Origin of the sequence: Thauera phenolivorans (assembly GCF_001696715.1) — a bacterium.
Taxonomy (GTDB): domain Bacteria; phylum Pseudomonadota; class Gammaproteobacteria; order Burkholderiales; family Rhodocyclaceae; genus Thauera; species Thauera phenolivorans.
Genome location: NZ_MBFM01000005.1, coordinates 440,128 through 482,501 on the forward strand (window position 1 = coordinate 440,128; position 42,374 = coordinate 482,501).

The 42,374-nt window shown below is 70.4% G+C and carries 38 protein-coding genes and 1 riboswitch; of the genes, 23 read left to right on the forward strand and 15 right to left on the reverse strand.

The features are described from left to right. From recA to thiL, 4 genes are all read right to left on the reverse strand, one after another. Window positions 1-923: recombinase RecA (gene recA / locus BB334_RS17880; RefSeq protein WP_068809483.1), on the reverse strand; the 923-nt coding region annotated here is incomplete at its 3' end. A gap of 122 nt (window positions 924-1,045) precedes the next feature. Beyond that, a complete protein-coding gene (locus BB334_RS15115) occupies window positions 1,046-1,531 on the reverse strand; it encodes a CinA family protein (protein ID WP_408646460.1) in 486 nt (161 codons plus the stop codon). Continuing rightward, window positions 1,531-2,016 (reverse strand): phosphatidylglycerophosphatase A family protein, encoded by a 486-nt coding sequence (locus BB334_RS15120; RefSeq protein WP_068809316.1) that lies wholly within the window; start codon window positions 2,014-2,016, stop codon window positions 1,531-1,533. The genes BB334_RS15115 and BB334_RS15120 overlap by 1 nt, the downstream gene beginning before the upstream one ends. An 8-nt stretch (window positions 2,017-2,024) precedes the next feature. Then, window positions 2,025-2,984: a thiamine-phosphate kinase gene (gene thiL, locus BB334_RS15125; protein ID WP_068809317.1), complete on the reverse strand. Its 960-nt coding sequence runs from the start codon at window positions 2,982-2,984 to the stop codon at window positions 2,025-2,027. Between the two features lie 118 nt (window positions 2,985-3,102). Between thiL and BB334_RS15130 the strand changes: the two genes are divergently transcribed. After that, window positions 3,103-4,887 carry an N-acetylglutaminylglutamine amidotransferase gene (locus BB334_RS15130; RefSeq protein WP_068809318.1) on the forward strand — a complete coding sequence of 595 codons (1,785 nt, stop codon included), beginning with the start codon at window positions 3,103-3,105 and terminating at the stop codon, window positions 4,885-4,887. Further along, complete coding sequence (ngg, locus tag BB334_RS15135; protein WP_083200451.1) at window positions 4,877-6,649, forward strand: N-acetylglutaminylglutamine synthetase; 1,773 nt, start codon at window positions 4,877-4,879, stop codon at window positions 6,647-6,649. Before BB334_RS15130 ends, ngg begins: the two co-directional genes overlap by 11 nt. Here the strand turns inward: ngg and ubiT are convergent. The 6 genes from ubiT to ubiB form a co-directional block, all read right to left on the reverse strand. Next, a complete protein-coding gene (gene ubiT / locus BB334_RS15140; protein WP_068809319.1) occupies window positions 6,594-7,160 on the reverse strand; it encodes a ubiquinone anaerobic biosynthesis accessory factor UbiT in 567 nt (188 codons plus the stop codon). The two genes, ngg and ubiT, sit on opposite strands and share 56 nt — an antisense overlap. 31 nt (window positions 7,161-7,191) lie before the next feature. Then, complete coding sequence (locus tag BB334_RS15145; protein ID WP_068809320.1) at window positions 7,192-8,091, reverse strand: U32 family peptidase; 900 nt, start codon at window positions 8,089-8,091, stop codon at window positions 7,192-7,194. A gap of 56 nt (window positions 8,092-8,147) precedes the next feature. Continuing rightward, a complete protein-coding gene (gene ubiU / locus BB334_RS15150; RefSeq protein ID WP_068809321.1) occupies window positions 8,148-9,164 on the reverse strand; it encodes a ubiquinone anaerobic biosynthesis protein UbiU in 1,017 nt (338 codons plus the stop codon). Between the two features lie 92 nt (window positions 9,165-9,256). Continuing rightward, a complete protein-coding gene (locus tag BB334_RS15155) occupies window positions 9,257-10,717 on the reverse strand; it encodes a sodium:solute symporter family protein (protein ID WP_068809322.1) in 1,461 nt (486 codons plus the stop codon). A 177-nt stretch (window positions 10,718-10,894) separates the two neighbouring features. Continuing rightward, a complete protein-coding gene (gene rocD, locus BB334_RS18835) occupies window positions 10,895-13,003 on the reverse strand; it encodes an ornithine--oxo-acid transaminase (protein WP_068809323.1) in 2,109 nt (702 codons plus the stop codon). Window positions 13,004-13,132: 129 nt separating this feature from the next. Beyond that, window positions 13,133-14,662 carry a ubiquinone biosynthesis regulatory protein kinase UbiB gene (gene ubiB, locus BB334_RS15165; protein ID WP_068809324.1) on the reverse strand — a complete coding sequence of 510 codons (1,530 nt, stop codon included), beginning with the start codon at window positions 14,660-14,662 and terminating at the stop codon, window positions 13,133-13,135. Window positions 14,663-14,808: 146 nt separating this feature from the next. Between ubiB and argS the strand changes: the two genes are divergently transcribed. From argS to BB334_RS15180, 3 genes are all read left to right on the forward strand, one after another. Continuing rightward, window positions 14,809-16,572, forward strand: a complete 1,764-nt coding sequence (gene argS, locus BB334_RS15170) for an arginine--tRNA ligase (protein WP_068809325.1) — start codon at window positions 14,809-14,811, stop codon at window positions 16,570-16,572. Window positions 16,573-16,590: 18 nt separating this feature from the next. Continuing rightward, window positions 16,591-17,208: an SPOR domain-containing protein gene (locus BB334_RS15175; RefSeq protein WP_068809326.1), complete on the forward strand. Its 618-nt coding sequence runs from the start codon at window positions 16,591-16,593 to the stop codon at window positions 17,206-17,208. A 90-nt stretch (window positions 17,209-17,298) separates the two neighbouring features. Continuing rightward, entirely contained in the window at window positions 17,299-17,934 is a 636-nt protein-coding gene (locus BB334_RS15180) for a thiol:disulfide interchange protein DsbA/DsbL (protein WP_068809327.1), read from the forward strand. Between the two features lie 114 nt (window positions 17,935-18,048). On the opposite strand, the gene BB334_RS15185 is transcribed toward BB334_RS15180, so the two are convergent. Both BB334_RS15185 and BB334_RS15190 read right to left on the reverse strand, forming a co-directional pair. Continuing rightward, complete coding sequence (locus BB334_RS15185; RefSeq protein WP_068809328.1) at window positions 18,049-20,673, reverse strand: TRAP transporter permease; 2,625 nt, start codon at window positions 20,671-20,673, stop codon at window positions 18,049-18,051. 114 nt (window positions 20,674-20,787) lie between these two features. Next, the gene (locus tag BB334_RS15190; protein ID WP_068809329.1) at window positions 20,788-21,756 is read right to left on the reverse strand and encodes a TAXI family TRAP transporter solute-binding subunit; all 969 of its coding nucleotides are present in this window, start codon (window positions 21,754-21,756) and stop codon (window positions 20,788-20,790) included. A 354-nt stretch (window positions 21,757-22,110) separates the two neighbouring features. Next, a riboswitch (cyclic di-GMP riboswitch) is annotated at window positions 22,111-22,197 on the forward strand. Window positions 22,198-22,304: 107 nt separating this feature from the next. Between BB334_RS15190 and BB334_RS15195 the strand changes: the two genes are divergently transcribed. The 14 genes from BB334_RS15195 (at window position 22,305) to BB334_RS15255 (ending at window position 35,376) form a co-directional block, all read left to right on the forward strand. Continuing rightward, window positions 22,305-24,167, forward strand: a complete 1,863-nt coding sequence (locus BB334_RS15195) for a S8 family serine peptidase (protein ID WP_083200452.1) — start codon at window positions 22,305-22,307, stop codon at window positions 24,165-24,167. Window positions 24,168-24,554: 387 nt separating this feature from the next. Next, entirely contained in the window at window positions 24,555-25,058 is a 504-nt protein-coding gene (locus BB334_RS18730; RefSeq protein WP_232756751.1) for a PEP-CTERM sorting domain-containing protein, read from the forward strand. A gap of 263 nt (window positions 25,059-25,321) precedes the next feature. Continuing rightward, the gene (gspG, locus tag BB334_RS15205; protein WP_068809331.1) at window positions 25,322-25,771 is read left to right on the forward strand and encodes a type II secretion system major pseudopilin GspG; all 450 of its coding nucleotides are present in this window, start codon (window positions 25,322-25,324) and stop codon (window positions 25,769-25,771) included. A gap of 15 nt (window positions 25,772-25,786) precedes the next feature. Beyond that, entirely contained in the window at window positions 25,787-26,962 is a 1,176-nt protein-coding gene (locus BB334_RS17735) for a type II secretion system F family protein (RefSeq protein ID WP_083200453.1), read from the forward strand. Beyond that, window positions 26,959-28,542, forward strand: a complete 1,584-nt coding sequence (locus BB334_RS15210) for a GspE/PulE family protein (RefSeq protein WP_083200454.1) — start codon at window positions 26,959-26,961, stop codon at window positions 28,540-28,542. Before BB334_RS17735 ends, BB334_RS15210 begins: the two co-directional genes overlap by 4 nt. Continuing rightward, the gene (locus tag BB334_RS15215; protein WP_068809333.1) at window positions 28,535-29,239 is read left to right on the forward strand and encodes a hypothetical protein; all 705 of its coding nucleotides are present in this window, start codon (window positions 28,535-28,537) and stop codon (window positions 29,237-29,239) included. Before BB334_RS15210 ends, BB334_RS15215 begins: the two co-directional genes overlap by 8 nt. Then, window positions 29,230-29,805, forward strand: coding sequence for a hypothetical protein (locus BB334_RS15220; RefSeq protein ID WP_068809334.1), 576 nt, complete (start codon window positions 29,230-29,232; stop codon window positions 29,803-29,805). The genes BB334_RS15215 and BB334_RS15220 overlap by 10 nt, the downstream gene beginning before the upstream one ends. Then, window positions 29,802-30,338: a GspMb/PilO family protein gene (locus BB334_RS15225; RefSeq protein WP_068809335.1), complete on the forward strand. Its 537-nt coding sequence runs from the start codon at window positions 29,802-29,804 to the stop codon at window positions 30,336-30,338. Before BB334_RS15220 ends, BB334_RS15225 begins: the two co-directional genes overlap by 4 nt. Next, complete coding sequence (locus tag BB334_RS15230; RefSeq protein ID WP_068809336.1) at window positions 30,335-30,877, forward strand: hypothetical protein; 543 nt, start codon at window positions 30,335-30,337, stop codon at window positions 30,875-30,877. Before BB334_RS15225 ends, BB334_RS15230 begins: the two co-directional genes overlap by 4 nt. Beyond that, window positions 30,861-33,089: a secretin N-terminal domain-containing protein gene (locus BB334_RS15235; protein ID WP_068809337.1), complete on the forward strand. Its 2,229-nt coding sequence runs from the start codon at window positions 30,861-30,863 to the stop codon at window positions 33,087-33,089. Before BB334_RS15230 ends, BB334_RS15235 begins: the two co-directional genes overlap by 17 nt. Before the next feature lie 11 nt (window positions 33,090-33,100). Further along, window positions 33,101-33,586 (forward strand): type II secretion system protein, encoded by a 486-nt coding sequence (locus tag BB334_RS15240; protein ID WP_068809486.1) that lies wholly within the window; start codon window positions 33,101-33,103, stop codon window positions 33,584-33,586. Between the two features lie 2 nt (window positions 33,587-33,588). Then, the gene (locus BB334_RS15245; protein ID WP_068809338.1) at window positions 33,589-33,996 is read left to right on the forward strand and encodes a type II secretion system protein; all 408 of its coding nucleotides are present in this window, start codon (window positions 33,589-33,591) and stop codon (window positions 33,994-33,996) included. Then, the gene (locus BB334_RS15250) at window positions 33,983-34,519 is read left to right on the forward strand and encodes a general secretion pathway protein (RefSeq protein WP_068809339.1); all 537 of its coding nucleotides are present in this window, start codon (window positions 33,983-33,985) and stop codon (window positions 34,517-34,519) included. The genes BB334_RS15245 and BB334_RS15250 overlap by 14 nt, the downstream gene beginning before the upstream one ends. Window positions 34,520-34,530: 11 nt before the next feature. Continuing rightward, window positions 34,531-35,376: a helical backbone metal receptor gene (locus BB334_RS15255; RefSeq protein ID WP_232756752.1), complete on the forward strand. Its 846-nt coding sequence runs from the start codon at window positions 34,531-34,533 to the stop codon at window positions 35,374-35,376. 42 nt (window positions 35,377-35,418) lie between these two features. Here the strand turns inward: BB334_RS15255 and BB334_RS15260 are convergent, their stop codons facing one another. From BB334_RS15260 to BB334_RS15270, 3 genes are all read right to left on the reverse strand, one after another. Next, a complete protein-coding gene (locus tag BB334_RS15260) occupies window positions 35,419-35,901 on the reverse strand; it encodes a PIN domain-containing protein (protein WP_068809341.1) in 483 nt (160 codons plus the stop codon). Between the two features lie 72 nt (window positions 35,902-35,973). Continuing rightward, complete coding sequence (locus tag BB334_RS15265) at window positions 35,974-37,791, reverse strand: PHA/PHB synthase family protein (RefSeq protein ID WP_068809342.1); 1,818 nt, start codon at window positions 37,789-37,791, stop codon at window positions 35,974-35,976. 36 nt (window positions 37,792-37,827) lie between these two features. After that, complete coding sequence (locus tag BB334_RS15270; RefSeq protein ID WP_068809343.1) at window positions 37,828-38,877, reverse strand: MBL fold metallo-hydrolase; 1,050 nt, start codon at window positions 38,875-38,877, stop codon at window positions 37,828-37,830. Between the two features lie 153 nt (window positions 38,878-39,030). Here BB334_RS15270 and BB334_RS15275 point away from each other — a divergent pair, with 153 nt between their 5' ends. The 4 genes from BB334_RS15275 to BB334_RS17740 form a co-directional block, all read left to right on the forward strand. Next, window positions 39,031-39,474, forward strand: a complete 444-nt coding sequence (locus BB334_RS15275) for a MerR family transcriptional regulator (RefSeq protein ID WP_068809344.1) — start codon at window positions 39,031-39,033, stop codon at window positions 39,472-39,474. Between the two features lie 71 nt (window positions 39,475-39,545). Further along, window positions 39,546-40,037, forward strand: a complete 492-nt coding sequence (locus BB334_RS15280; RefSeq protein WP_068809345.1) for a PaaI family thioesterase — start codon at window positions 39,546-39,548, stop codon at window positions 40,035-40,037. A 35-nt stretch (window positions 40,038-40,072) separates the two neighbouring features. Beyond that, window positions 40,073-41,284 (forward strand): acetyl-CoA C-acetyltransferase, encoded by a 1,212-nt coding sequence (locus BB334_RS15285; RefSeq protein ID WP_068809346.1) that lies wholly within the window; start codon window positions 40,073-40,075, stop codon window positions 41,282-41,284. Between the two features lie 105 nt (window positions 41,285-41,389). Then, window positions 41,390-42,374 (forward strand): acyl-CoA dehydrogenase family protein (locus BB334_RS17740; RefSeq protein ID WP_083200466.1); only part of this gene is annotated, 985 nt, incomplete at its 3' end.

Genomic DNA, 42,374 nt, shown 5'->3' on the forward strand with positions numbered 1-42,374 from the left:
AACTCGCGCACGTTGTCCTTGCCCTGGCCGATCTTGTCGCCGTTGTAGGCGTACCACGAACCCGACTTGTCGAGGATCTTGTGCTCCACGCCGAGGTCGATGATCTCGCCCTCGCGCGAGATGCCCTCGCCGTAGAGAATGTCGAAGTGGGCTTCCTTGAACGGCGGCGACACCTTGTTCTTGACCACCTTGACGCGGGTCTCGGAGCCGACCACCTCGTCGCCCTTCTTGATCGTGCCGGTGCGGCGGATGTCCATCCGCACCGAGGCGTAGAACTTGAGCGCGTTGCCGCCGGTGGTGGTCTCGGGGCTGCCGAACATGACACCGATCTTCATCCGGATCTGGTTGATGAAGATGACGAGGGTGTTGGTGCGCTTGATGTTGGCGGTGAGCTTGCGCAGCGCCTGCGACATCAGGCGTGCCTGCAGGCCGGGCAGCTGGTCGCCCATGTCGCCCTCGATCTCCGCCTTCGGGGTGAGCGCGGCGACCGAGTCGATGACGACGATGTCCACCCCGCCCGAACGCACCAGCATGTCGGCGATCTCGAGCGCCTGTTCGCCGGTGTCGGGTTGCGAGATCAGCAGGTCGTCGATGTTCACGCCCAGCTTCTCGGCGTAGCCGACGTCGAGCGCATGCTCGGCGTCGATGAAGGCGGCGGTGCCGCCGAGCTTCTGCATCTCGGCGATGACCTGCAGGGTCAGCGTGGTCTTGCCGGACGACTCCGGGCCGTAGATCTCGACCACCCGGCCGCGCGGCAGGCCGCCCAGGCCGAGCGCGATGTCGAGTCCGAGCGAGCCGGTGGATACGGTCTGGATGTCGCGTTCGATGCTGCCGTCGCCCATGCGCATGATCGAACCCTTGCCGAACTGCTTCTCGATCTGCGAGAGCGCGGCGGCGAGTGCCTTGGCCTTGTTGTCGTCCATCGTGTCTTCCTCAAAGATTTTGGATTATGGCACAGAGCTTGCATGCACGCCCTGACCGACGCCCTCAGTGTAGCGCATAACCTGGATAAAATTACAGTCGTTATCCTTCCCCGACGAGGGGCTCAGGCGAGCAGCGCGACCAGCTCCCCGAGTGCGCATTCCACCGTCTGGCGGCGCACCGATTCACGGTCGCCGTCGAAGTGGCGGGTCGCGGCGCGCAGCGGCTGACCGACGATCGCCCACGCCAGGCAGACCATGCCCACCGGCTTGTCGGCGCTGCCGCCAGCGGGCCCGGCGATGCCGGACACCGCGACCGCGACCTGGGCCTGGCTGTGAGTCAGCGCGCCGGCCGCCATCTCGCGTACGGTCTGCTCGCTGACCGCGCCATGGCGAACGAGGGTGTCGCTGCCCACGTCCAGCATCTCCCGCTTGGCCGCATTCGAGTAGGTCACGAAACCGCGGTCGAACCACGCCGAGCTGCCGGCGGTGGCGGTGACCACCTCCGCGATCCAGCCGCCCGTGCAGGACTCCGCGCTGGCCATCGTCCAGCCGCGGGCGGCCAGCACCCGACCCACGCGCTCCGACAGCAGGGCGAGCTCAGGGTTCATCAGGATATGCCAAAAACATAAACGAGGGCAGCCAGCGCGAGCAGCGTGTAGCCGGCCGCGAAGAGGTCGTCGATCATCACGCCGAAGCCACCCTTGAGCGCGCGGTCGGCCCACCGCACCGGTGGCGGCTTGACGATGTCGAAGAAGCGGAACAGCGCCACCGCGACCGCCTGCCAGCCCAGGGTGGCGGGGGTGAACAGCAGCACCAGCCAGGTCGCGACCATCTCGTCCCACACGATGGCGCCGTGGTCGGGGACGCCGAGCGCGCGTCCGGTGCGGTCGGCGGCGATGACGCCAGCGAGGAACAGGCTGGCGAGGAAGGCGAGGAACACGAACTCCGACAGCGGCGTGCGGATCAGCGGGTAGAGCGCCCACGCGAGCAGGGTGCCGGCCGTGCCCGGCGCCCAGGGCGAAAGACCGGCGCCGAAGCCGAGCGAGATGAAGTGGGCGGGATGGCTGAGCAGGAGGCGGGCGGTCGGGCGCATCGGTCGGTTCACGCGAAGTGGTCGTAGCCGCGCCGGGCGGCGGGCTGGCAGCGGCCGTCGGCCTCGCACAGCAGCAGCGCCCCGCGCTCCGCGTCGAGTGCGCCGAGGCGATGGAGCGGCAGCTGCAGGCGCTGGCCGAGGGCGAGTACCGCGTCGCGCACGTGCGGCGGCGCGGTGAACAGCAGCTCGTAGTCGTCGCCGCCGGCGAGCAGGCAGCGGCGGGCGAGCGCCTCGTCGGCGCCGGCCTCGCGCAGTGCCGCGAGCGGCAGCGCGGCGAGCTCGAGGCGGGCGCCCGCGCCGGAACGTTCGAGGATGTGGCCGAGATCGCCGAGCAGGCCATCGGAGACGTCGATCATCGCGCTCGCGATGCCGCGCAGGCCGATCCCGAGCGCCACCCGCGGCTGCGGACGGTGGAGGGCGGCGAGGCAGCGTTCACGCGCCTCGCCGGCGATGCTCGCCCCGCCTTTCAGCGCGGCGAGGCCGAGCGCGGCCAGGCCGGGGGTGCCGGAGATCCAGACGTCATCGCCGGAGCGGCCGCCGGCGCGGGTGATCGCCTCGCCTTCGGGCAGCTCGCCGATGATCGTCACCGTCATCGTCAGCGGCCCGCGCGTGGTGTCGCCGCCCACCAGGTCCACCCCGTAACGCCCGGCGCACTCGAACAGGCCGCCGGCGAAGGCCGCGATCCAGTTCTCGTCGGCCGCCGGCAGCGAGATCGCGAGCAGCGCCCAGCGCGGCTCGGCGCCCATCGCGGCGAGATCGGAGACATTCACCGCGAGCGTCTTCCAGCCGAGTGCGCGCGGGTCGGCGTCGGCGAAGAAGTGGGTGCCCGCCACCAGCATGTCGGTCGACACCGCGAGCTGCATGCCCGCGCGCGGCTGCATCAGGGCGGCGTCGTCGCCCACCGCGAGCGTGCTGTGGCGCGCGGCGCGATCGAAGTGGCGGTGGATCAGCGTGAATTCCGATGTCATTATCAGGCGGTCCGGGGGCTCGGCGAAAGAGCTTAACCCAGGCGTGCCCGGGTACCGGCAAGTTTTGCACAAAACCAGTTTGCTAGAATGAGGTGCCTGAATTCGAGAGGAAGACCCCATGTGCGGAATCGCCGGTGAACTCAGATTCGACGGAACCCAGCCCGACCTTGCGGCGCTCGGACGCATGAACGCCCGCCAGGTAGCGCGCGGGCCGGATGCCGGCGGCGCCTTCGCCCAGGGCGGACAGGCCTACGGCCACCGCCGGCTGAAGATCATGGACCTCTCCGACGCCGCTCAGCAGCCGATGTTCGACCCCCAGCTCGGCCTCGGCATCGTCTTCAACGGCGCGGTGTACAACCATCCCGAGCTGCGCCGCGAGCTCGAAGGGCTCGGCTACCGCTTCTATTCCCACGGCGACACCGAGGTGCTGCTGAAGGCCTATCACGCCTGGGGCGCCGACTTCGTCCGCCGCCTCAACGGCATGTTCGCCTTCGCCATCTGGGAGCGCGACAGCGGCCGCGTGCTGCTCGGTCGCGACCGCCTCGGGATCAAGCCGCTCTACTACAGCGAGCTGCCGGGCGGGCTGCGCTTCGCCTCGGCGCTGCCGGCGCTGCTCGCCGCGGGCGATGTCGACACCGCAGTCGACCCGGTGGCACTCAATCACTATCTGTCCTTCCACGCCGTGGTACCGGCGCCGTACACGATCCTGCGCGGGGTGCGCAAGCTCGCCCCCGGCAGCCTGATGACAATCGAGGCCGACGGCAGCCGCAGCGAGCGCGCCTTCTGGTCGCTCGCCTATCCGCGCGATCCGCAGGACGAGGCGCGCAGCTTCGAGGAGTGGACCGAGATCCTGCTCGAGGGCCTGCGTGGCGCCGTGCGCCGGCGACTGGTGGCCGACGTGCCCGTGGGCGCGTTGCTGTCGGGCGGGGTCGATTCCAGCCTGATCGTCGGCCTCATGCACGAGGCCGGGGTGGCCGACCTGCATACCTACAACGTCGGCTTCGAGGACGTCGGCGGCGAGAAGGGCAACGAGTTCGAGTACGCGGAGATCGTCGCCCGCCACTTCGGCACCCGCCACGAGCGCATCTTCGTGCCCGAGTCGCAGCTGCTGCAGCGCCTGCCCGAGGCGGTGACGGCGATGAGCGAGCCGATGGTGAGCCACGACTGCATCGGCTTCTACCTGCTTTCGGAAGCGGTGTCGCGTCACAGCCGCGTGGTGCAGAGCGGGCAGGGTGCGGACGAGGTGTTCGGCGGTTACCACTGGTACCCCAAGCTGGACGGCAGCCGTGATCCGGTCGCCGACTACCTTGCGGCCTTCCGCGACCGCGACCGTGAGGAATACCGTCGCACCGTCGCCCCCGCCTGGCTCGAGGGGGAGGGCGCCGAGGACCACAGCGCGGCGCTGGTCGCCGAGCGCTTCGCCGCACCCGGCGCCGACGACCCGGTGGACAAGGCGCTGCGCCTGGACACCACGGTGATGCTGGTGGACGACCCGGTGAAGCGGGTCGACAACATGACCATGGCCTTCGGCCTGGAGGCGCGGGTGCCCTTCCTCGACCACGAGCTGGTCGAGCTCGCCGCGCGCATCCCCGCGCGCCACAAGCTGGCCCACGGCGGCAAGGGCGTGCTCAAGGAGGCGGCGCGCAAGGTGATCCCGTCGGCGGTGATCGACCGCCCGAAGGGCTACTTCCCGGTGCCGGCGCTCAAGCACCTGCGCGGGCCGGTGCTCGAGCAGGTGCGCGATGCGCTGTCGAGCCGTTCGGCGCGCGAGCGTGGCCTGTTCCGCGAGGACTACGTCGCGCAACTGCTCGCCGACCCCTCGGCCCACCTGACCCCGCTGCGCGGTTCCAAGCTGTGGCAGCTCGGCCTGCTCGAATGGTGGCTGCAGACCCATGTCGGCTGAGGGCAAGGCACCGCGCCGCCGACGGCTCGCGCGCGCCTGGCGGCAGGCGAACCAGCCGCTCTACGTGCCGGCGCACGCGCCCGCGGCCGAGGCCATGGCCGACGACGTGATCGTCGAGTGCGGCTGGGGCCGGCTGCTGCCGGCGCAGACCTGGCGCGACCCGGCGCGGCTCGCCGACGAGCTGCTGCGCGAGGCGGCCGGCCAGCGCGACATCGCCTTCTACGTCGAGAAGCCGCAGGTGGTGGTGGCGCAGGCGCCGCAGCAGCTCTTCCTCGACCCTTCCGATGCCTTCCGCCTGCAGCTCGCCGGCTATCGGACCGGGGCGCCGCTGCGTCGCGGTTTCGCGCTGCGGCGGCTGCGCACCCGCAGCGACGTCGCGGCGATCAATGCGCTCTACCGGGCGCGCGGCATGGTGGCGGTCGACGCCGCGCGGGTGTGGCGGGCGCGCGCCAGCCGGACGATCACCTACGCCCTCGCCGAGGACAAGGAGAGCGGCGAGATCATCGGCGTGGCGATGGGCCTGGACCACGTCGAGGCCTTCGCCGACGCCCAGCACGGCAGCAGCCTATGGGCGCTCGCGGTGGCGCCGCAGGCAGCGCACCCCGGGGGGGGCGAGGCGCTGGTGCGCTATCTCGCCGAGCACTACCAGGCGCGCGGCCGGGCGTGGATGGACGTCTCGGTGCTGCACGACAACGCGCACGCGATCGCGCTCTACGAGAAGCTCGGCTTCCAGCGCGTGGCGGTGTTCGCGGTGAAGCGCCGCAACGCGATCAACGAGCCGCTGTTCACCGGCGACGGCAGCCGCCTCGAGGGGCTCAATCCGTATGCGCGCCTGATCACCGACGAGGCCGGCCGGCGCGGCATCGCGGTCGAGGTCATCGACGCCGCGAACGGCTACTTCCGCCTCACCCTGGGCGGGCGCAGCATCGTCTGCCGCGAGTCGCTGAGCGAGCTCACCTCGGCGATCGCGATGAGCCGCTGCCAGGACAAGCGGGTGACGCTCAAGCTGCTCGGCGAGGCCGGGCTGTCGGTGCCGCGGCAGATCGACGCCGGCGCCGATGCGCCGACGCGCGCCGGGTTCCTGCGCACCCACGGCGCGGTGGTGGTGAAGCCGGTGGAGGGCGAGCAGGGCAAGGGCATCAGCGTGGACCTGCGCACCGAAGAAGAAGTCGACGCGGCGATCGCGCGCGCGCGCCAGTATTGCGACCGGGTCATCGTCGAGCGCTTCTGCCCGGGGCAGGACCTGCGCATCGTGGTGATCGACTTCCGCGTCGTCGCCGCCGCGATCCGGCGGCCGGCGGAGGTGGTGGGCGACGGCCGCAGCACGATCCGCGCCCTGATCGAGAAGCAGAGCCGGCACCGGGCGGCGGCCACCGGCGGCGAATCACGCATTCCGCTCGACGCCGAGACCGAGCGCTGCGTGCGCATGGCGGGCCACGGGCTCGACGACGTGCCGGACGCGGGCGAGCGCCTGCAGGTGCGCGCCACCGCCAACCTGCATACGGGCGGCACGATCCACGACGTCACCGCCGAGCTCCACCCGGCGCTGCGCGAGGCGGCGGAAAGGGCCGCGCGCGTGCTCGACATCCCGGTGACCGGGCTGGACTTCCTGGTGCCCGATGTGGCCGGCCCGGACTACGTGATCATCGAGGCCAACGAACGGCCCGGCCTCGCCAACCACGAGCCGCAGCCGACCGCCGAGCGCTTCATCGATCTGCTGTTTCCGCGCTCGCGCGTCGCAGGCCGGGAAGCCGAAGGCTGAGCAGCTCGGCGCGCAGCGCCTCCCAGTCGACCGCGTCGAGGGTGTTCTTGACCAGCAGGCCGAGGTCGGTGTCGCCCTCCATGCGCAGGCGCCGACTGAAGAACAGGGTGTCGGGATCCTCCTCGCGCAGGGCGAGCGCGAGGTAGTCGCGCAGCGTCGCCGAGATCACCAGGTCGGGCTTCTCCCCGCTCGCCGGCAGCGGGCGGAAGCCCTTCGCGGTGAGGCCGAAGTCGAGGCACAGGCCGGCGTCGGTGACGCGCATCTGCAGCCGGCGGTCGGTCAGCGGCGCGAGCGATTCCCGCGGCAGGATGCGGCCGAGGGCGAGGTTGAGCGCGACGCTCAGCGCATGCGCCGGCGGGCGCTGCGGCAGGCGGGCGACGAGGCGGGCGAGCGGCTGCGGCACGGAGAAGGCCGGCAGCTCGAACTGCTCGAGGCGGCGGACGAGGCGCTGGCGCAGGCTCCCGGGCAGCAGCTCGGGAAAGGGGAAGGCGGGCAGGGCGGGAAGGCTCATGGTGCGGGTTCCGGCGGGCGATTGCGGGAGGTCAGGCGGCGGCCACGTACTGCTCGGCACCGGCGCGGCCGTGCCAGAAACCGTTGCAGGGATCTTCCACCATCAGCGGCCGACTGGCGGCGAGCGCCTCGGCGGGGGCGAGCGCGCCGTCGAGCGCGCGGCGGAACAGCGCGAGGATCTCGGCAGTGTGGGCACCCTGCGGGCTGATGCGCAGCAGCTCGGCGTGCGGGCGAACCGCGTCGAGGTCGCCGAGCAGGTTGTGCACCCGCGCCGACTGCGTCTGCACCCCGTTCAGGGTCAGGAAGGGCTCGCCCTCGCGGGTGCGCAGCGCGATGCCGTCCATGATCGACAGGCAGCGGAACTCGCAGGTGTCCTTCTGCAGGTTGAAGTGGCGCGCGGTGAAGCAGCGCGCCGAATGCGCGAGCGGCAGGCGGCCGTAGGCGAAGACCTCGGTCTCGATCGGCGTCGCCGCGTGCGCGCGCAGCTCGGCGAGCGCGGCGCCCGACATCTCCGGTGCCACCGCCCAGCGCGTCGCGCCGCCTTCCTGCAGCAGGGCGAGGGTGGCCGGATTGAACACGTTCAGCGTCGGGCCGGCGACCCAGTCGCGCACGCCGTGCTCCGTCAGCAGGCGGACCGCGCCCATGTCGTTGGCCTCGACGCGGAAGCGCGCCTGGCCGACGATGCGGCGCAGGGTCTTGAGGTCGGACTCCGACTCGATCAGGCCCTGGGAGGACAGCACCACCTCCTTGCCGGCCTCGGCGAGCATCGCCGCGACCTCGAGCCAGTCCTCCAGGCGCAGCTCGTGGCGGCGCGAACACACGGTCTCGCCGAGATAGACGCTGTCGGCGGCGCCCTCGGCGATGCCGGCGTAGAACTCGAGCACGCTCTGACGCGGCCAGTAGTAGAGCAGGGGGCCGAGGGCGAGTTTCATCGGGCGGTTCTCATCGAAGCGGGTTGTGCGGGCGGCGGCGGACGGCGCGGGGCGGCTCACTTCCACGGCCGGTAGTAGGCGCCCAGGGTGTGGCTCTGGCCCTCGGAGACCTTGTTGAGCTCGGCCATCCAGGCGGGCTGGACGCTGAAGGCCTCGGCGCCGCCGGACTTGAGCCTGTCGAGCGCGGCGCGCCACACCCGGGTGACCTGGGCGACGTAGGCGGGGCTGCGCTGGCGGCCCTCGATCTTGATCGCGCGGATGCCGATGCGGGCGAGCTCGGGGAGCAGCTCGAGCGTGTTGAGGCTGGTCGGCTCCTCGAGCGCGTAGTAGGTCTCGTCGTTGACCTCGAAGCGGCCCTTGCACAGCGTCGGGTAGCCGGCGCGCTCGCCCTCTGCGAAGCGGTCGATGAGGATGCCGTTGAGCCGGGTCTCCATCCCGCGCGGGGTGTCCTCCCAGCGCACGTACTTGCCCGGCGAGCAGGCGCCGTTACAGTTGGGCGACTCGCCGGTGGCATAGGCCGACAGCGCGCAGCGGCCCTCGACCATCACGCACAGGCCGCCGAAGCCGAACACCTCGATCTCCACCGGGGTGTTGGCGATCACGCTCTCGACCTGGGCCATCGCCAGCACCCGCGGCAGCACCGCGCGCTGGATGCCGAAGCGCTCGTGATACCAGTTGATCGCCTCGTAGCTCGTCGCCGAGCCCTGCACCGACAGATGCAGGCGCAGCTGCGGGTGGGTCTTCGCCGCATAGGCCATGAGACCGGGGTCGGCCATGATCACCGCGTCGATGCCGAGCTCGGCGGCGCGGTCGATCGCGGCGGTCCAGTCGCCGAAGTGGGCGACCTGGGGATAGGTGTTGAGCGCCAGCAGGACCTTGCGCCCGCGTCCATGCGCATAGGCCACGCCCTCGCGCATCTGCGCCGGATCGAAGTTCAGGCCGCTGAAATTGCGCGCGTTGGTCGCGTCCTTGAAGCCGAGGTAGACGCAGTCGGCGCCGTGGTCGACCGCGGTCTTCAGCGCGGGCAGGCTGCCGGCCGGACAGACCAGCTCGATGGGGGGGGATGAGGTCATGGGGTTGCGAAACCGAGGCTATGCAAAGCCCCGCAACCATAGGCCTGCCCTTTGGCGCCCGCTTTGACCCTGATCAAAGCGGGCGGGCAGCTTCAGCGCGGCGTGTGGTGGGTCGCCGCCGCGGCGTGGTGATGGCCGGCGTGCGGCCGATGGTGCGGCTGGCCGCCGAGCAGGCCGCCGACGAGCATCCCGAGCGCGCTGGCGGCGAGCCCGAAGAGCTGCGGCTCGATATCGCCCTCGGGCACCGTCGCCTCGAGCAGCAGCCAGGTCGCCAGCCCGAGCACGATCGCGAGCGCGGCGCCGAGGTTGTTGGCGCGTTTCCAGAACAGGCCCGCGGCGAGCGGCACGAAGGCGCCGGCGAGGGTCACGCGGTAGGCGTTCTCCACCATCTGGTGGATGCTCGATTCGGTGCTGGTGGCGTACCAGGTCACGAGGACGGTGAACACCACCACCGTGACCCGGGTGCTCCACAGGAACTGGCGGTCGTTCATCGCCGGGAAGAAACCGCGCATGACGTTCTCGGAGAAGGTCACCGAGGGTGCGAGCAGGGTGCCCGAGGCGGTGCTCATGATCACCGACAGCAGCGCGCCGAAGAACACCACCTGGGCGCTGAACGGCATGTACTGCAGGATCAGGGTGGGCAGGATCAGCTGCGAGTCGTCCGCCATCAGGCGCTCGACCATCGCCGGGTCGATGATGTTCGCGGTGTAGGCGAGAAAGAGCGGCACCGCGGCGAAGAAGAAGTAGCTGACGCCGCCGAGCGTGGTACCCCACACCGCGACGGTCTCGTTCTTCGACGAGTTCACTCGCTGGAACACGTCCTGCTGCGGGATCGAGCCGAGCGCCATGGTGGCGAAGGCGGCGATCCAGGCGATCATGTCGACCATGTCGAGGCTGGGCAGCCACTCGAACTTGCCCTCGGCCGCGGCCCGTGCGATCACCGGCCCGAAGCCGCCCGCCATGTCGCCGGCGAGCCAGGTGACGTAGACCAGGCCGAGCACGATCACGATCATCTGCACGAAGGTGGTCACCGCCACCGACCACATGCCGCCGAACAGGGTGTACAGCAGCACCACCGAGGCGCCGAGCAGCATCCCCTGGGCGGTCCCGATCGCGCCCATCGACAGCACGTTGAACACCAGTCCGAGCGCGGTGATCTGCGCAGCCACCCAGCCGAGGTAGGACAGCACGATGCAGATCGACAGCACCAGTTCGGTCGTGCGGTTGTAGCGCATGCGGAAGAAGTCGCCGAGCGTCAGCAGGTTCATCCGGTACAGCGGGCGGGCGAAGATCAGGCCGAACAGCACCAGGCACGCCGAGGCGCCGAGCGGGTCGGAGATCAGCCCGCGGAAGCCTTCCTCGAGGAAGGTCGCGGAGGTGCCGAGCACGGTCTCCGCGCCGAACCAGGTGGCGAACACCATGGCCAGCACCACGACCATCGGCAGATTGCGACCGGCGGTGACGTAGTCACGGGTGTTGTGCACCCGGGTCGCGGCCGCCAGGCCGATGCCGATGGAGAAGATCAGGTAGGCGATGACGAGCCAGAGCAGCATGAGCGGATTCCCCGGTGCGCAGGAATTGAACAAAAGCGCGCGAGTTTAGCAACGATCGCGTGCCTGCGGGGAAGCCATTGCGGGTGGCAAACGTATGAATGCGCAGTGGTTTGTGCGCTGCGGCAAGCGCCGCCGGTGGGAAGGCTTTTGCCTGACCCCGGCGGCGGTGGCCGCGCTTCAGCGGCCGCACCCGGCGAGGGTGTCGATGACGGTCGCCGCGCCCGCGTCGAGCGTGGCCTCGTCGATGATCAGCGGCGGCGCCAGACGGATCACGTTGCCGGTGGTGTCGCGGGTGGCGATGCCCCTGTCCAGCAGGCGTTCGGCGAGCTCGGCCGCGTCCGCGCGCGCCGGGTCGAGCACGATCCCGACCAGCAGGCCGCGGCCGCGCACCTCGCGCACGCAGGGCAGGGCGGCAGCGCGCAGCTGCGCGACCAGGCGCTCGCCGAGGCGGGCGGCGCGCTCCCAGGGCCGGGTCTCGGCGAGCAGGGCGAGCACCTCGGTGGCGACCGCCGCGCCGAGCGGGTTGCCGCCGAAGGTCGAGCCGTGGTCGCCCGGGCGGAACACGTCCATCACCCGGCGGTCGGCGAGGAAGGCCGACACCGGCAGCAGGCCACCGCCGAGCGCCTTGCCCAGGATCAGGCCGTCGCCGCGCACGCCCTCGTGCTCGCTCGCGAGCAGGCGGCCGGTGCGGCCGAGCCCGGTCTGCACCTCGTCGACGATCAGCAGCACCTCGTGGCGACGGCAGAGCTCGGCGCAGCGCGCGAGGTAGCCCGCCGGCGGCACGATGATCCCGCCCTCGCCCTGGATCGGCTCGACCAGGAAGGCGGCGGTCTCGGGCGTGATCGCCGCTTCCAGCGCGTCGGCGTCGCCGAAGGGGATGCGGCGCAGGCCGGGCGGGAAGGGGCCGAAGCCGTCGCGGTACTGCGCGTTCGAGGACAGGCCGACGATCGCGATCGAGCGGCCGTGGAAATTGCCCTCGCAGGCGATGATCCCGGCGTGGTCCTCGGCGATGCCCTTGATCTTGTGGCCCCACTTGCGCGCCGCCTTAAGCGCGGTCTCCACCGCCTCGAGGCCGGTGTTGACCGGCAGCGCGCGCTCGTAGCCGAAGGTGGCGCACAGACGCTCGAGCATCACCGGCAGGCGGTCGTTGGAAAACGCACGCGAGGTCAGCGCGAGGCGGCGCGCCTGGTCTTCGAGCGCGCGCAGCAGCCGCGGGTTGGCGTGGCCGAAGCTCACCGCCGAGTAGGCGCTCATCATGTCGAGGTAGCGCCGGCCCTCCACGTCCCACAGCCACACGCCCTCGCCGCGGTGGAAGACCACCGGCAGCGGCGCGTAGTTGGCCGCGCCCGAGGCCGCCTCGGCCGCGCGCAGCGCATCGCTGCCGGGGCCGAGCGCGGCGGCGGCGAACTCCGCGACCCAGGCCGCGCAGCGCCCGTGGGGGTCGAGATCGGGGCGGTATTCGGTGATCTCGAGGGCGACGAAGTCCTCTCGCGCGCGCAGCATGAGCAGCGCGTCGGCGAGTTGCCAGGGGTCGAGGCCGCCCGCCTCGGGGCAGCTCACCGCCGGCAGCGCGCGCGGCTCGAGCGCGTCGAGGTCGAGGCTGAGGCCGAAGCCGGCGGACCCGCCCGCGGCGATGTCCACCGCCTCGGCGAAACAGGCCGCCAGGCCGCGCTGGCGCACCTCGTGGATGTCGATCACGCGCACGCCGAGGCGGTCGAGGCGGTGGCGTTCCTCGGGCTCCCAGGCGCGCGCGCCGAGCACGCAGACGCGCGCCGGGTCGAGCGGCGGGCCGTCGATGGCGGCGAGCGTCGGGTCGCCCTCGCCGAGCAGCGCGGCGAGCGGCATGCCGTGGACGTTGCCGGAATGGGTGGTGTCGGGGGTGTGGGCGTCGAGATGGGCGTCGATCCACACCAGGCCGGGCGCCCGGCCGCTGCGCCGTCCCAGCCCGCGCCAGCTGCCGACGGCGATCGCATGGTCGCCGCCGAGCACGAGGGGGAAGGCGTCGGCCGCGAGCCCGGCCAGGCGGTCGGCGAGCGCGCGCGCGAACTCGCCGCTGGCGGCGAGCCGCGCCTGCATGTCGGCATGGGCCGGCAGGCTGCGCGCCGCGCCGGTCTCGAAGGACGCGAGCTGGATGCCCAGCGCCTCGAGGCGGGCGACCAGGCCGGCGTCGCGCAGCGCGGCGGGGGCCTCGGCCTGAGTCGGGTAGGGCGCGCCGAGCGCCGAAGCGGCGCCGATCACATGCACCCGGCGCCGCAGGTCTTGCTGTTCCGCGATCCGAATCGACATGACACACCTCCGTTCCGCCGAGGGCGGCACTTGCGGGACGTCTGCCGGTTGGATGGAGCGCGGCGGGATTCGTTCAGCGTCGGCGGGCGGCGGCGAACCGGCTCAGGGGGCGGGCGGCGAGGCGGCGGTTCAGGCGAGCAGCCGCCACAGCTCGAGCCCGAGCAGCGCGGCGACCAGCACGCCGACCAGCGCGATCAGGCGCGACTGCCGGCGCTGGCCGGCGGCGAGCGCCTCGAGCCGCGCCCGCTCGGCGGCCTGGCCTGCGTGCGACTCGCGCAGGGCGTGATGCACCAGGCGCGGCAGCTGCGGCAGCGTGCCGGCCCAGTTGGGCGCCTCTTCCTTCACCCCGCGCACCAGGGCGCGCCAGCCGATCTGCTCGTGCATCCAGCGCTCGAGGAAGGGCTTGGCCGTCTTCCACAGGTCGAGCTCGGGGTCGAGCTGGCGGCCGAGCCCTTCGATGTTGAGGAGGGTTTTCTGCAGCAGCACCAGCTGCGGCTGCACTTCCATCTCGAAGCGGCGCGCGGTCTGGAACAGGCGCAGCAGGGTCTTGCCGAAGGAGATGTCCTTCAGCGGCTTGTCGAAGATCGGCTCGCACACGGTGCGGATCGCCGCCTCGAACTCGTCCACCCGGGTGTGCGCAGGCACCCAGCCGGCCTCGATGTGGGCGAGCGCCACGCGCCGGTAGTCGCGCTTGAAGAAGGCGAGGAAGTTCTGCGCGAGGTAGTTCTTGTCCACCTCGTTGAGCGTGCCCATGATGCCGAAGTCGAGCGCGATGTAGCGCCCGTCGCGATGCACGAAGATGTTGCCCGGGTGCATGTCGGCGTGGAAGAAGCCGTCGCGGAAGACCTGGGTGAAGAAGATCTCGACGCCGGCGCGCGACAGCGCCTTGAGATCGGTGCCCTGCGCGAGCAGCGACGGCGTCTGCGAGATCGGGATGCCGTGCATGCGCTCCATCACCATCACGTTGCGGCCGCACCAGTCCCAGTACACCTCGGGCACCAGCAGCAGGCTGGAATCGGTGAAGTTGCGCCGCAGCTGCGAGCAGTTCGCCGCCTCGCGCATGAGGTCGAGCTCGTCGTGCAGGTACTTGCTGAACTCGGCCACCACCTCGCGCGGCTTCAGGCGCCGGCCCTCGGGCCAGATCCGCTCGAGCAGGCGGGCGGCGACCTCGAGCAGGGCGAGGTCGTGGGCGATGACCTTCTCGATGCCGGGGCGCAGCACCTTCACCGCCACTTCGGTGCCGTCGGGCAGGTTGGCGAAATGCACCTGGGCGACCGACGCGGAGGCCACCGGCACGCGCGCGAAGTTGTCGAACACGTGGTCGATCGGGCGGCCGTAGAAGCCCTCGAGCAGCGCCAGCGCCTGCTCGGTGGGAAAGGGCGGCACGCGGTCCTGCAGCAGGGCGAGCTCGTCGGCGAGGTCGGGCGGCAGCAGGTCGCGCCGGGTCGACAGCATCTGGCCGAACTTGACGAAGATCGGCCCGAGCGACTCGAGCGCGCGCCGCAGCCGCACTCCGCGCGGCTCGGTGAAGCGGCGCCAGAAGAACACCGACTGCCACACGCTCGCCAGCCGGCCGCTGGCGTCGGCGTCGAGCACCAGGCGGTCCAGACCGAAACGCAGGCTGACGGTAACGATCTTGAACAGACGCAGGAGACGCACGGTATCGGCTGACGGCTAAAAGCGGGGACTTTAGCCGGAAAGCCGGGGAGGGGGAAGGCGCGCGCGGTGAGCGCCGCGCTTGCGAGCGGGCGGGAAGGACGGGGCGATCCGCTATAATCCCGCGTTTAGTTCAATTGCCGAGTGCCATGAGCGCCGATCCCAAAGTCCTGCTGACCGAACTGCTGCGAACCGCCCTCGAGAGCGTGGCGCCGGATCAGGTCGATACCCCCATCCTGCTGGAGCGTCCCAAGCAGGCGAGCCACGGCGACTTCGCCACCAACCTCGCGCTGCAGCTGGCCAAGCCGCTGCGCCGCAATCCGCGCGAACTCGCCGGCCTGCTGATGGCCGAGCTGCCTGCCTCGCCGCTGCTGAGCAGGGTCGAGGTCGCCGGCGCCGGCTTCATCAACTTCACCCTCGCCGCGGCCGCGAAGACCGCGGTGATCGGCGAGGTGCTCGCGCGCGGCGAAGGCTTCGGCCGCGGCGCGCCGAAGGGGGTCAAGGTGCAGGTCGAGTTCGTGTCGGCCAATCCGACCGGTCCGCTCCATGTCGGCCACGGCCGCGGCGCGGCCTACGGCGCCTCCCTGTGCGAGGTGCTCGCCGCCGCCGGCTACGAGGTCACCCGCGAATACTATGTGAACGACGCCGGCCGCCAGATGGACATCCTCGCGCTGTCGACCTGGTTGCGCTACCTCGCCTTCTTCGGCGTCGAGATCCCCTTCCCGCCCAACGCCTACCAGGGCGATTACGTGATCGACATGGCGCGCGACCTGCGCGATGCGCATCAGGACCGCTTCGTGGTGGCGACGCGCGAGCAGATGCTGGCGGGCACGCCCGGCCTGCCCGCGGGGGAGCGCAAGGACGACGAGGCCAAGGCCCAGCGCGAGCAGCATCTCGACGCGCTGATCGGCAACGCCAGGCGCCTGCTCGGCGACGAATACGCCTGGGTGCACGGCTTCGCCCTCAACGAGCAGCTCGGCGACGGCCGCGACGACCTCGGCGAGTTCGGCGTGCGCTTCGACAAGTGGTTCTCCGAGCGCAGCCTGTTCGACACCGGGCTGGTCGAGCGCGCGGTGGCGGAGCTCGAGGCGCGCGGCCACGTTTATCTGCAGGACGGCGCCCGGTGGTTCCGTTCCACTGCCTTCGGCGACGAGAAGGACCGCGTGGTGCAGCGCGAGAACGGGCTGTACACCTACTTCGCCTCCGACATCGCCTACCACCTCAACAAGTACGAGCGCGGCTTCGACCGCATCATCGACATCTGGGGCGCCGACCACCACGGCTACATCGCGCGCGTGAAGGGCGCGATCGCCGCCCTCGGCCTGCCGCCGGAGAAGCTCGAGGTGGCGCTGGTGCAGTTCGCCGTGCTCTACCGCAACGGCCAGAAGACCTCGATGTCCACCCGCTCGGGCGAGTTCGTCACCCTGCGCGAGCTGCGCCGCGAGGTCGGCAACGACGCCTGCCGCTTCTTCTACGTGCTGCGCAAGTCCGACCAGCATCTCGACTTCGATCTCGACCTCGCGAAAAGCCAGAGTAACGAGAATCCGGTCTACTACGTGCAGTACGCCCACGCCCGGGTGTGCTCGGTGCTCGCCCAGTGGGGCGGCGCAACGACGGAGCTCGCCGCGGCCGAGCTCGGCCGCCTCGAGAACGAGCGCGAGCTCGCGCTGTGCGCACTGATCGCGGACTTCCCCGAGCTGCTGCAGTCGGCCGCGGCCGACTACGCGCCGCACCAGGTGGCCTTCTACCTGAAGGAGCTCGCCGCCGGCTTCCACAGCTGGTACAACGCCGAGCGCATGCTGGTCGAGGACGAGGGCCTCAAGCTCGCACGCCTCGCGCTCGCGGCGGCGGTCAGGCAGGTGCTGGCGAACGGCCTCGCACTCCTCGGGGTGTCCGCACCCGAGTCGATGTAACCCTTACTGGAGGCATTCTTGAGTCGAAACAGCAACGCCCGCCGCGCGCCGGCGAAAAGCGGTGGCGGCATCCTGGTCGGCATCTTCATCGGCCTGGTGTTCGGCGCCCTGATCGCCGCCGGCGCCGCCTGGTACTTCACCCGCGCCAATCCCTTCCAGTCCGCCGGGGTGGCCCCGGCGACGCCGACCGGCCAGCAGGACTGGTCGCCGCGCGCCCTGCCGGGCAAGCCGGGCGACCGCCCGGTGGTGAAGCAGGACTTCGAGTTCTACAAGATCCTGCCGCAGGGCGAGCCGCAGCCGGCCGCGCCGGTGAACGAGGCGCAGCCGAAGAAGGTGGCGCCGGCGCAGACCGCCGCGGTGAAGTCCGAGCCGCCGAGGCCGGCCGAGGAGAAGAAGGCCGAGCGGCTCTACCTGCAGATCGGCGCCTTCATCAATCCGGCCGAGGCCGACAACCTGAAGGCCAGGCTCGCGCTCTCCGGCATCGAGGCGAGCGCACAGCGGGTGCGCCTGGCCGACGGCCGCACGGTGCACCGCGTGCGGGTCGGTCCCTTCTCCAGCCCCGAGCAGATGAACCCGATGCGCGCCCGCCTCGCCGAGTCCGGCTTTGCCGGCACGGTGACCCGCGCCGGGCAATGATCCGCTTCCCTGAAAGAATCGCTTACCACCCCGCGGGAACGCCGGGCGCATACGCGCGTCTGACCGGCGTTACCGCCACCGGAGCCGTGCATGAATCGTCGTGACGCATTGAAGAGCCTCGCCGCAGCCACCGTCCTCGTCCCCGTCGCCAGCGGCGGCGCTTGGGCGGCGAAGGAGCCGTTTACCGTCCTCAACCCGGTCCATGCCGGCGACGATCCGACCAAGATCGAGGTGCACGAGTTCTTCCACTATGGCTGCCCGCACTGCCGCGACTTCGATCCGCTGGTGTCGGCCTGGAAGGCGAAGCTGCCGGCGGACGTGGTCTTCCGCGCGGTGCCGGCGATCTGGAACAACGAGCAGCTCGCCGCGCTTGCCCGCCTGTACTACGCGGCCGAGGTCACCGGTGAGCTGCCCAAGCTGCAGCCGGCGATCTTCGCCGCGGTGCAGGACCAGAAGCGCCCGCTGTTCAACGCCGAGCAGGTCGGCGAGTGGGTCCAGGGCAAGGTCGCCGATCCGGCGAAGTTCATCGACACCTACAAGTCCTTCAGCCTCAGCTCGATGGTCAGTCGCGCCGACCAGCTCACCCGTGCAATGAAGATCCAGGGCGTGCCGACCATGGTGGTGGGCGGCAAGTACGTGACCTCCGCCTCGCTCACCGGCAGCCACGAGGCCACGCTCAAGGTGGCCGACGAGCTGATCGCCCGGGTCCGCAGCGAGCGCGGCTGAGCGCCGCCTCCCTCCGCCCCACCCCCGCGGGCCGGCCCTTGGCGCCGGTCGGAAGAAGAACGGCCCCACCGGATCGCTCCGGCGGGGCCGTTCCGCTCTCGGGCCGGGTGCGGCTCAGGCCGCCATCGCCTTCGGCTTCGGCTTCGGCGGCGGCTGCGGCGCGCGCCGCTTCTGCATCCACCACACCAGGAACAGCAGCGCGTAGGCGGGAACCTGCATCCACTCCTTGTCGGGCCGTGCGCCCGAGGGCAGCTCGATGGTGGTGATGTTGAAGCCCTGCTCGAGGCCGAGCTTCTCCGCCGGGCTGCCGAAGCGCACCGCCGCCACCTGCACCTGGTCGCCGAGCGCCATCACCGTCAGGCCCATCTTGGCGAGGCGCTCGCGCGCGCTCGGGGCAGGCTCGCCGAGCGGCAGCAGCACGCCCTTGGAGATCTCGTCGCCCTCGAGGCTGAGCCCTTCGACCCACACCCGCAGGTTGCCGTTGCGCGGCGCCTCTTCGATGAGGCGGGTGAGCTCGGTGGGCGGCACTTCCTCGAAGGGCGGGAAGAGCATGTCCATCCAGAAGCCCGGGCGGAACAGGGTGAAGGTCACCAGCAGCAGCATCAGGGTTTCGTGGATGCGGTTCCGGGCGACGAAGAAGCCCTGGGTGGCGGCCGCGAACATCATGCTCGCCACCGTCGCACTCACGATCGTCAGCACCAGGTGGAAGCCGTCGGTGATGCCGATCAGCAGCAGCTGGGTGTTGAAGATGAACATGAAGGGCAGCACCGCGGTGCGCAGGCTGTAGGCGAAGGCGGTGACGCCGGTCTTCATCGGATCGCTCTTCGCGATGCCGGCCGCGGCGTAGGAGGCCAGCCCCACCGGCGGGGTGACGTCGGCCATCAGGCCGAAGTAGAAGACGAACAGGTGCACCGCGATCAGCGGCACGAGCAGGCCGGTCTGCGCGCCGAGCTCGACGATCACCGGCGCCATCAGGGTGGACACCACGATGTAGTTCGCGGTGGTCGGCAGGCCCATGCCGAGGACCAGGCTGATCACTGCCACGAGGAAGAGCATCACCATCAGGTTGCCGCCCGACAGCACCTCCACCAGCTCGGTCATCGCCAGGCCGATGCCGGTGAGCGTCACCGTGCCCACGATGACGCCGGCGGTGGCGGTGGCGATCGCGATGCCGATCATGTTGCGTGCGCCGGTCACGAGGCCGTCGAACAGGTCCTGGAAGCCGTGCTTCAGCGCGTCGCCGATGTCGCCGGTGCGGCGGAAGAGGGCGAACAGCGGGCGCTGGGTGACGAGGATGAAGATCAGGAACAGCGTCGCCCAGAACGCCGACAGCGCCGGCGAGAGCTGCTCGACCATCAGGTTCCAGATCAGCGCCGCCACCGGCAGCAGGAAGTGCAGGCCCGACTGCAGGGTGGGGCCGATCTCGGGCAGGTACTCCATCTTGTGCCCGGGCTCGTCCATGTGCAGCTCGGGGAACTTGGCGGCGTGGTGCACGATGCCGATATAGGCGAGCAGCATCAGCGCGCCGACGATCAGGAAGGCGGCATCGCCCGCCAGCCCCTTGATCCAGCCGAAGCCCCAATAGACGATCGCGGCGAGGATCACCAGGCCGGACACCGTCAGCGTGGTGGAGATCAGCACGCGCTGCCAGGGCAGCGGCTCGCGCCGCGGCATGCCCTGCAGATTCATCTTCAGCGCCTCGAGGTGCACGATGTAGAACAGCGCGATGTAGGAGATCAGCGCCGGCACGATCGCGTGCTTCATCACCTGAACGTAGGTGATGCCCACGTACTCGACCATGAGGAAGGCGGCCGCGCCCATCACCGGCGGCATCAGCTGGCCGTTCACCGAGGACGACACCTCCACCGCCGCCGCCTTGTCGGCGCGGTAGCCGACGCTCTTCATCAGCGGGATGGTGAAGGTGCCGGTGGTCACCACGTTGGCGATCGACGAACCCGAGATCAGGCCGGTGCTCGCCGAGGCCACCACCGCCGCCTTCGCCGGCCCGCCGCGCATGTGGCCGAGCAGCGCGATCGCCGACTTGATGAAGTAGTTGCCCGCGCCCGCGGTCTCGAGCAGGGCGCCGAACAGCACGAACAGGAAGATGAAGCTCGACGACACGCCGACCGCCACCCCGAACACGCCCTCGGTGGTGAGCCACATGTGACTCATGCCCTTCGCGAGCGAGGCGCCGCGGTGGGCGATCACGTCCGGCATGTACTGGCCGAAGAAGATGTAGATCAGGAAGACGATCGCGAGGATCACCATCGGCAGGCCGAGCGCACGGCGCGCGGCCTCGAGCAGCAGCGTCATGCCGATCACCGCGACGGTCAGGTCCATCGTGGTCGGCATGCCCGGCCGCTGCGCCAGCTCGGCATAGAAGAGGTACAGGTAGGCGGCGCAGAAGGCCGCCACCGCGGCGAGGATCCAGTCCACCACGGGCACGTAGGCGCGCGGCGAGCGCTTGAAGGCCGGGTAGGCGGCGAAGGCCATGAACACCGCGAAGGCGAGGTGGATCGAGCGCGACTCGGTGTCGTTGAGCACGAACACGCCGAGCGAGAAGGGCAGCGGCGAGGCGATCCAGAGCTGGAACAGCGACCACGCCAGCGCCACCATCAGCAGCAGCTTCGCGGCCAGGCCGGTGGGCTTGCGCCCGCCGGTGTCGGCCTCGGCGACGATCTGCTTGAGCTCTTCGTCCGACAGCTCGAAGCCGTCCTTCTTTTCTTCAGCGCGAGTCATGAGCCGCGTCTCCCGGTTTCGGAACCGACACGAAGACGGCGGGGGGCTGAGGGCCCGCCGCCGTCTTCGGGGTAAGGATGCCCGGCGCCCGCCGCGCGGACGCCGGCCGGCGGATTACATCCAGCCCTTTTCCTTGTAGTACTTCACCGCGCCCTCGTGCAGCGGCGCGGACAGGCCGTCCTTGATCATGTGCTCGGGCTTGAGGTTGGCGAAGGCCGGGTGCAGCTTCTTGAAGTCCTCGAAGTTGTCGAACACCGCCTTCACCAGCGCATACACGGTGTCGGCCGGGACCTTGGACGAGCTCACGAAGCTCGCCACCACGCCGAAGGTCTTGGTCGCTTCCGGGTTGCCGGCGTACATGCCGCCCGGAATCTCCACCTCGGCGAAGTAGGGGTGGTCGGCGACCAGCTTGTCGACCGCCGGACCGGTGATGTTCACCAGCTTGGCGCCGCAGGTGGTGGTCGGATCCTGGATGTTGGCCGCGGGGTGGCCGACGACGTAGGCGAAGCCGTCGATCTTGTTGTCGCACAGCGCGGCGCCGTGCTCGTCGGGCTTGAGCTCCGACACGAGCGAGAAGTCCGAGGTCTTCATGCCGAGCGCGGGCAGGAGCATGTCCATCGTCGCGCGCTGGCCCGAGCCCGGGTTGCCGACGTTGAAGCGCTTGCCCTTGAAGTCCTCCATCTTGCTCACGCCGGCGTCGGCGCGGGCGAGCACGGTGAGCGGCTCGGGGTGGATCGCGAACACCGCGCGCAGGTCCGCCATCGCACCGGCGTCCTTGAACTGGCCGGTGCCCTTCACCGCGTTGTACTGCACGTCGGACTGCGCCACGCCGAAGTCGAGCTCGCCGCCCTTGATCGTGTTGACGTTGTACACCGAGCCGCCGGTGCTCTCGACCGAGCAGCGGATGCCGTGCTGCGCACGGTCCTTGTTCATCAGGCGGCAGATCGCGCCGCCCGCGGCGTAGTACACCCCGGTGACGCCGCCGGTGCCGATCGTGACGAACTTCTGCTGGGCCTGCGCCGGCGCGGCGCCGAGGCTGCCGACGAGGGCGAGAGCGGCTGCGAGTGCGGTGAATTTCTTCATCGGGTCTTCTCCGGTTGAGTGGATCTGGTCGCCTTGCCGGCGCATTCACTGCCGCATGCGCGCATGCGGACATGACGCCGGAAGCTTTGCACAGATCGGCCGTCATTACCACTTTCGGCTAACCCCTACCCCCGCTCCGCCATGGGTGTGAGGAAATGCACGCTCGCGCAACGGCCCGCCTTGACCCGCTCGCGGCCCGGCCGGTATAAAAGCGTCAAACCCCCGCCACAAGAAGGGATGCTCCAGAACCGTTCCAACCATTTGATTGGAATAAGGTAACGGGAAGTTCATTGGAGCAAATGCAGTTTCGTAGTGAAGTAACATCCAGGGGCGTTCCGGCTGCCGAGCCGGACCGCCTGAAAAAGGCAAACCCACCGAAAGGTGGGGACGCAAAGTCTCCGGTCTAAAGGGCGCAAGCTCCACGATAGCGGGATTGCCAGGCGAAACGTTCGAGCCCCAGCCTCGAACGCGGTGTCCATCCGCGCCCGCCCTGAGCGATTCCATGCTTGCCCCGCCGTGACCGGCAACCGAAAAGCATGGAGTCCTAGATGAGCAAGCAGCGCCGCGACACGATCGCCCTCCGTCCCGCCCTTCTGTCGGCCCTGATCGGCCTCAGCTTCGCCGCGCTCGCCCTGCCGGCGCAGGCGCAGAACGCCAACGCCAATCCCAACGCCGTCAAGACGCCCGCGCCCGGCGCGGAAGAAGGCCAGTGGGTACCGGGCCGCCTGCTGGTGCAGCCGCGCCCCGGCCTGCCCGAGGCCGAGTTCGAGAAGGTCCTCAAGCCGCACGGCGGCAAGCAGGTCGGCAGGATCGACGGCATCGGCGTGCGCATCATCCAGCTGCCGCCGCAGGCTTCCGAGAAGGCGGTCGAGGCGCTGCTCAAGCACAACAAGCATCTTCAGTTCGTCGAGCGGGACATGGTCGTGCCGGTCGACGAAACCAACGATCCGCATTACGCCAATGCCTGGCATCTTCCCAAGATCGGTGCGCCGACCGCGTGGTCGACCACTGCGGGCGAGGGCATCACCATTGCGATTCTCGACACGGGCGTCGACGTCGATCATCCCGATCTGGAAGGCAAGTTGCTTCCCGGCTGGAATTTCTACGATGGCAATTCCAACGTGGCCGACGTGCACGGCCATGGGACCAAGGTGGCAGGCACGGCTGCGGCAGCCAGCAACAATGGCATCGGCGTGGCCGCGGTGGCCGGCGGGGCGATGATTCTTCCCGGCCGGATCGGGAGTCCCACGGGGTCGGCGTCGTTCAGCAACATGGCTCGGGCGGTTACCTGGGCGGCCGACAATGGCGCCAGGGTCGCCAATATCAGCTTCAGCGGCGCGCGCGGTTCGCTGACGGTTCAGAACGCAGGGCAGTACCTGAAGGACAAGGGCGGGCTGCTGGTGGTGTCGGCAGGTAACGCAGGCATCGAGGAGGGGGCGACGCCGAGCGACGCACTGATCGTCGCGTCCGCGACCACCATCAGCGACGTCAGGTCGAGCTTCTCGAGTTTCGGAAGCTACGTCGACGTGGCGGCGCCGGGTTCCAGCATCTATACGACGGTCAATGGTGGCGGCTACGGTTCGGTCAGCGGGACGTCCTTCGCCAGTCCGGCCACGGCCGCCGTCGTCGCGCTGATGATGTCCGCCAATCCTTCGCTTTCGCCGAACGAGATCGAAAAGCGCCTGTTCACGACCGCAGTCGATCTCGGCACCGCAGGCGTCGACAAGTATTACGGTCATGGCCGCGTCGACGCGGCTGCGGCCGTGCAGGCCGCCGGCGCCGCTGCGGTCAGGGACACGCTCGCGCCGAGCGTCAGCATCGTCTCCCCGTCGGAGGGCACGACGGTCCAGGGCCTGGTGAGCGTGGACGTGGCGGCGAGCGACAATGTCGGCGTGAGCCGTGTCGATCTGCTGGTGAACGGAGCCAGACTGGCGAGCGCCACGAGCGCGCCGTATGGCTTCAGCTGGGACAGCACGGCGGTTGCGGACGGCAACGTGAGCCTGACGGTGCAGGCCTACGATGCCGCCGGAAATTCGACTTCGCGCTCGGTCTCCGTCACGGTCGCGAACGTGGTGCCGACTCCCGAGCCCGCGCCTGAACCGGCGCCCGAGCCCGTTACCGAGCCAAAGCCCAGTGGCGACACCACGGCACCGGCAGCGACGATCAGCAATCCTGCCGATGGCAGCAGGGTCAACGGCAACGTCACTGTCCAGGCGACCGCATCCGACGACGTCGGCGTGACCGCGATGAGGCTCTACATCAACGGCGAGCTGGTGAGCAGCGTAAATGGCAACGCGCTGTCCTATCGCTGGAACACCCGCAAGATCGAGGCCGGCACGCATACGGTCTTCCTCGAGGCCGAAGACGCGGTGGGTAACAAGGGCAGCAGAGCGGTCTCTGTGATCCGATAGAAAACGACGGCGTCAGGCTCGAGGGGAGGGGCTCGTCACAGGATGCGGGTCCCTCCCCTTCTGCGTTGCGAGAGCAGGAGCGCGTGCCGTTCTGCCCGCGGTGCCTCGATGCCCGAGGTCCATCGACTAGCGCCCCGGCACCGCTCGGCGGAAGAGTGTCGGATAAATTTACACTGCAGCAGCACGTATTTTATTTTCCTATTAAAATCAGTGCATTATAATTTGGCATGATCCGTGCTTTAAATTGATTGAGGCGCGAGTGAACACAGGCGCCGTATCCGATCAAAGCAAGGAGACCGCCATGAAAGTTCAACTTCTGACCGCACTCGTCGCGGGTGCATGCGCCCTGGCAGCCGTGCCGGCTCACGCCGTGCTGACGCTCACGCCGTGCTGACGCTCACGCCGTCTGATGCCGAATACACGAGTAATGTCAATTCCGCCGCCGGCAATTCGTGGGCGAAGGTCGAGACGGCTTTCGGGATCAATTTTGCCCAGGATTTGGAGCTGTATTACAAGGTCAACGTCGAAGGTGGTGAAGAGGCGAGCACTTACGCTGACAGCTACACGACCACGTTCTCGAATACCGCGACTAAGCCGGCGGACGCGCTGATCGAGTACGTTAGCGGGACTCCCATTCCCTGCCCGACCTGCTTCCTGCTGGTCAAGGATGGAAACCATGAGCCAGCGCAGTATCTGTTCGATCTGGGCAGCTGGGACGGTATGGAAGACATCTCCTTGAAGGGGTTCTGGCCCGACGGGGGGGCGATCTCGCACATCGCCATCTGGGGGCCCGACGAAGGTACGATTGACGAAGCGCCTGAGCCGGGTTCGCTGGCCTTGCTCGGACTGGGCCTTGCCGGTCTGGCGGCGCTCCGTCGTCGCCGTGGCTGAGAAAGCCTGAGCTGATTTCGGTCCGAGCCGTCGATCGGTCGGACCGTGCAAAGTAAGGCCCGGGCGCCATCTGGAGACGGATGGCGCCCGGGCTTTTTTCTGCATTGTGCGCGCGCTTGGTGCCCCGGGGCGCAAGGGAAAGGTGTCTGGCGATGTGTTCCGCCGGCCTCCGGGACCGGCGTCCGGTAGAGTCCAGCGCGCGCAGCGGGCCTTGCCTGTGCGAGAATCCTGCCCTGATTCATTGATTCGACGACAGGGTGGTCATGACCTCAAGCCGGCTTTCGACGCCCGCGCGGGCGCTTTCGCTTCGCATCCCCCGCGGCTTCACCCTCCTCGAACTCCTCGTGGTGATGGTCATCATCGGCCTGCTCGCCGGCTACGTCGGGCCGCGCTTCTTCTCGCAGATCGGCAAGTCCGAGGTGAACACCGCGCGTGCGCAGATCGACGCCTTCGAGAAGGCGCTCGACCAGTATCGGCTCGACGTCGGCCGCTATCCGGCCACCGAGCAGGGGCTGGCGGCGCTGATGCAGGCGCCGGCGGGGGTGTCGCGCTGGGCGGGGCCCTATCTGAAGAAGGCGGTGCCCGCCGATCCCTGGGGCCAGCCCTACCAGTACCGCCAGCCGGGGGAGCACGGCGAGTTCGACCTGCTGTCCTGGGGCGCCGACGGCAAGCCGGGCGGCGAGGGCATCGACGCCGACATCGGCAACTGGTGAGGGACTAGCGGCGGGATGCGCTACCGGGTGAAGGCGGTCGGGCCGGATTCGGCGGTGGTCGAGGCCGATTTCGAGGCCGCCACCGAGGCCGAGGCGCGCGCGCAGGCCGCGGCGCGCGGGCTGGCGGTGCTCTCGCTACAGCGCCCGGCGGCCGCACGCGGGCGCGCGCGCTTTCCGCTGATGCTGTTCAACCAGGAGCTGCTCGCCCTGCTGCGCGCCGGCATCCCGCTCGCCGAAGCGATCGCCGCGCTGCTGGAAAAGGAGCAACGGAGCGCGGTTCGAGGCGTTCTGTCGCATATTCTGACAGCGCTGCGCGAGGGCCGGACGCTGTCGAGCGCACTCGAGGCGCGGCCCGAGGTGTTTCCCGAGCTCTATGTGGCGATGATCCGCGCCGCCGAGCGCACCAGCGATCTCGAGTCGGCGCTGATGCGCTACATCGCCTACCGCGAGCAGCTCGAGAGCCTGCGCGGCAAGCTGGTGGGCGCGGCGATCTACCCGGTGCTGCTGCTCGCGGTGGGTGGGCTGGTGGTGCTGTTCCTGCTCGGTTACGTCGTCCCGCGCTTTTCCCATATCTACGAGGACGTCGGCAGCGAGCTGCCCTGGCTGTCGCAGTTGCTGCTCGACTGGGGCCGCCTGGTCGAGGCGCACGCCGGCACGCTGGCGCTGGCGGTGCTGTTCGCCGGCGTCGGCGTCGCGCTCGCCGCGCGCAGCCCGGCCCTGTGGGCCGCCGCCGGACGCCAGCTGTGGCGCATGCCGATGGTGGGCGCGCGCCTGCGGGTGTTCCAGCTCGCGCGCTTCTATCGCACGCTCGGCATGTTGCTGTCGGGCGGCATTCCGGTGGTGGGCGCGCTCGGCATGGTGTCCGGCCTGCTCTCGCCGACGCTGCGTCCGGGGCTCGCGACCGCGATCGTGCGCCTGCGCGAGGGCCGCGGCTTCACCGCCACGCTCGCCGAGCAGGGCCTGGCCACCCCGGTTGCGCGCCACATGCTTTCGGTGGGCGAGCGCGCCGGCAACCTCGGCGAGATGCTGACCCGCGCCGCCGAATTCCACGAGGACGCCACCGCGCGCGAGGTCGAGTGGCTGACCCGCCTGTTCGGCCCGCTGCTGATGCTCCTCATCGGCAGCGCGATCGGTCTCATCGTGGTGCTGATGTACCTGCCGATCTTCCAGCTCGCGGAGACCATCGGATGAGCGCGGCCGCAACGCCCGGCGCCGCCGACGAGCGCCTCGCCCGCCTTTCCGCCGCCGCCGCCCTGCCGCGGCTCGATGCCGCGCGCCTGATGGCGCTCGCCCCCGACTTCGGCGCGCTGCCGTTCGAGACCGCGCTGCAGCGCGAGTGCGTGGCGCTGCGCGACGAGGCGGGGGCGCTGTGGCTGGCGGTGTCCGACCCCTTCGATCACGACCTCCTCGACGGCCTGGGCGCCCGCCTCGCCGAGCCCTTCACCACCGCGATCGCGCGCCGCGAGGACGTCGCCGCCTGCCTCGCCCGCCACGAGGGCGAGCTGCGCCGCGCCGGCGGCCTGCTCGAGGAGCGCGCCGCGGGCGAGAGCGGCGAGACGGTGGAGGATCTGTCGCTGCGCCGCATCAGCGCCGACGCCAGCCCGGTGGTGAAGCTGGTCAATTCCACCCTCTACGACGCGCTCAAGCAGGGCGCGAGCGACATCCACCTCGAGTCGGTGCCCGGCGGGCTGGTGGTCAAGTACCGCATCGACGGCGTGCTGTCGCGGGTGGGCGGGGTCAATGGCGCCGACCTCGCCGAGCAGGCGATCTCGCGCCTGAAGGTCATGGCCGAGCTCGACATCGCCGAGCGCCGGGTGCCGCAGGACGGCCGCTTCAAGGCCCAGACCGCCGGGCGCGAGATCGACTTCCGCGTCTCGATCATGCCCAGCATCCATGGCGAGGACGCGGTGCTGCGCGTGCTCGACAAGGAACACCTGAGCCGCGAGATGTCCGGCCTCACGCTCGAGTCGCTCGGCTTCGACGCCGACACCGGCGCCGAGCTGCGCCGCCTCGCGAGCGAGCCCTACGGCATGCTGCTGGTGACCGGCCCCACCGGCAGCGGCAAGACCACCACGCTCTACGCGGTGCTCGGCGAGACCAACTCCGGCCTCGACAAGATCGTCACCATCGAGGATCCGGTCGAGTACCAGCTCGGCGGCGTGCTGCAGATTCCGGTCAACGAGAAGAAGGGCCTCACCTTCGCGCGCGGCCTGCGCTCCATCCTGCGCCACGACCCCGACAAGATCATGGTCGGCGAGATCCGCGACGGCGAGACCGCCGAGATCGCGGTGCAGGCGGCGCTCACCGGCCACCTCGTGTATACGACGGTGCATGCCAACAACGTGTTCGACGTCATCGGCCGCTTCGTGCACATGGGGATCGACCCCCACAACCTGGTCGCCGCGCTCAACGGGGTGGTCGCCCAGCGCCTGGTGCGGGTCAATTGTCCGCACTGCAGCGTACCGGTGACGCCCGACGAACGGCTGGTGGATGACTCCCGCCTGGTCGACAGCCACCGCTTCGCCTTCCGTGCCGGGCGCGGCTGCGATCAGTGTCGCGGCACCGGCTATCGCGGCCGGCGCGCGGTGGCCGAGGTGCTGCGGCTCGACGACGAGCTGCGCGAGCTGATCGTCGCCCGCGCACCGGTGCGCAGCGTGCGCGAGCAGGCGCGGCGGCGCGGCTTCCGCGACCTGCGCGAGGCGCTGGTGGCGATGGTCGCAGCCGGCCAGACCACGCTCGAGGAACTCAACCGGGTCACCCGTCATGGCTGACTGGCGTCTTCGTCTCGCGCCCGACGCCTGGCTGCTGCGCGGCCCGGCGGGCGCGCAGCGCGCGCCGGTCGAGGGCGATCCCGCGTCCGCGCTGGCGCAGCTCGCGCCGGCCAGGCGCGGCGGCAAGCTGCAGGTGGTGCTCGGCGACGGCGCGCTGCGGTATCTGGCGCTGCGCTGGCCCGATGGCGTGCGCAGCGGTGGCGAACGCGCGGCCTGGCTCGCGCACCGCTTCGCCCAGGTGCATGGGGTGGCCGCGCCGGAATGGACGATCGTCACCGATCGCGATGCGGTGGGCGCGGGCGCGATTGCCTGCGCGGTGCCGGCGGCGCTGGTGGCGGCGGTGCGCGGCTTCGCCGACGCCCACGGGCTGCGCCTGGACGGCGTCGCGGGCGGCTTCGTCGATGCCTACAACCGGCTGCGGCGCGGCTTCGACGAGGCGGCGGGCGAGTTCGGTGCGCTCGCGCTCGCGCGCGACGGCCGGCTCAGCGTGGGCCTGTGGCGCGAGGGCGAATGGCTCGGCTTGCGCAGCCAGGCGCTGGGCGCCGACGTCGCGGCCACGGCGCGCGCCATGATCGAGGCCTGGCGGCTCGGCAGCGGGCAGGGCGAGGCCGGCGGCACGCTGTACGCGGTGGGCTTCACGCCCGAGGGGCCCGCCGGCTGGCGCGCCCTGCGCCGGGAGGATGCGGCATGGGCCTGAGGCGCAACGCTCCCGCAGCGCTCGCGCTCGATCTCGCCGCCGGCCGGCGTCGGCCGGGCTGGCTCGGCTGGCTGCTGCTCGCGCTCGGCGCACTCGCGCTCGCCTTCGAGCTGCTCGGCTTCGCCGCCGCGCGCGCCGACCTCGCGGAGCGCGCGGCGATCGTCGCCCGTCTGCGCGCCGAGCTGCGCGTCAACGAAGCGGCGCGAGGCGCGGGCGGGGCGACGGCCGAGGCGGAGCGGGCGCTCGAGGCGGCGCCGGCGCGCAAGGTGGCGGCGCAGCTGCAGGCCGACTGGCCGGGGCTGTTCGGCAGCATCGGCGCAGCGCCGGCGGGCGAGGTCGGCCTGCTCGCGCTGAACGCGGATGCCGCGCGGGGGGGGCTTCGCCTGAGCGGCCAGGCGCGTTCGCTCGAGGCGGCGTTCGCCTACGTCGGCGCGTTGGAGGCGGGCGGGGCGGGCGGCGCGCTGCGCGAGGCGCGCATCGACAGCCATGAATGGGTCGAGGCGGGCGGCATGACGGTGCTGGCGTTTACCGCGTCGGCGCTGTGGGGCGGGGAGGAGCGACGGTGAGCGCCGCCGCGATGCTGCGCGACGGCGTGCTGCGCGCCTGGCGCCGCGCCGGCTGGGCCGGCTGGCTCGGGCTCGCGCTGCTGCTCGCGGCGATGGCGCTCGGCGTGGCCGGCGGCGCCGCCAACGAGACGGCGCGCGAGGCGCTGGCCGCCGAGCGCGCCCGCCTGCTCGACGGCGGCCGGTCGGGCGGGGCGCCAGGGGCGCGGCTGCCGGACTTCTACGCCGCCTTCCCGGCCGAGGGCGCGCTGCCGCAGCTGCTGACCCGGCTGCACGCGAGCGCCGATGCGCACGGGCTCGACCTGCTGCGCAGCGACTACCGCATCGCCGACGAGCCCGGCACGCCGCTCGCGCGGGTCAGCCTGCAGCTGCCGGTGCACGGCGAGTTCGAGGCGGTCTACGGCTGGCTCGCCGAGGTGCTCGCCGACACGCCGGCGCTCGGCCTGGAGTCGATCGGCGTGCGGCGTGGCGACACCGAGCTGGCGCCGGTCGATGGCGAGCTGCGCCTGGTGCTGTTCGTCCGGCGGGCACGATGAAGCGGCGTCCCGCGATCCTGCTGCTCGCCCTGCTGGCGACCCTGGCGGCGACCTGGTGGGCGTCCTCGCTCGACGAGGTGGCGGCGCCGGTGGCCGGGCCGCGCGCCGAGCGGCCCGCACCTCAGCCCGCATCTCAGCCCGTGCCGCGCCCCGCTTCGCGCGCCGGCGCGGCACGGGCGACGGCGGCCGCGGGCGCCGAACTCGCCCTCTTCCGCGACGCCTGGCCGGCCTCGGCGGCGGGTATCCTGAAGCCCTACAGCTTCCGCCCCGAGCCGGGCGCGCGCGCGGCCTTCGTCGCCGCTGCGCCGGTCGCGACGCTGCCGCCGCTGCCCTTCCGCTTCGTCGGCGCGCTCGAGGACCGCGGCCTGCGCGCGGTCATCCTGATGGAGGGCGAGACGGTTCACATCGTGCGCGCGGGCGACCGCATCGGCGAACGCTATCGCATCGAACGCACCGGCCCCGACGCCCTCGTCTTCACCTACCTGCCGCTGCGCCAGCGGCAGGTTCTCGATCTTTCTGCCCATGACTCTCCCCACTGACAAGGCGCGCCGCTGGGCGCCGCTGCTGCTGGCCGCCGCGCTGTCGGCGTGCGCGACGACGAATCCGGCGCTCGAACAGAGCCAGGTCGACTTCGCCCGCAGCGATCCGCTCGCCGCCTATGTCGCGCTCGAGGACGCGGTGCGCCGCGACCCGGCCAACCTCGAGCTGCGTGCCTGGTGGCTGCGCCAGCGCGAACTGCTCGGCGCCGACTACCTCGCCGCCGCCGAGCAGGCGCGCCTGCGCGGCCAGTTCGAGGAGGCAGAGCGGCTGTACCGCGACGTGCAGCGCGTCCAGCCCACGCATCCGCGCGCGCGCGCCGGGCTCGATGCGGTGCTCGCCGAGCGCCGCCGGGCGGGGCGGCTGGCCGAGGGCGAGCTCGCCTTGGCCCGCGGCGACATCGACGCCACCGAGCGTCTCGCACGCTCGGTGCTCGCCGAGGCGCCCGCCCATCAGCGCGCCCGCCGCCTGCTGCGCGAGGCCGACGAGCGGCGGGTGCGCGCGGCGCCGGTGCAGGCGCTCGAGGGCGCGCTGGCGCGGCCGGTGAACCTGCAGTTCCGCGATGCGCCGCTGCGGGTGGTGTTCGAGGCGCTGTCGCGCGCCGCAGGGCTCAACTTCGTGCTCGACAGCGAGCTGCGCCAGGACGCGCTGGTGAGCCTGTTCGTGCGCGACACCTCGGTCGACGAGGTGCTCAGGCTGCTCGTCGCCAGCCAGCAGATCGAGCGCAAGCTGCTCAACGCGAACACGGTGCTGATCTACCCGGCGACGCCGGCCAAGCAGCGCGAGTACCAGGACCTGGTGTCGCGCAGCTTCTACCTGGCGCACGCCGACGCCAAGCAGGCGCAGGCGATGCTCAAGCAGCTGGTGAAGACGCGCGACATCTTCATCGACGAGAAGCTCAACCTGGTGGTGGTGAAGGACACGCCGGAGGCGGTGCGTGTCGCCGAGCGCCTGATCGCCACCCTCGATGTGGCCGAGCCCGAGGTCGTGCTCGAGGTCGAGGTGCTCGAGGTCAGCCGCAGCAAGCTGCGCGACCTCGGCCTGCAGTTTCCCGCCGAGGTGGGTTACGGCCGGCTCGAGAACCAGGACGGCGGCGATCTCGCCGACGGCTTCATCAACCTCGAGCGCAACGACGGCCTGGTGCCCTTCGTCTCCAACCCGGCGGCGGCGCTGCGCCTGCGCCACGACGAGGGCGACATCCGGCTGCTCGCCAATCCGCGCATCCGGGTCAAGAACCGCAACGACGCCAAGATCCACATCGGCGAGAAGGTGCCGGTGTTCACCACCACCTCCACCGCCAACGTCGGCGTGTCGGCCTCGGTGAGCTACCTCGACGTCGGCATCCGGCTCGACGCCCAGCCGAGCGTGACGCTCGACGACGAGGTGTCGATCAAGGTGGATCTCGAGGTGAGCAACATCGTGCGCGAGGTGCCCGGGCCGGACGGCTCGCTCGCCTACCGCATCGGCCGGCGCAGCGCGTCGACCACGCTGCGCCTGCAGGACGGCGAGACCCAGGTCCTCGCCGGCCTGATCAACGACGAGGAGCGGCGCAGCGCCTCGCGTCTGCCCGGGCTGGGCGAGCTGCCGGTGCTCGGGCGCCTGTTCAGCGCCGAGCGCAGCGACGTGGCGAAGACCGAGATCGTGCTGCTGATCACCCCGCGCATCGTGCGCAACGTGGTGGCCCCGGCCTTCGCCCGCGACAACCTCGCCTTTGGCACCGAGGCGGTGGTGGGCGCCATGCCGCTGCGCCTGGCGCCGACCGCCGCCGACAGCCTCGCCCTCAGCGGCAGCGGCGGGGGCATGGCGGGCGGCGGCCTGCCGCCGCCCCTCCCGGCGCCGGTGGCGATGGAGGCGCCCGCCGGGCCCAGCGATCTCGCGCTCATCATCGGCGCGCCGGGGGCGGTCGCGCCCGGCGAGCTGATCGACATGCGGCTCGAACTGCAGGGCAGCGGCAGCCACGAGGGCGGCGTGCTCGAGTTCGACTACGATGCGACCCGGCTCGAGCCGGTGGGCTTCGCCGGCCCGGGCGAGGGCCAGGGCACGCTCGCGATCCCGCCCGGCAGCCTGCCGGCGACCCTCTCGCTCGCCTTCCGCGCCCGCGCCGGGGCGGAGGGCAGCGCCCAGGTGGTGGTCAGCAGTGTGGTCTTCGACGTCGACGGCGAGCGCGTGGCGATGCCGCTCGGCGGCACCGCATCGGTGGCGATCGGACAGTGAGCGCGGCGGCGATGCGGCACGGTGGCGGGCGGGGGCGCGGCTTCACCCTGATCGAGCTGGTGGTGACGGTGGCGATCGTCGGCGTGCTCGCCGCCGGCGCGCTGCCGCTCGCCCAGCTCACCGCCCAGCGCGCGCAGGAGTCCGAGCTGCGCGCCGCGCTGCGCCAGATCCGCGACGCGATCGACGCCTACAAGGCGGCCTACGACGCCGGCCGGATCGAGCGGCGCAGCGGCGCCAGCGGCTATCCGCCCGAGCTCGACGCCCTGGTGAAGGGGGTGCCCGATGCCAGCGATGCCGATGGCAGGCGGCTCTACTTCCTGCGCCGGTTGCCGCGCGACCCCTTCCATCCCGATGCCTCGCTGGCGGCGGCGCAGACCTGGGGCAGGCGCAGCTACGCCAGCCCGCCCGAGGCGCCGCGCGAGGGCGCGGACGTGTTCGACGTCTACTCGCTGTCGCCGCGGAGCGGGCTCGACGGCCGGCCCTACCGGGAGTGGTGAGCATGCGCAACGCCTGGCAGGCGGCCGCCCGCCGCGGCTTCACCCTGATCGAACTGCTGGTGGTGATGGCGATCATCGCCACCCTGCTGTCGATCGCCGCGCCGCGCTACTTCGACCATGTCGACCGCGCGCGCGAGAACAGCCTGCGCCAGTCGCTCGCGGTGATGCGGGACGCGATCGACAAGTACCGCGCCGACACCGGCCGCTATCCCGAGAGCCTGGAGACACTGGTCGAGCGGCGCTATCTGCGCGCGATGCCGAAGGATCCGATCACCGAGGACAGCCGCAACTGGCGCCTGCTGCCGCCGCCCGCCGGCGCCGCCGAGGGTGGCGAGGGCGGCGGCGTCTGGGATGTGCGCAGCGGCGCGCCCGGCACCGCGCGCGACGGAACGGCGTATGCGGACTGGTAGGGCGGCGCCGCAGCGCGGCTATACCTATCTGCTGCTGCTGTTCGCGGTCGCCGCGCTCGGCCTGGTCGCGGCCGAGGCAGGCGTGGTGTGGCAGACTGCCGCGAGCCGCGAGCGCGAGGCCGAGCTGCTCGCGATCGGCGCCGAGATGGCGCGCGCGCTGGCACGCTATCGCGATGAAACGCCGCTCGGCACGCCGCCGTTCCCGAGTTCGCTCGCGCAGCTGGTGGAGGACGGCCGCTTCCCGGTGCCGCGCCGCCACCTGCGGCGCATCTATGCCGACCCCTTCACCGGGCGGGCAGAATGGGGGCTGGTGCGCGACGGCGAGGCGATCGTCGGGGTGCACAGCCTGGCGCCGGGCGTGCCGCTGCGTCGCGCCCGGCTGCCACCCGAGCTCGACCCGGCGGCGGAAAACGCCGCGCGCTACGCCGACTGGGTGTTCCGGCCGTTGGCCGGCGGCGAGCCCCGCCGCTCGCCGCTGCCACCCGCCGCCGCCGATGACCTGCTGGAACCGATGACACGATGAGGAACTGTACGATGAGCACCCCGCCTGCCGATTTGACCGATGCGGTCGGCACTCGCCACCGTCCCTTCGAGGGCGAAGCGCGCATCGTCAGCCTGGTGCCCTCGATCACCGAGCTGCTCTGCGAGCTCGGCCTCGCCGGGGCGCTGGTCGGACGCACCGGCTTCTGCATCCACCCGCGCGAGACGCTGCGCGACATCGCCAAGGTCGGCGGCACCAAGGACGTCAAGCTCGACGCGGTGCGCGCCCTCGCGCCCACCCACCTGGTGGTCAACATCGACGAGAACCCGCGCGAGGTGGTCGAGGCGCTGCACGACAGCGTGCCGCACGTCGTCGTCACACATCCCTGCGCCCCGGCCGACAACCTTGCGCTCTTCGGCCTGCTCGGCGGCATCTTCGGGCGCGAGGCCGAGGCCGCACGTCTGCAGGCGGCGCTGCGCGAGGCGCTCGACGAGACCGCCGCGGTGGCCGCCGCGCTCCCACCCGAGCGCGTGCTCTACCTGATCTGGCGTGCGCCGTGGATGACGGTCGCGCGCGACACCTACATCTCGGCGATGCTGGCGACGGTGGGCTGGGAGACGCTGCCCGCGGTGCACGGCGGCGAGGCGGGCGCGGCGCGCTATCCCGCCTTCGAATGGGACGCCCCCTGGCTGGAGGGGGTCGATCGGGTGCTGCTGTCGACCGAGCCCTACCGATTCGAGGCGCGGCATGTGGACGAGGTGGCGGCGCTGGCGCACCGGCCGGCGGGCCTGATCGACGGCGAGATGGCGTCCTGGTATGGCAGTCGCGCGATCGAGGGCCTGCGTTACCTCGCCGACCTGCGGCGCGCGCTCAGCGAGGGTGCCCGGGCAACGGTGTGAGCCGGGCCGCGGCGCTTGCGCGACGGCGGGTTCCCGGGTGACTCAGGGCCTGGCGTCGGGGGCGAGCGCGTCGGCGAGCTCGGCGACGAAGCGCTCGGGCGTGAGGATGCGGAAACGCTCGCGCACCAGGCGGTGGCGGGCCAGCCTGAGCAAGGCCTTGTCGCGCGTCACGAGGTGGGTGGCGGCGCGGTCGCGCGCGATCTCGAGGAACTTCTGGTCGTCGGGGTCGCGGCATGCGGGCAGCGCGGGGGGGGCTGCCGTCGCGTCGTCGGCGCCGGCTTCGTCGCCACCGCCTGCGAGCCGGGCGGCGTAGTCATTCAGGATCGCGGCCTGGGTCTCCACCGGCACGGCGAACTGACGATAGGCGAGCACCCGGCGCAGCTCCTCGAGCGCATCGGCGCGGCCGAGCAGCACGCAGCCGGGCGATTCGCAGTGCGCGGCGAGCGGGGCGAGGCCGGGGTCGCGGAACAGCCACAAGGCCATCACGGTGTTGGTGTCGAGCACCAGGCGGGAGTCGTTCTTCATCGGCGCGCTCACAATAGAAAACGGGGAAAGGGTCGCCCCTTTCCCCGTTCATCGCCTTGCGGCGGCCTCAGATCAGGCGGCCGCCTTGGTGGCGCCGGAGCGCACGCGGACGAAGGAGCCCGGCGCGTCCTCGATCGGCTTCAGCTTGCCCTTGGCCGGATCGCGGGCGTCGACCTGTTCGGCATCCTGCGAGACGACCCAGGCCTGCCAGTCGGTCCACCACGAACCCGGATGCTGCTGCGCGCCTTCCAGCCATTGCTCGGCGGTCGGCGCGAGCTTGGGCGAGGGATTGATCCAGTAGCCGTACTTGTTGGCCGCCGGCGGGTTGACGATGCCGGCGATGTGGCCGGAGCCGCCCAGCACGAAGCGAACCGGGCCGCCGAACTTGACCGTGCCCTTGTAGGTGCTCTTCCACGGCGCGATGTGATCCTCGATCGCGGAGATGAAGTAGCAGGGGATCTTGATCTTGCCGAGGTCGATCGGCACGCCGTCGACTTCGATGCCGCCCGGCTCCACCAGACGGTTCTCCATGTACATCGTGCGCAGGTAGAAGCTGTGCATCTTCGCCGGCATGCGGGTGGAATCGGAGTTCCAGTACAGCAGGTCGAAGGGGAAGGGATCCTTGCCCATCAGGTAGTTGTTCACCACGAAGGACCAGATCAGGTCGTTCGCGCGCAGCATGCTGAAGGTGCCGGCCATTTCCGAGCCTTCGAGGTAGCCGCGCTCGTTCATCTTCTTCTCGAGGCTGGAGATCTGGCCCTCGTCGATGAACACGCCCAGCTCGCCCGGTTCGGAGAAGTCGGTGAGCGTGGTGAAGAAGGTGGCCGAACCCACGCGGTTGCCCTGGCGCTTGGCGGCCAGGTAGGCGAGGGTGGTGGCGAGCAGGGTGCCGCCGAGGCAGTAGCCGGCCGCATTGACCTGCTTCTCGCCGGTCTGCTTCTCGATCGCGTCGAGCGCGGCGATCACGCCGTCGACCACGTAGGCGTCGAAGCTCTTCTCGGCGAGCTTCTCGTCGGGGTTGACCCAGGAGATCACGAACACGCTGTGGCCCTGGTCGACGCACCACTTGATGTAGGAATTCTTCTCGCGCAGGTCGAGGATGTAGAACTTGTTGATCCAGGGCGGCACGATCAGCAGCGGACGCTTGTTCACCTTCTCGGTGCTCGGCGTGTACTGCAGCAGCTGGATCATCTCGTTCTGGAACACCACCTTGCCCGGCGTCGTGGCGACGTTGCGGCCGAGCTCGAAGGCGCTGGTGTCGGTCATCTTGACGCGCAGCTGGCCGCCGCCTTCCTCGACGTCGCGCAGCAGGTTGTTGAGACCCTTGATCAGGTTCTGGCCGTGGCTCTTGACCGTCTCGCGGAAGACCTCGGGGTTGGTCATCGCGAAGTTCGACGGGCTCAGCGCGTCGATGTACTGGCGGGTGTAGAAGCTGACCTTCTTCTGCGACTGGTCGTCCAGGCCGTCGACCGTGGAGACGGTGTCGTGGATGTGACGCGCGGTGATCAGGTAGGACTGCTTGATGAAGTCGAACAGGAAGTGCTCTTCCCACTGCTCGTCCTTGAAGCGCTTGTCCGACTTCTCGGGGGCGGCGATCGGATCGGCATGCATGCCCATCACGCGCAGCATCGAGTGCTGCCACAGCGAGAAGTAGTCCCAGACCATGTTCATCTGGGCCTGGGCGAGCTTGTAGGGGTTGGCGAGCAGCTTGGCCATCATGTCCATGAAGGCCTGGGCGATGCCGAGCTCGTCAGCGGGGGCGGTGACGCCCTTCTTGAGCTGACGCTGGACGTGATCGCTGATCAGGTGCGAGGCGCGGCGCGCGACCTCGGCATACGTGTGGGCGATTTCCTGCGGCGGGGGCATTTGCTTCTCGGTGGGTTCTGCCATGAGTTGTTGCTCCTGTTGTCGGATTCGGTGAAGCGCTCAGCCGGTCGTCACGTGCCGGATCGTGCCGTCTTCGCTTCTGACCCTGCGCAGCTCGCCACGCCGGACCAGATGATTCAGGTGGGCGATCGCCTCCCCCATCGCGAACATGCTCTGGTGGGTGTCGAGCGCGCGTGGGAAAAGGGTTTCCAGCAGCTCGCCCGCACTGTGCGGGGTGTCGCATTCCGCGACCAGCGCGGCGCAGCGCTCCCGATGGTGCTCGACGAGTTGATCGACCCGGGCACGTATGCCCCTGAATGGTTTACCGTGCGATGGTAGCACGAGCGTGTCGGCGGGGAGCTCGCAGAATCGGCGCAGGGAGGCGAGGAAGCGACCGAGCGGGTCGTCTTCCGGCGTGGCCGCGAAGACGCTGATGTTGGTGGAGATGCGCGGCAGCAGCATGTCGCCGGAAATGAGCACGCCGAGCGATGCGCAATACAGGCTGGCGTGCTCCGGCGAGTGGCCGTGGCCGGTGATCACCCGCCAGTCGTGGGCGCCGATCCGGAGCAGGTCGCCGTCGTGCATGCGCTCGATGCGCTGGGGCATCTCGGGCACGCCGCGGCGGTAGACGTTGCCGCGCGCGCCGAGCGCCTCGAGGCGTTCCTCGTCGAGCCCGTGCTCGCGGAACAGCGCGAGCATGTCCGGGATCGCGTAGCCGGCGATCTGGTGCCAGGTCGCGTGGCCGCCGAAGTATTCGCCGTAGGTCATGTGGATCGACGCCCCGTCGCGCGCGGCGAGCCAGGTGGCGAGGCCGAGGTGGTCGGGATGGTAGTGGGTGACCACCATGCGCGACAGCGGGCGGCCGTCCTCGGCCAGTACCCGGGTCCAGGCCTCGCGGATCGCCTCGGTGGCGAGGCCGCTGTCGATCGCCACCAGGCGCTCGCCGTCGTCGACCGTCCACAGGTTGATGTGGTCGAGGGCGAAGGGCAGCGGCATGCGCAGCCAGCCGATGCCGGGCGCGACCTCGATCCGCTCGCCGGCGGCAGGCAGATCGGGGAAGGGGTAGTCGGGTTGGTCGGGTGCGCTCGCGGGCGCAACGGTGACGTTCATCGGGTTCTCCTCGGGGGTGGGGCGGGGGAAAGCGCGCATTGCTCGCCTGGCGGAAATCTGATTAACTTCCGAGGCTTCTGACTTATCTCTTCCAAAACAGAACTTTACCTGGTCTGATGGGGTTTCCCTGAAGCATCGGGCGAGCGATCCGCCATGGCGCAAGAAAAAACCTACACCATCACCGAGCTGGCACGCGAATTCGACATCACCGCGCGCGCCATCCGTTTCTACGAGGACCAGGGCCTGCTCACGCCGGGACGGGTCGGCCGCGCCCGGGTCTATACGCGGGCGGACCGCACCCGGCTCAAGCTCACCCTGCGCGGCAAGCGGCTCGGTCTGTCGCTTGCCGAGATCCGGCAGCTGCTGCAGATGTACGACGGTGTGCGCAACTCGGCACCGCAGCTCAAATATTTCCTCGACGTGCTCGCCGCACGGCGTGCCACGCTCGAGCAGCAGCGGCTCGACATCGAGGCCGTCCTGTACGAGATCGACATGATGGAACGCCAGTGCGAGGCCTTGCTCGGCCACAACGACGAAGGTGCGGCGGCCGCACGAGCCCAGCTCGCGCACCATTTCGGCACCGCCGATGGTGCCTGATTTTTGTCTTTGTGTTAACGTTTACGTCAACGGAATAATAATGACGCCCCGAGGCGCACGGAGGAGAATCGATGCGAGCTGAACAACCCGAATTCCAGCCGCGGGATCCCGGCTATGTCGCCCGTGTGCGCCACAGCTTCGGCCTGCAGCAGGCGATGGCGCTGATCGGCGCCGAGCTCGCGGTGGTGGAGCCGGGCTTCACCGAGATCCACCTGCCGCTGAAGCCCGAGATCACCCAGCAGCACGGCTTCATCCACGGCGGGGTGGTGGGCATGATCGCCGACTCGGCCGCCGGCTATGCCGCCAACACCCTCACCGCGGCCGACACCAGCGTGCTGACCGTCGAATACAAGATGAACCTGATCGCGCCCGCCGACGGCGAGCGCCTGGTGGCGCGCGGCGAGGTGATCAAGCCGGGGCGCACGCTGATCATCACCAAGGCCGAAGTGTTCGCGGTCCGCAACGAGCGCTGGACACTGTGCGCGTTGATGCAGCAGACCATCATGGCCATGCAGGGCAAGGCGGAGCGTCCCGCCGACGAAGCGCCCGCCGCACGGGCGTGATCCGAACCAAGCAAGCATTGCAACAGGAGAATCCCATGTCCGATCCCATCGTCATCGTTTCCGTCGCCCGCACGCCGCTCGGCGGCTTCCAGGGCGATCTCGCCAGCCTGACCACGCCGCAGCTCGGCGCGGCCGCGATCAAGTCCGCGGTCGAGCGCGCCGGGCTGAGCCCCGAGCAGGTCGAGGAAGTGATCATGGGCTGCGTGCTGCCCGCCGGCCTCGGTCAGGCACCCGCCCGCCAGGCCGCGCTCGGCGCCGGCCTGCCGCTGTCGACCGGCTGCACCACGGTCAACAAGGTGTGCGGCTCGGGCATGAAGTCGGTGATGCTCGCCCACGATCTGCTGCTCGCCGGCAGCAACGAGGTGATGGTCGCCGGCGGCATGGAGTCGATGTCGAACGCGCCCTACCTGCTGCCCAAGGCGCGCGCCGGCTATCGCCTCGGCCACGGCCAGATGTTCGATCACATGTTCCTCGACGGCCTGGAAGACAGCTACTCGAAGGAGAACAAGGGCCGGCTGATGGGCACCTTCGCCGAGGACTGCGCCAGCCACTTCGCGTTCACCCGCGAGGCGCAGGACGAGTTCGCGATCGCCTCCACCACCCGCGCCCAGGCCGCGATCAACAACGGCGACTTCACCTGGGAGGTGGTGCCGGTCACGGTGCCGGGCCGCAAGGGCGACGTTGTCGTCGACAAGGACGAGCAGCCGCTGAAGGCGCAGATCGACAAGATCCCCAGCCTCAAGCCCGCGTTCAAGAAGGATGGCACTGTCACGCCGGCCAACTCGAGCTCGATCTCCGACGGCGCCGCCGCCTTGGTGCTGATGCGCAAGTCCACGGCCGACAGGCTGGGCCTCAAGGTGGTCGCGACCATCGTCGGCCATGCCACCCACGCGCAGGCACCGGCCCTGTTCACCACGGCCCCGGTGAGCGCGATGCAGAAGGTGCTGGCGAAGGCCGGCTGGTCCACCACCGACGTCGATCTGTGGGAGATCAACGAGGCCTTCGCGGTGGTGACGATGGCGGCGATGAAGGAGATGGACCTGCCGCACGACAAGGTCAATGTCAATGGCGGCGCCTGCGCGCTCGGCCATCCGATCGGCGCCTCGGGCGCGCGCATCCTGGTCTCGCTGATCGGCGCGCTGCGCAAGCGCGGCCTCAAGCGCGGCGTGGCCAGCCTGTGCATCGGCGGCGGCGAGGCCACCGCGATGGCGATCGAGGTCGACACGGCGGTGGGCTGCGGCGGCTGAATCGCGCGATGACGCAGCCTTCGCCGCTGCTACCGGGGAAGGTGGTGAAGGCGCGGCGACCGCCGCGATTGCGGCCGACAAACTGAGAACTCGAAGGAACGAAAAATGATTCTGACTGCTGAGCAGGAGATGATCCGCGACTCGATCCGCGCCTTCGCGCAGGAACGGCTCGCCCCCTTTGCGGCCGAATGGGACCGCGACCACACCTTCCCGCGCGAGGCGCTGAACGAACTCGCCGGACTCGGCGCGCTCGGCATGGTGGTGCCCGAGGAGTGGGGCGGCGCCGGCATGGACTACATGAGCCTGGTGCTCGCGCTCGAGGAGATCGCCGCAGGCGACGGCGCCACCTCGACCATCGTCAGCGTGCAGAACTCGCTGCCCTGCGGCATCCTCAACCGCTTCGGTAACGACGCGCAGAAGGAAGCCTGGCTCAAGCCGCTCGCCCGCGGCGAGAAGCTCGGCTGCTTCTGCCTCACCGAGCCGCACGTCGGCTCGGATGCCGCCGCGATCCGCTCCACCGCGGTCCGCGACGGCAACGAGTGGGTGTTGAACGGCGTCAAGCAGTTCATCACCACCGGCAAGCACGCCGATGTCGCGATCGTGTTCGCGGTCACCGACAAGGCGGCGGGCAAGAAGGGCATCACCTGCTTCCTCGTGCCCGCGAACGCGCCCGGCTACCAGGTCGGCCGCATCGAGGAGAAGATGGGGCAGAAGGCCTCCGACACCACGCAGATCCTGTTCGAGAACTGCCGCATCCCGGCCGACTCGGTGATCGGCGCCGAAGGCGAGGGCTACAGGATCGCGCTCGCCAACCTCGAAGCCGGCCGCATCGGCATCGCCGCCCAGTGCCTCGGCATGGCGCGCGCCGCGCTCGAGGCGGCGGTCAAGTACGCGCAGGAGCGCGAGAGCTTCGGCAAGCCGATCTTCGAGCACCAGGCGGTGAATTTCCGCCTCGCCGACATGGCGACGCAACTCGAGGCCGCGCGCCAGCTCGTGTGGCACGCCGCCAGCCTGAAGGACGCCGGCCGCCCCTGCCTCAAGGAGGCCTCGATGGCCAAGCTGTTCGCCTCCGAGATGGCCGAGCGCGTGT

What these genes read in the sequence shown, in the direction of transcription:
- BB334_RS15115 (WP_408646460.1), bottom strand. Translation starts at nt 1,531, where the DNA reads ATGAACCCTGAGCTCGCCCTGCTGTCGGAGCGCGTGGGTCGGGTGCTG.
- BB334_RS15210 (WP_083200454.1), top strand. Translation starts at nt 26,959, where the DNA reads ATGAGCGCGGCCGCAACGCCCGGCGCCGCCGACGAGCGCCTCGCCCGC.
- gspG (WP_068809331.1), top strand. Translation starts at nt 25,322, where the DNA reads ATGACCTCAAGCCGGCTTTCGACGCCCGCGCGGGCGCTTTCGCTTCGC.
- BB334_RS15130 (WP_068809318.1), top strand. Translation starts at nt 3,103, where the DNA reads ATGTGCGGAATCGCCGGTGAACTCAGATTCGACGGAACCCAGCCCGAC.
- BB334_RS15120 (WP_068809316.1), bottom strand. Translation starts at nt 2,016, where the DNA reads ATGCGCCCGACCGCCCGCCTCCTGCTCAGCCATCCCGCCCACTTCATC.
- BB334_RS15250 (WP_068809339.1), top strand. Translation starts at nt 33,983, where the DNA reads ATGCGGACTGGTAGGGCGGCGCCGCAGCGCGGCTATACCTATCTGCTG.
- BB334_RS15255 (WP_232756752.1), top strand. Translation starts at nt 34,531, where the DNA reads ATGAGCACCCCGCCTGCCGATTTGACCGATGCGGTCGGCACTCGCCAC.
- BB334_RS15245 (WP_068809338.1), top strand. Translation starts at nt 33,589, where the DNA reads ATGCGCAACGCCTGGCAGGCGGCCGCCCGCCGCGGCTTCACCCTGATC.
- BB334_RS15220 (WP_068809334.1), top strand. Translation starts at nt 29,230, where the DNA reads ATGGGCCTGAGGCGCAACGCTCCCGCAGCGCTCGCGCTCGATCTCGCC.
- BB334_RS15275 (WP_068809344.1), top strand. Translation starts at nt 39,031, where the DNA reads ATGGCGCAAGAAAAAACCTACACCATCACCGAGCTGGCACGCGAATTC.
- BB334_RS15195 (WP_083200452.1), top strand. Translation starts at nt 22,305, where the DNA reads ATGAGCAAGCAGCGCCGCGACACGATCGCCCTCCGTCCCGCCCTTCTG.
- BB334_RS15280 (WP_068809345.1), top strand. Translation starts at nt 39,546, where the DNA reads ATGCGAGCTGAACAACCCGAATTCCAGCCGCGGGATCCCGGCTATGTC.
- BB334_RS15260 (WP_068809341.1), bottom strand. Translation starts at nt 35,901, where the DNA reads ATGAAGAACGACTCCCGCCTGGTGCTCGACACCAACACCGTGATGGCC.
- BB334_RS15235 (WP_068809337.1), top strand. Translation starts at nt 30,861, where the DNA reads ATGACTCTCCCCACTGACAAGGCGCGCCGCTGGGCGCCGCTGCTGCTG.
- BB334_RS15270 (WP_068809343.1), bottom strand. Translation starts at nt 38,877, where the DNA reads ATGAACGTCACCGTTGCGCCCGCGAGCGCACCCGACCAACCCGACTAC.
- BB334_RS15240 (WP_068809486.1), top strand. Translation starts at nt 33,101, where the DNA reads ATGCGGCACGGTGGCGGGCGGGGGCGCGGCTTCACCCTGATCGAGCTG.
- BB334_RS15155 (WP_068809322.1), bottom strand. Translation starts at nt 10,717, where the DNA reads ATGCTGCTCTGGCTCGTCATCGCCTACCTGATCTTCTCCATCGGCATC.
- BB334_RS15180 (WP_068809327.1), top strand. Translation starts at nt 17,299, where the DNA reads ATGAATCGTCGTGACGCATTGAAGAGCCTCGCCGCAGCCACCGTCCTC.
- BB334_RS15265 (WP_068809342.1), bottom strand. Translation starts at nt 37,791, where the DNA reads ATGGCAGAACCCACCGAGAAGCAAATGCCCCCGCCGCAGGAAATCGCC.
- ngg (WP_083200451.1), top strand. Translation starts at nt 4,877, where the DNA reads ATGTCGGCTGAGGGCAAGGCACCGCGCCGCCGACGGCTCGCGCGCGCC.
- BB334_RS15190 (WP_068809329.1), bottom strand. Translation starts at nt 21,756, where the DNA reads ATGAAGAAATTCACCGCACTCGCAGCCGCTCTCGCCCTCGTCGGCAGC.
- ubiU (WP_068809321.1), bottom strand. Translation starts at nt 9,164, where the DNA reads ATGACCTCATCCCCCCCCATCGAGCTGGTCTGTCCGGCCGGCAGCCTG.
- thiL (WP_068809317.1), bottom strand. Translation starts at nt 2,984, where the DNA reads ATGACATCGGAATTCACGCTGATCCACCGCCACTTCGATCGCGCCGCG.
- ubiT (WP_068809319.1), bottom strand. Translation starts at nt 7,160, where the DNA reads ATGAGCCTTCCCGCCCTGCCCGCCTTCCCCTTTCCCGAGCTGCTGCCC.
- BB334_RS15215 (WP_068809333.1), top strand. Translation starts at nt 28,535, where the DNA reads ATGGCTGACTGGCGTCTTCGTCTCGCGCCCGACGCCTGGCTGCTGCGC.
- rocD (WP_068809323.1), bottom strand. Translation starts at nt 13,003, where the DNA reads ATGTCGATTCGGATCGCGGAACAGCAAGACCTGCGGCGCCGGGTGCAT.
- BB334_RS15230 (WP_068809336.1), top strand. Translation starts at nt 30,335, where the DNA reads ATGAAGCGGCGTCCCGCGATCCTGCTGCTCGCCCTGCTGGCGACCCTG.
- BB334_RS15285 (WP_068809346.1), top strand. Translation starts at nt 40,073, where the DNA reads ATGTCCGATCCCATCGTCATCGTTTCCGTCGCCCGCACGCCGCTCGGC.
- argS (WP_068809325.1), top strand. Translation starts at nt 14,809, where the DNA reads ATGAGCGCCGATCCCAAAGTCCTGCTGACCGAACTGCTGCGAACCGCC.
- BB334_RS15185 (WP_068809328.1), bottom strand. Translation starts at nt 20,673, where the DNA reads ATGACTCGCGCTGAAGAAAAGAAGGACGGCTTCGAGCTGTCGGACGAA.
- BB334_RS17735 (WP_083200453.1), top strand. Translation starts at nt 25,787, where the DNA reads ATGCGCTACCGGGTGAAGGCGGTCGGGCCGGATTCGGCGGTGGTCGAG.
- BB334_RS15145 (WP_068809320.1), bottom strand. Translation starts at nt 8,091, where the DNA reads ATGAAACTCGCCCTCGGCCCCCTGCTCTACTACTGGCCGCGTCAGAGC.